Origin of the sequence: Mycobacterium sp., from assembly GCF_039583785.1 — a bacterium.
In the GTDB taxonomy this organism is placed as follows: domain Bacteria; phylum Actinomycetota; class Actinomycetes; order Mycobacteriales; family Mycobacteriaceae; genus Mycobacterium.
The window spans coordinates 1-56,561 of sequence record NZ_JAVKSG010000017.1 but is presented as its reverse complement, the minus strand read 5'-3'; the positions used below and the strand labels follow the sequence as shown (position 1 = coordinate 56,561).

The window sequence follows — 56,561 nt, the reverse complement described above, 5'->3', positions numbered from 1 at the left end:
CGACGACATCATCGTCTTCCACCAGCTGACTCGCGAAGAGATCATCGAGATGGTCGACCTGATGATCGGCCGGGTGGGCAAACAGCTCAAGGCCAAGGACATGGCAATGGAGCTCACCGACAAGGCGAAGTCGCTGCTGGCCAAGCGCGGCTTCGACCCGGTGCTCGGCGCCCGTCCACTGCGACGCACCATCCAGCGGGAGATCGAGGACCAGCTCTCCGAGAAGATCCTCTTCGACGAGATCGGCCCGGGTCAGCTCGTCACGGTCGACGTGGACAACTGGGACGGCGAAGGTTCCGGCGAGGATGCGGTGTTCAGCTTCGTCGGGCACCGCAAACCTGCCGAGTCTGACCTGGCGAGCTCCGTTGTGCACGCCGCCGGCAGCACGGGGACGACCACTTAGTAGACCGCCCGAAAAGGCCGGCTGGCGCAACGCGTCAGCCGGCCTTCTCGGCTATTCGGCGGGCGCGGCCACTTGGTAGCGGGCCTCGGTTTCGATGGAGTCGCGGTGATTCCAGGTCGCCGGCAGACGACGGAGAAGCGCAGGCACCCGGCCGCCTGTCAGTGTTGGGTGAGCAGCAACGCAAACACTTGCTTGGCGATCTGCAGCATCCAGCCGGTGATAGCGGGGCCGTGATCGCGTGGCCAGTTCAGCTGAAAACTCACCACCCACGCCTGGTGGGTCTTGTCGACCGCGTACCAACTGAAGGTCAGATCACCGGGCAGGCCACCGGCTTTCGCGGCGATGTAGGGCCAGTCGTTGCGGTCCAGGTCGACCCCGGTGGAGACATCGAGGATCTTGTGGACGGGCGCTGCCGCGCCCACAGCGCCGGCCTGCAGTGCCACGTGTAACCGGCAGATATCTTCAGCGCTGCCATACCATTCCGCACCCGAATCGGAGGCCGGCACGTGCGCCCGGAACGGATCAGGTTGATAGATGGCCGAATCGGCTCGTCGTAGCATCTCGGCCCGGTCCTCCGGGGTGCCGTGCTTCCATTGCTCACGCAGGTCCGGGCGGCCCCAGGCGACAGTGAACAGTTCGTACATCGTCGGAAACGGCGTCATCGAGCCCGGGTCGTGATGGCCCGCCTTGGCCAGGGCGGCGTCCACCGCTTGTGGGCCGACCCTTTCGATCAGCATGTCGGTCGCCATGTTGTCGCTGGTGGCAATCATTTTTTCGGCCGCGGTGCGCACCGAGATCTGCGCTCCCACAGGAAGATCCATGCTCGAACCGACAGCCTTGCCCTTTTCGGTGACAGTCAGCGGGTCGTCCCAGGACACCGTCCCGGCCTTGATGGCGTCGGAAACGGCATAGAGCACATATAACTTGAAGATCGACGCCAACGGTAGCGACAAGTCGGTTTTGGTACCGGCCACCCGATCGCATCGACCGTCATCGATTCTGGTGGCCTGCCACGAGTAGCGAGCGTTGGTCTTGCTCAGCACCGCGTCGACGTCGCTCCACGACGAGATCTTCGGGGCCACAGTGGTGAGGTCGAACCCGTCCACCATCGAGTCGTCATTGGTGTGTATCCGAATCTCTTGCTGTGCGCCGTAAGACGTGGTCAGCTTCAGGGTTGCGGCACCTGCTTTGAGGTCGACTCCGTCCAGCGTGAACGGCCGATCCCACCACAGCTTCTCCATCATGGACTGGATTTGGGCGGCCATCTTGGGAGCCGCCATGGTACCGACCGCGACCGGGCCGATCGGCCAGTCAGAGTTCAGCATGTCCAGCGTCTGTTGCGCGCGCAGTCCGGCTGGCGTCCGCATGTCGATACCACGGCTGGCGCCGGCTGCGTTCGCCGAGGGTGGGGGTGGCGGTGCGCAACCCTGGGCCAGGGCGGCGACGAGCGCGGTGGCGGCCGCCACCGCGGCCACCCGGCGCAGGCGGGGCTTACTGGCCAGATCCGGCAACGTCTAACACAACCTCGAACTCCAGCAACGACGCCCCGGTCGCCACTGGATTCTGTCGGTGGCCGGCGTGCGCATCGATGGCGGGGCCGGTCGTCCACGCCTGAAAGGCCTCTTCGGACTCCCACTGCGTCACCACGAAGTACCGGTCTTCACCCTTGACGGGGCGGAGCAACTGAAAGCCCAGGAAACCCGGCGAGTTCTCGACTGCGTGCGCGCGGTGGGCGAACCGCTTCTCGAGCTCGGGGCCCGCGTCGGCGGGCACCTCGATTGCGTTGATCTTCACCACTGGCATAGCGCAAGGCTACCGCGCCGGCCTCGGCCGACGATGCGGGCCGTGAGCGGCCCGGGGCAGAGCCGAGCAATCTGCCCTGCGGCCGACCTGAAGCGCGCAAAGATGGGTAAATGGCGCCTGATCCGCTAACCCGTCGTGGTGGGCACGGTGAACCGGTGGTCTTGGTGCACGGCCTGATGGGCCGCGGCAGCACCTGGTCGCGTCAACTGCCGTGGCTTACTCAGCTCGGCACCGTCTATACCTACGACGCGCCCTGGCACCGGGGTCGCGACATCGAGGATCCGTTCCCGATCAGCACCGAGCGTTTCGTGGCCGACCTCGGTGACGCCGTCGCCGCGCTGGGCACCGCGGTTCGGCTGGTCGGGCACTCGATGGGTGCTCTGCACTCGTGGTGTCTGGCTGCCGAGCGGCCGGAGTTGGTTTCGTCGCTGGTGGTCGAGGACATGGCGCCGGACTTCCGCGGCCGCAGCACCGGTCCGTGGGAACCATGGCTGCACAACTTGCCGGTCGAATTCAATTCCGCCGAAAGGGTATTCGCCGAGTTCGGCGATGTGGCGGGCCGGTACTTCCTGGACGCCTTCGACCGAACCGAAACCGGGTGGCGGCTGCACGGATACCCGTCTCGATGGATCGAGATCGCCGCCGAGTGGGGCACCCGTCACTACTGGGCGCACTGGCAGGCGGTGCGGTCACCCACGCTGCTCATCGAGGCGGGTAACTCCGTGGCCCCCGCCGGTCAGATGCAGACCATGAGCGAGAATGGTTACTGCGCAGCATATTTGCGGGTGCCCGAGGCGGGACACCTGGTTCACGACGACGCGCCGCAGGCGTACCGTCGGGCGGTGGAGTTGTTCCTGGCCGCGGTCTAGCCCTCCTCACCGGCCAGCGCGAATCGGCCGTCGCTGGTCTTGGCCACCAAGCCGTCGGTCAGTAAAGACTCCAGCGCCCGGTCGCGCTGCGCGGTGTCGCGTAACCACACCACGTCGAGTTGGTCACGGGTCACCGGTAAGTCGTTGCCGCGCAACACGTCCAATAGGCGACCGCGAACCTGCCGGTCGGTCCCGGCGTAACGCTGCGGTCGACGGACCGGACCTTCCGACGGCGGGAAACCGGCTTGCCGCCACCGGCAGGCGCTGAGCGGGCACAGCCCGCACTTCGGCGTTCGTGCGGTGCACACGATGGCGCCCAATTCCATCAGAGCCGCGGAAAACGTAGGTGCTGTCGAGTCTTTGGGTAGCAGCGCCGACACGTCAGCGTGATCGCGGATCGCCGAAGCCGACCCGGCGTCCGCCCTGCCGTGTACCGCCCGGGCCACCACCCGGCGGACGTTGGTGTCGACCACCGGCACCGACTGCTGGTAGGCGAAGCACGCGATTGCTCGGGCGGTGTAGCTGCCGACTCCCGGCAGAGTCAGTAGGACATCGACGTCGTCGGGAACCTGCTCGCCGTGATCACGGGTGATGACGATGGCGCACTCGTGCAGGCGTTTGGCTCGCCGCGGGTAGCCGAGCTTGCCCCAGGCGCGCACGATCTCGCCTGTGCTGGCCGCGGCCGTCGCAGATGGCGTCGGCCACCTCGCGGTCCAGTCCCGCCAGATCGGCTCCACCCTGGATACCGGTGTTTGTTGAAGCATGAATTCGCTCACCATGATTTGCCACGGCGTCACATCGTGCTGTCGCCAGGGGAGGTCCCTTCGTGACCGCTCGTACCAGTCCAGAAGTTCACTCGGCGCGAGGGAGAGTGTCACGGCCGGTTACGGCAGAATGAGCGCCATGCCGAATACCGATCCCGTAACTGCGTGGAAAGCACTCAAAGAGGGTAACGAGCGTTTCGTCGCCGGCCGGCCCGCGCACCCCAGCCAAAGCATTGCCCACCGCGCCAGCCTGGCCAAAGGTCAGAAACCCACCACCGCGCTCTTCGGCTGCGGCGACAGCAGGGTGGCCGCCGAGCTCATCTTCGACCAGGGCCTCGGCGACATGTTCGTGGTTCGTACCGCTGGCCACGTGATCGACTCCGCGGTGTTGGGATCACTGGAATTCGCGGTCAGCGCGCTGGGCGTGTCGGTGATCGTGGTCCTCGGCCATGACAGCTGCGGAGCGGTCCAGGCGACGCTGGCCGCGCTCGACGATGGCGCGCTGCCCGGCGGTTACATCCGTGACCTGGTCGAGCGGGTGACGCCGTCGATTCTGCTGGGCCGCAGTGAAGGCCTCACCCGGGCCGACGAGTTCGAGGCGCGCCACGTGGTCGAGACCGGCACCCAACTGGTCGAGCGTTCGGCGGCGATCGCCGACGCGGTTGCCGCCGGCGACTTGGCGATCGTCGGCGCCACCTATCACCTCGCCGACGGGCGGGTGGTCATCCGCAACATCATCGGCGACGTCGGCGACCAGGTCGACGCCTAGAACGAGTTGGTGAGATACAGCTCCAGGGAGTTGACCACGCTCTCGAGTAGTCCGCTGTTCGCGGCGCCGTGATCGAATACCGCGCTGAGCCAGGCGTCGTTGTTGTTGATGTTGTCGGAGATGTTGACTTCGGTGAGCAAGTTGTCGGTCGTGGTGGTCGCGTCGGCGACTTGAGTTGGTGTCAACCCCAGGTACTCCACGTGCCGGTAGAACGTGTTGAACAGCGGGTCCAGCAGCCCACCTTGGGTGAAATCGGGCTGGAAGTCGGCGACCCCGTCGCCGGCCAGCGTGTAGACGGTCGTGGGGTAGAGGTTGTCCGGCGTCACGTTTCCCAGGACGCCGTCGAAGCCGAGATCCGTCAGAAGAGTGTTGGTCAGGCTGGTCCCGAAGATCCCGTCCAGGTCGGTGACGATGTTGGGCCACGCGCCGGTCTCCGCCAGCGAGGGATCCCCGATGAAGACGAAGTGCAGATCCTGGCTGGGGATACCGTCGGCCTCGAGTCGGGTCATGGCGATCGACTCCGCAGTCGCGCTCTGCGAATAGCCGAAGATTGTCAGCGGGTGCTCGGCGTCGAAAGCGCCCGGGTCCGCTTTGAATTCGTTCAGCACGGCAAGAGTGACGTCGTCCGCGGCGGTGAAGCTGCTCGGGCCCTGCTGGATCAGTTCGGGTGTCGTCAGCACCTGCAGCGGCGCGGCGCACGGGTCGGTCGCGACCATGTCGCAGACCGTGGAGGAGGTCGCGCCGCCGTCGAAGCCCAGCGCATGCAGGTACACGTCCTCGGCTGTCTGCGCGAACGCGGTCGACGGCGTCGGCTCGGTGGTTCCGCCGAGGATGATCGCCGTGTCGCTGCCCGCCAGCGCTGGGAGCAGCGTGTCGTCGGCATGGGCGGCCGGACTGCTCAACAGGCCGGCGAGGCCGCTCATCAGACCAACGGCGGCAACTTTCGCGAGCGCTCGGTATCCGTTCACCGAAGTTTCCTATCAGAAGTTAAGCCCGGATTTGGGAAGTTACCCAATCTTGGGTGAGAAGGGCTGCGGTCGCGCAGCTGCGGCCTGCCGAAAAGCCGGCCGATCTGGCCTTTCACCGTCAGCTCGGAAATACCCAGTCAGTCGGCGATCGCGGCGTTGGTTCTGGTGGCCGCGCCGCAAGCTCTGGCGGCCGGCCACCAGCAGCGAGAGCAAGTAACAACTCGGCAACAGTTTGCTGGGCGACACGCCGAGCCGGGTCGGCGCTGTCGGTGTGACCTGGCCTTACCGTGTATCCGTGCTGGATCTGCAACCGCGAGGCCCGCTGCCACCGGAGATCTACTGGCGGCGCCGGGGATTGGCGATCGGCGTCGGGGTCGTGGTGGTCGCCATCGTCGTCGCGATCATCGTCGCAGTGGTGAGCGGAGACGCCGGCACCAACACCTCGAACGCCGCCAAGAAGCCGACTCAAACAGCGCAGGGGGCGAACCCCGAGGTCAAAACCCAGGTTGAGCCGCCGGCGGCCGGTGAACAAGCCGTCCAGCCGCCCGCGACGCCGACCGCCGCCGTCCAGCCGCCGCCGGTGCTCAAAGAAGGCGACGACTGCCCAGATTCCACGCTGGCCGTCAAGGGCCTGACCAACGCACCGCAGTACGCCATCGGCGACCAGCCGAAGTTCGTCATGGTCGTGACCAACATCGGGCTGGTGGCCTGTAAGCGCGACGTCGGAGCTGCCGTGCTGGCCGCCTACGTCTATTCGCTCGACAACCAGCGGCTGTGGTCGAACCTGGACTGCGCGCCGTCCAACGAAACCCTGGTCAAGACCTTCGCCCCCGGCGAGCAGGTCACCACCGCCGTCACCTGGACGGGGATGGGCTCGGCGCCGCACTGCCCGTTGCCGAGGCCGGCGATCGGACCAGGCACCTACAACCTCGTCGTGCAGCTGGGAAACCTTCGCTCCCTTGCGGTTCCGTTCATCATGGCCCCGCCGCTGCCTCCGGGCGCTGCACCCCCTCCGCCGCCGCCCGGGTTGCCGGGCGCAACGGGATCTGGGCCGCTGCCCGGCCCGCCACCCGCTCCCGGCGGCTGAGCAGAAGCTGATAGCGCGGCTCCGCATCGCGGTGAGCGCTCTGCATCGTCGCCGCGCCTAGCTGAGTGGATCGCTGATGGTCGATTCGGCCAACTGCGACAGCCCTTCTCGCACCTGGCGGGCCCAGATCTCACCGATCCCTTCGACCGCTTCCATATCGCCCGCGCTGGCCGCCAGCAGGCCCTGCAGCGTGCCGAACTCGCGGACCAGTCGGTCGGCGTGGGCGAACTGGAGTCGCGGGATCTCCGACATCGCCCGGTAGCCGCGCGAGCTCACCGCCGAATCCTGTGCCTCGGCCGTCGACGGGTAACCAAAAACCCTTGCCATCGCGGTGAAGTCGAGTAGTTCAGCGTCAGACATGGTGTCCAGCTCGTCGAGCGTGACGGCGACCTCGGCCTTGGACAGCGGTTCGGGGTTGGCGTGGTAGTCGCGCACGACCAGCTCGCGAGAGGCCTCGTTGCCGCCGAGAAGCTCTTCCAGTTGCAGCCGTAGCTGGCGCCCGTCGGTGCCCAGTTCGACGACCTCGTTGTCCAGTTCGACGCCGATGCGGCGGACCAGCTCCAGCCGCTGCACCACCGTCATCACGTCGCGCAGCGTGACGAAGTCCTCGATCTCCGCACGGGACAGCTGCCGGCTGACCTCGTCGAGCCGGGCTTTGTACCGCTCCAGCGTGGCGAGGGCCTGGTTGGCCCGAGACAGGATGGTCGACGAGTCGGCCAGCACGTGCCGCTCACCGCTGAGATAGACGGTCACGATGCTCATCGAGTGGCTGACCGAGATCACCGGGTAGCCGACCTGGGTGGCGGCCCGCTCGGCCGAGCGGTGCCGGGTCCCGGATTCGTCGGTGGGTATCGACGGGTCGGGCACCAACTGCACGTTGGCCCGCAGGATCCGGCTGCCGTCGGTGGACAGCACCACCGCACCGTCCATCTTGCACAGCTCCCGGAGCCTGGTTGGTGCGTAGCGCACGTCGAGCGAGAAGCCGCCGTCGCAGATCGTTTCCACGCTGTCGTCGAAGCCGAGCACGATCAGGGCGCCGGTCCGGCCGCGCAGGATGCGCTCCAGCCCGTCGCGCAGCGCGGTGCCCGGCGCCAGCCGCGCGACCGCCTCACGCAGGGTGGGACGCTGCTGCGGCGCCGAGCCGTTCATCGCTGCATCGCCGAGGGTCATCACCACTTATTGTGCTCCGTGGGTGCCGAGTCCAGTCGATGCGGTGCCACGGGCGCGGTGTCGCAACGCTCGGCGATGTTGAGGACGTGCTCCAACGCGGCGCCGATGTGCGGTGCCTGCAGCGTCTTCAGGCCGGGCGGCACGGTGCCACTGCCCGACGGGATCAGCGCCGTGGTGAAGCCCTGCCGCGCCGCTTCGGCCAGTCGGCGTTCCATGCCGCTGACCCGCCGTAGATCGCCGGCCAGCCCGACTTCGCCGATCATCACCGCGGTCGCCGGCAGCGGCAGGTTGGCATACGCCGACGCCAGCGCCACCGCGACCGCCAGGTCCGACGACGGATCGGTCAGCCGCATGCCGCCCACGGTCGACAGGTAGACGTCGTTGACGGCGATCTTGAGCCGGGCGTGCTTTTCCAGCACGGCGGCGATCATCGAAGCGCGCGCGTGATCGATCCCGCTGACCGCGCGGCGCGGGGAGCCGCCCGACGGCGTGGCCAGCAGCGCCTGGATTTCGCCGACCAGCGGTCGCTTGCCGTCGAGGGTCACGGTGATCGCGGTACCCGCGACCGGTTGCGGCCGCTGGTCCAAGAAGAGCCCGGACGGGTCAGGCAAACCCTCAATTCCTTTGTCTTGCAACAGAAAACAGCCAACCTCGTCTGCAGCGCCGAAGCGGTTCTTCACGCCGCGGACCATCCGCAGCAACGAGTTGCGGTCGCCTTCGAAGTGCAGGACCACGTCGACCAGGTGCTCGAGTGAGCGTGGACCCGCGATGGCGCCGTCCTTGGTGACATGGCCGACCAGAATCAGCGGCACCCCGGTGGTTTTCGCCGCGGCGGTCAGTGCGGTGGTGACCGCGCGCACCTGCGTGACACCCCCGGCGACGCCGTCACTGTCAGAGCTGGCCATGGTCTGCACCGAGTCGACGACGACCAGCGTCGGCTGCACAGCTTCGATGTGGCCGAGCACAGCATGCAGATCCGAGTCGGCGGCCAGGTAGAGCTCGTCGTGGCTGCAGCCGGTCCGGTCGGCGCGCATCCGGATCTGACCGCGCGACTCTTCGCCGGATACATACAGCGCGCGCCGCCCGGAAGCCGCCCATTGGTGGGCGACCTTGAGCAGCAGCGTCGACTTTCCCACCCCCGGATCGCCGGCGAGCAGCGTGACCGAACCCGGCACGACGCCGCCGCCCAGGACGCGGTCGAGTTCGTCAATTCCGGTGGGGCAGTGGCGAGTTCCGTCTGGCTCGACCGAGCTGATCGGGACGGCGGCCGACGCCGGGCGCACTATGGAACGGGCGCTGCCGCGGACCGCGCTGAGCACCGCGACCTCGTCGACGGAACCCCAGGTGCCGCATTCCAGGCAGCGTCCGACCCACTTCGCGGTGACATGGCGGCATTCCGAGCAGCGGTACTGGATGCGTGCCTTGGCCACCCCGTGACGGTATCCGGCGGGTGTGACAAATCAGCCGAGGTCAGCGCTGCGGGGGTTCCGGTGCCGAAATCGGCACCGCCACGCTGACGCTGCCGGCCTTCTCGAAGTCAAAGGTGACGTTGTAGTTCGGGCCGTTGGTGATCGGCTTGCTCAGTGTGATGGTCGCTTTGACCGTGTCGGCGTTCTCGCCTTTGTTGGCCTTCTTGGGCTGGTCGTTCTGCGTGCCGACGAACAACACGCCGTTGGCGTGCAGGGTGGGGTCGCCGGTGATGGTCACCTTGCCGATGTCGGTGGTGATACCGACCAGCCTGTCGGTGGTGTCCGGCGACTGGTTGACGGCGACGAGGACGAGAGGGACCGTCGCCCCCGGGCGTAGATAGTCACCGGTCTGCAAGGCCTCGATGTGCACGTTGCGCAGGGCGACGTCCTTGACCCCCGCCGTGTTGCCGTTGACAGCGGATTGCTCCATGGCGGTCTGCGCGATCTGGCCGACGCCACATCCGGAGAGTGCGGCAGCGCCGATCGCGGCGCCCGCGGCCAGCCGGACGAGATTTGCCGAGTGACGAGATCTCGGGACGCGGTAGTCGAAGCGGTTCACTCAAAGCCTCCTGCTCGGCCCTCGAACGCCTGTGGTTCGACTATGCACAGTAGTAGGTCGGTCTGGTCGGGGGAAGTTGAGGGCAGGGATGGTGCGAGCAGCCGGTTAGAGCAGGGCAGCAACACCGAACCTGAGACGAACAGCACACCGCAAAGGGCTTGTGAGCAGCGCCGAACAGGTTCTGAACCGGTTGCCTCGTTGCATGAATTTCGCGGTCTGTCAACCCCCTCTCCGCACCTGCTGTGCCCCTGACCTGCACCGTTGTTCCACACGTGTTGGCGCGGCGTGTTAGCATGGAGGAACGAAAGGGGCTCGAAACTGATGAATTTTGCGGTCGGAGACACCGTTGTCTATCCACACCACGGTGCTGCGTTGATCGAGGCGATCGAAACTCGGACCATCAAAGGGGAGCAGAAAGAGTATCTCGTCTTGAAGGTGGCGCAGGGCGACCTGACTGTTCGAGTACCCGCGGACAACGCCGAATACGTCGGCGTCCGCGATGTGGTCGGCCAAGAGGGCCTCGACAAGGTGTTCCAGGTGCTTCGCGCGCCGCACACCGAAGAGCCGACGAACTGGTCCCGCCGCTACAAAGCCAACCTGGAAAAGCTCGCCTCCGGCGACGTCAACAAGGTCGCTGAGGTCGTCCGCGACCTGTGGCGCCGCGACCAGGAGCGTGGGCTGTCCGCCGGCGAGAAGCGCATGCTGGCCAAGGCCCGTCAGATCCTGGTCGGCGAGCTAGCGCTGGCCGAGAGCACCGACGACGCCAGGGCATCCACCATTCTCGACGAGGCTCTGGCCGCAGCGTCCTGAATTTCCTGACAACTTCTTAACGCTCGAGGACCCGCATTGACCGGCACGGTCGCGGTCGTTCCGGCCGCTGGCTCGGGCGAACGCCTGGCTGCCGGCGTTCCCAAGGCGTTCTATCGGCTCGACGGCCGGACTCTGGTCCAGCGTGCCGTGGACGGCCTGCTGGCGTCTGGCGTGGTCGATCGCATCGTGGTTGCGGTGCCCGCCGACCGCACCGACCGGGCCACGTTGATCCTCGGCCGCGACGCGACTGTGGTGGCTGGCGGGGCCAATCGCGGCGACTCGGTGAGCCGGGCGCTGGCTGCCGTCGCCGACGCCGAAGAGCCCGACTTCGTGCTGATACACGATGCGGCCCGAGCCCTGACGCCGCCCGATCTGGTGGTGCGTGTCGTCGAAGCGCTGCGTGCCGGGCATCCGGCGGTGGTGCCCGCGCTGCCGGTCGCAGACACCATCAAGGCCGTCGACGCCAACGGCGCCGTGCTGGGCACCCCGGGGCGGGCCGGCCTGCGCGCCGTGCAGACCCCACAGGGCTTCACCACCGAGCTGTTACGCAGGGCCTACCGGCAAGCCGGCACGGCGGAGTTCACCGACGACGCATCCCTGGTCGAGCACATCGGCGGCCGGGTGCAGGTGGTCGACGGCGACCCACTAGCCTTCAAGATCACCACCAGGCTGGATTTGCTGCTGGCGCACGCGATCGTGAACCAATGAACGTCCGAGTCGGGCTGGGCACCGATGTCCACGTCATCGAAGCCAGCCGGCCATGCTGGCTGCTGGGCCTGCTGTTTCCCGACGTCGGCGGGTGTGCCGGGCATTCCGACGGTGACGTGGCCGTGCACGCGCTGTGCGACGCGCTGCTGTCGGCGGCGGGCCTGGGGGACATCGGCGCCGTGTTCGGCGTAGACGACCCGCGCTGGGTCGGCGTCACCGGCGTGACGATGCTGCGCCACGTCGCCGAGCTGCTGGCCGAGCAAGGCTTTCGGGTCGGTAACGCGGCGGTCCAGGTGGTCGGCAACCGGCCCCGAGTCGGCCCGCGCCGCGCCGAGGCGCAGGCCGTGCTGTCTGCGGTGCTGAACGCGCCGGTATCGGTATCGGCCACCACCACCGACGGGCTGGGCCTGACCGGACGCGGCGAGGGCCGAGCCGCGATTGCCACCGCCCTGCTGATCGACGTCGACCGACCGCTGAGCTGAACCGTTCGGCGTCGCGCTGGTCGTCGGGGCCCTATCCGGCCAGGTAAGCTGGCACGTCGTGACCGATTGCGCCGACCTGCGGCTACACGACACGGCAACCGGTGCCGTTCGTGATTTCGTCCCGCTACGGCCCGGCCACGTTTCCATCTATCTGTGTGGCGCCACCGTCCAGGGCCTGCCGCACATCGGCCACGTGCGCAGCGGGGTGGCGTTCGACATCCTGCGGCGCTGGTTGACGGCACGGGGCGGCGACGTCGCGTTTGTCCGCAACGTCACCGACATCGACGACAAAATCCTGACCAAGGCCGCTGCCGCGGACCGGCCGTGGTGGGAGTGGGCGGCGACCTACGAGCGGGCGTTCTCGACTGCCTACGACGCGCTCGGCGTCCTGCCGCCGTCTGCCGAACCGCGGGCCACCGGGCACATCACCCAGATGGTCGAGCTGATCGAGCGACTGATCGAGTCCGGCAACGCGTACGAGGGTTGCGGTGACATCTATTTCGACGTGCAGAGCTACCCCGACTACGGTCAGCTGTCCGGGCACCGGATCGACGACGTGCATCAGGGTGAGGGCGTGGCGACCGGCAAGCGCGATCAGCGTGATTTCACGCTGTGGAAGGCCGCCAAGCCCGGCGAGCCGTCGTGGCCGACGCCGTGGGGGCGCGGCCGGCCCGGCTGGCATCTCGAGTGCTCGGCGATGGCCCGCACCTATCTGGGCCCGGAATTCGACATCCATTGCGGTGGAATGGATTTGGTGTTCCCGCACCACGAGAACGAGATCGCGCAGAGCCGCGCGGCCGGCGACCAGTTCGCCAGGTACTGGCTGCACAACGGCTGGGTCACCCTGGGCGGTGAGAAGATGAGCAAGTCGCTGGGCAACGTGTTGGCGATCCCGGCGATGCTGCAGCGCGTCCGCGCCGCCGAGCTGCGCTACTACCTTGGCAGCGCCCACTACCGCTCGATGCTCGAGTTCTCCGAGACCGCGTTGCAGGACGCGGTCAACGCCTACGCCGGCATCGAGGAGTTCCTGCATCGGGTGCGCACCAGAGTCGGTGCCGTCGAGCCGGGGGAGTGGACGCCGCGGTTCGCGGCCGCCCTCAACGACGACCTGGCGGTCCCGGCGGCGCTGGCCGAAGTGCACCGCGCCCGCGCCGAGGGCAACCGCGCGCTGGACGCCGGCGACCACGACGCCGCGCTGGCCCAAGCCGGCGCGATTCGGGCGATGATGGGCATTCTCGGCTGCGATCCGCTCGATGAGCGCTGGAAGTCGCGCGACGAGACGTCAGCCGCGCTGGGTGCGGTCGACGTGCTGGTACGCGCCGAGTTGGAACGCCGTCAACAGGCTCGGGCGCAACGGGATTGGAAGCTGGCCGACGAGATCAGAGATCGGCTCAAAGACGCCGGCATCGAGGTCACCGACACCGGCGACGGCCCGCAATGGTCGCTGGAGTCCCAGGCCGATGCCCGGTAACTCGCAGCGTCGCGGCGCGATCCGCAAGACGTCCAAGAAGGGCCCGACCGTCGGCTCCGGCGGCCAACGGCGCCGTGGTGTCGAGGGTCGCGGTGCGACTCCACCCGCGCACATGCGGCCGAACCATCCGGCCGCCAAGAAGGCCAAAGCACAGGCACGCCGGCCCGTCAAGCGCAAAGACGACGGTGTCGAGAATGTTCTCGGGCGCAACCCGGTACTGGAGTGTCTGCGCGCAGGGGTTCCGGCGACCGCGCTGTATGTCGCGCTCGGCGCCCAGGCCGACGAACGTCTCAGCGAATCCGTCACGCTGGCAGCAGATTCCGGCATCGCCATCCTGGAAGTGCCGCGCACCGACCTGGATCGGATGACCACCAACGGTTTACACCAGGGCATCGCACTCCAGGTTCCGCCGTACAACTATCTGCATCCCGATGAGTTACTCAAGACGGCGCTGACCAACCCGCCCGCACTGCTGGTCGCGCTCGACAACATCTCCGATCCGCGAAATCTCGGGGCGATCGTCCGCTCGGTTGCGGCGTTCGGCGGGCATGGGGTGCTGATTCCGGAACGGCGGTCTGCCTCGGTGACAGCTGTCGCCTGGCGGACCAGCGCCGGCGCCGCCGCCCGGATTCCCGTCGCGCGCGCCACCAATCTCAATCGGACACTAAAGGATTGGGCCGACAAAGGGGTGCAGCTGGTCGGTCTCGACGCCGATGGCGACACGATCGTCGATGATGTGGACGGTGCCGGGCCGATCGTGGTGGTGGTGGGATCCGAGGGCAAGGGGCTGTCCCGACTGGTGCGCCAGTCCTGCGATGCGGTGCTGTCGATTCCGATGGCCGGCGCATGCGAGTCGCTGAATGCGTCGGTGGCCGCCGGAGTGGTGCTGGCCGAGATCGCCCGGCAACGCCGCAGCTAGCCGAACGATTTCGTCTTCGAGTTGGTCCGGATGTAACGGTCTGGCGAGGTGGTGAGCAGGTGCACGAACGATTCGATGGTGGCCACGACGACGCCGGCCCTACCTTCTCGAGTCGGCCGCCCGCCCGCTAGATGCCGAGCAGTCGGCCCGCGGCCCACAACGCCAGCACCGCCGCGACCAGCGAGGTGGGCACGGTGAACAACCCGAGCCGGGTGTACTCGCCGACGCTCGCTGGCACGCCGTATCGCCGTAAAATGCTGCGCCACAGCAGGTTCGACAATGAGCCGACGTAGGTCAAGTTCGGGCCGATGTTCACCCCGAGCAGCACGGCCAGCACCGCTGCCGGGCCGGCCGATGCAACCAGCGGCACCATGACCAGGGTCGCGGGCAGGTTGTTGGCGATGTTGGCCAACACCGCGGCCAGCGCCGCGTAGCCGAGCAGGGCGAGCAGCCCAGAACCGGACGGCATCAGCGCGCCCATCCGCTCGGCCACGCCGTTGCGCATCACCGCCTGCACGACGACGGCCAACGCGAGCACGAAGACCAGAAACGGCACGTTGACCGCGCGGACGATCTCCACCGCCGAGGTGCGCCGGCTCGCGAGGTTGCGTACCGCCAGTACAGCCGCTCCTGCCAGCGCCGCCCAGGCCGGCGCCAGGTCGACCGTTTCGGCGATGACGAAGCCGGCCAGGGTCAGCACCACCACCACCAAAGCGAACACCGGTGTCCGGGGAGCGGATTCGTCCTTCTGAGGTTCCGGAGCCACGTCGAGATCGCGACGGAAGAATACTCGGAAGACCAGGTAGACGGTGCCCACCGCGGCCAGCCACGGCAGCGTCATCAGCACGGTGAACTTGACGAACGACAGTTTTGTAGCGCTGAACGCGAGCAGATTCGTCAGATTCGACACCGGAAGCAACAGCGACGCGGCATTGGCCAAGTGCGCCGTGGCGTAGGCATGCGGTCGGACCCGTGCCCGCAGTCGCCGGACCGTGGTCAACACCACCGGCGTCAGCAACACGACCGTCGCGTCGAGACTCAGCGCGGCAGTGATGATCGCTGCGATCACGAACACGTGCCTCAGCAGACGTCGTGAGTCGACTCGGCCACGCGCCATCGCGGCACCGGCCGCCTCGAACAGGCCTTCGTCGTCACACATCTTGGCCAGCAACAGCACGGCCCCCAGGAAGGCGACCACGGGGAGCAGTCGTTTGGCCTCAACCATCGCGTCGTGCACCGAGATCGCGCCGACGGCGATCAGCAGCGTCACAGCCGGCGCCGCCGCGATCGCCTCCGGCCAGCCCCGGGGGTGGACAACCGCGAACGCCAGCACGGCCGCCAGCGACACAACCGCCAGCAGGAGCGTCAAATTCGGGCCCAGGGGTCTTCGCGCCGCCACACCGTCGGCATGTCCAGCGCCACGCCGTCGCGGTCGGCCAGCCCACTCAAGATGCTCAGCGAGTTGTCCAAGTCGTCGGCCAGATACGGCAACGCCCGCAACGGCTTTGACAGCGGACGGAAGAAGTCGTCCCAGTGCACCAGGACCACGCGGCGGGCCCCGACGGTCTGTACCGTCTGCGCCCAGTAGTCGAGGACATACGACTCCGGTTGCACGCCGAGTTGTCCCACGCCGAGGTAGACGACATCGGCCCGTCGGCCCGCCAGTGCGCCTTTCACAAAACCGGCGCTGCCCTGGACCAACAGCCGCTGGTCCGACGGGCGGTGGTGGACGAATGTCGACCAGGCCTCGCCGCACCGGTAGGCCGCGGCCTTCACCGGTGGCACGACCGGCTGATCGATGGTGCCGGGAAACCGATCCGGTGGGCTGTGCCGCGACCCCACCAGCGTTATGTCGAAGGTGCCCAGCCGAATTGGTGCACCCGAGTCGGCCACCACCAGCCGCGACTCGTCCAGGCCGTGACCACGGCCGACGTTCGCCGCAGACTCGCCGCCGACCAACTTGGCACCGGTGCGATCGGCAACCAGCGCGGAATCCAACGCGTGGTCGAAATGGGTGTGCACCGGGACGACCGCCTCCAGACGTTTGACCCCGGCGCGTAGCAGAGATCCGTCGACGCGGGCCGGTGACGGCGCCACCTTGCCCACCCCGACGCGGGCCAGGCTGGGACGGGAGAAGAAGCCGTCGGTCATCAGCGCCGAGGAACCGTCGTCGATGAGCAGTGTCGAGACGCCCAGCCAGGTCACGGTCAGCGCAGCATCGGAGCCGGCGGCAGGTACGGTGAATCGGTGCGCGTGGCGCGTGAGATCTGGACGCCCGGGGCGCAGCCGCATCAGCAAAACGCCTTCAGCTCAATGCCGCCGGATGTCAGACGTTCGCGGACGATCGTCGCGATCTGTATCGCACCCGGCGAATCACCGTGTACACACACCGATTCCACGTCCACTGCGACCTCAGACCCGTCCACGGCGGTGACGATTCCCGAGGTCACCATGGTCAGCACGCGGTCGGCGATCACGGCGGGGTCGTCGAGCACCGCGCCGGGCTCGCGCCGCGAGACCAGTTGTCCGTCAGACCGATACGCCCGGTCGGCGAACGCCTCGCCCACCGTGCGCAGGCCACGCTTGCCGGCTTCGTCGAAGAACGCCGAGCCCGCCGCGCCCAGGACCGGCAGGCCGTTGTCGACCTGTCGCACTGCCTCCGCAACTGCGGCGGCCTGCTCGCGATTGGTCACAATCGTATTGTAGAGCGCCCCATGTGGTTTCACGTACGACACCGCGGATCCTACTGCTTGGGCCAGCCCGTGCAGGGCACCGATCTGATAGATGACATCGGCCAGCAGGTCCTCCGGTGTGACATCGATGAAGCGCCGGCCGAAGCCGGCCAGGTCGCGGTAGCTCACCTGCGCGCCAATCCGTACGCCGCGCTGCGCGGCGAGCCGGCACACCGCCAGCAGCCCGGCCGGATCGCCGGCGTGGAAACCGCAGGCGACGTTGGCGCTGGTGACGATGCCGAGCATCGCGTCGTCATCGCCGAGTTGCCAGACGCCGAAGCCCTCGCCCAGGTCGGCGTTGAGGTCGATGCAGGCCACGGTCGTCAGCTTAGTCGCCGAAAAACGGCTCACCGGCGCTAATCCCGTACCACCATCTCGAACGCCTACCACCGGCCGGATCAGCCAAGCCTGCAAAAAAGGCCGTCGCGCAGACCGGCCGCAAACTCACACCGCGGCGGTGTCTCCGTTGCCGATCAGCAGCCGCACCGCCAGCTCCAGCCGCTTGGCGACGTCGGTTGCCGAGGCCCGCCGGGTCAGCCAGGCCAACAGGTTGTTGGTCCATACATCCGAGATCACCCGGGCGATGTGGTACTGCTCCTCGGTCGGTTCTCCGTCGCTCATCGCCCGGGCGAACATCGAGTCGATCAGCTTCTCCACCTGATCCACCTCGCCGGCCGCGGACGCGTCGGCAAAGACGTAGGCGCGGGTCATCGCCTCGGTCAGCAGCGGGTTGCGCTGCATCGCACGATTGAGTTTGCTGATCATGAAGTTCAGCCGCTGATTCGGCGTTCCACCGACGAGCGTGGAGCGGTCGGTTTTGGCGTCGATACGTTCGAACTCGCGGCTCAGCGCGGACACCAGCAGGTGCACCTTGGACGGGAAATACCGGTACAGCGTGCCCACCGCGACGTCGGCTCGGTCGGCCACCGCACGCATCTGAACGGCCTCGTAACCGCCCTTGGAGGCGATCGCCATCGTCGCGTCCAGGATGCGCTTTCGACGCTCCCGCTGCGCTTCGGAGCCGAGTTCCGACTCGGCCAGTACCGCCACGTTCATCACCTTACGAGGTTGCGCAGAAGACGAACCCGAAGGCTGCCCCGGGTTGGGGTGTGCTGGCTCGGTAGCCGGACGGGTCATCTGACAGACAGCTCCTTCTCCTACGCGCTCGGTCGAAACGATACTCATGCCGAGCGCGAATATCCCACCTCCGTGCGGCCGGGACACCGGGATGTCCTGCTGCGATGGCGTTCGACTTGACGGTCGAACACTGGCACTATTAGAACACGTTCTAGTCCTGGGTGTTGCGTCTCCGGCAACGCCGATTCCGGTCGATCGAGGAGTTCAGGTGGCAGTACAGACCAGCACCATTTCCTTCGAACAGTGTGCGGCGCGGGAGTTGGTGCGCGACTGGGCTGCCGGCTCGGTCGCCACGGAAGCGGTCCGGGACATCGAACGGGGTGAGCCGACTGCCTGGCAGCCGGTGTTCGAAGGCCTGGCCGCCCTGGGCTTGTTCGGTGTAGCGGTCCCCGAGGACTGCGGTGGCGCCGGTGGCTCCGTCGAGGATCTGGCTGCGATGGTCGAGGAGGCCGCCAGGGCGTTGGTGCCCGGCCCGGTGGCGACGACGGCGTTAGCCGCACTCGTAGTGTCCGACCCCGGGTTGCGCGTCGCCCTGGCGGCCGGGGAGCGCACCGCCGGGGTGGCGCTCGACAGCGATGTCGAGTTCGACGAGGCGACCTCGCGGGTGTCGGGAACTGTGCCGTTCGTGCTCGGCGGGGTGGCCGGCGGTCTGCTGGTGGTGCCGGCCGGAGACACTTGGCTGCTCGTCGACGGCGCCGCCGACGGCGTATCCGTCGAGACGCTGCAGGCCACCGACTTTTCCCGACCTCTGGCGCGGGCGGTGCTGAGCGCGGCTCCGGCCACCGTGATCGACGCTCCGGTGACCGACCTGACAGCGGCGATGCTCTCGGCCGAGGCCGCCGGGGTCACCCGGTGGGCGCTGGACACCGCCGTCGCGTACGCCAAGGTTCGCGAACAGTTCGGTAAGCCGATCGGTGGCTTCCAGGCGATCAAGCACCTGTGCGCCGAGATGCTGTGCCGTACCGAGCAGGTGGCGGTGGCCGCCGCGGATGCGGCCCGTGCGGCCCGTGCGGCTCAGGACGGCGATGCCCGTCAGCTGTCCATCGCGGCGGCCATCGCTGCGGGAGTGGCCATCGACGCCGTCGAGGCCAACACCAAGGACTGCATCCAGGTGCTCGGTGGCATCGGGATCACCTGGGAGCACGACGCGCACCTGTATCTGCGACGGGCGTACGGTATCGGGCAGTTCCTCGGCGGTTCCGCCCGCTGGCTGCGCAGGACCGCCGAGCTGACCCAGAACGGCGTGCGCCGCGATCTCAGCATCGACCTCGGCGAGGTCGCCGACCTGCGGCCGGAGATCGCCGACGCGGCCGCCGGTGTGGCCGCGCTGGCCGACGCCGAACGGCAGGCCGCGCTGGCCGAAGCGGGGCTGCTGGCGCCGCACTGGCCCGCCCCGTACGGACGCGGCGCCGGGCCGGCCGAGCAGCTGCTGATCGACCAGGAACTGTCAGCGGTCGGCGTGACCCGGCCTGACCTGGTGATCGGCTGGTGGGCGGCGCCGACCATTCTCGAACACGGCACACCCGAGCAGGTGGAGCGGTTCGTGCCAGGCACCCTGCGCGGCGAAATCTTTTGGTGTCAACTGTTTTCCGAGCCCGGAGCCGGCTCGGACCTGGCGTCGCTGCGCACCAAAGCGGTCAGAGTCGACGGCGGGTGGGAGCTGACCGGACAGAAGGTGTGGACCTCGTCGGCGCACAAGGCGCAATGGGGTGTCTGCCTGGCGAGAACGGACCCGAACGCTCCCAAGCACAAAGGCATCACCTACTTCCTGATCGACATGAGCTCGCCCGGCATTCTGATCCGTCCGCTGCGCGAGATCACCGGCGACGCGTTGTTCAACGAGGTCTTCCTCGACAACGTGTTCGTCCCCGACGCGATGGTGGTCGGCACGGTGAACGACGGCTGGCGGCTGGCCCGCACCACGCTGGCCAACGAGCGCGTAGCGATGGCCGCAGGTACCGCGCTGGGTAACCCGATGGAACAGCTATTGACCGAGGCGGCCGAGGCGAATCTTGATGTCGCGCAACAGGATCAGTTGGCCAACTTGATCATCACCGCGCAGGTCGGGTCGCTACTGGATCAGCGCATCGCCCAGCTCGCGGTGGGTGGCCAAGATCCCGGCGCGCAGTCCAGCGTCCGCAAGCTGATCGGCGTGCGATACCGACAGGCACTGGCCGAGTACCGGATGGATCTGTCCGAGGGATCCGGTCTCGTCGAAGACGAGACCGTCAAGGACTTCCTCAACACCCGCTGCCTGACGATCGCGGGTGGCACCGAGCAGATCCTGTTGACGCTGGCCGCGGAACGGCTTCTGGGCCTGCCGCGCTGAAGCCCTCGTTGCTGTTTCGAGGTGTTACGAGAACCTGGCCTGCGCGCAGGTGCTCGGCGAGGTGACGTTGTTTCCGCCGTAGACCACCTGGATGTGGGTGCACATGATGACGGGCACGTTGGTGCGGGATTGGCCGGTGTGCCAATCGGTCGCGTCGATCCGGCCGGTGGTCTGGTACTTGTCCGGTCCGCCCTCGCCGGTGTAGATCGTGGTGACGTTGTCGTTGCCACCCTCTTTGAACACCCGGTCGTATTGCGCGGTGGCGTGCACGTCGAGATACAGCGTGCGGTCCATCGAGCGGATGTCGGTGCTTTGCCGCGACCAGAGGTCGTGTGGGAAACCGTCGACCCCGTCGCCGGTCCTGCGATCGGCGCCGACGGTGAAGTCGCAACTGCCGTTCGCGGCGTGGCAGTCGAGCGTGGCGCGGGTTTCCAGCTGGCTGCCGTCGTTGAGCGGTATCAGTGAGGTGGCGGTGTTACTGGCCGCCGGGGCCATTGCGGGGGGCGTCAACGCCAACATCACAGCGACGCCCGCACAAGCCGTGACCAGCCGCATCATCTCGAAGCGTCCTCTCGCTAAGCCTGAGCAGAACTTACGCCGCGGCTATTCGTCGTAGGTGACTTCGACCGAATCGGTCGCCGGGTGCGCCTGGCAGGCCAGGATCAGCCCGTCGTCGAGGTCCTGCTGCTCCAGCACATCGTTGACCTCCATCGTCACCTGGCCGCCGCGCAGCGTGGTGGCGCAGGCGCCGCAGTGGCCCTCGCGGCAGGAAAACGGGGCGTCCAGGCCCGCGTCCAGCAGTACGTCGAGCAGCTTCGCGGTGCGCGGCCACGGCACGGTGTGGGTCTGGCCGTCGAGTTCGACGACCGCGGTGGCCGGCGGCTCGGCCCCATCGTCCTTGATCTTCACCGCGGCGAACGGGTCGCTGTCCAGCGACTTGAACACCTCGAGATGTACTCGCGCCGCAGGCACTCTCAGCCGCTCCAGCGCCTCGCGGGCGGCTTCCATGAAGGGCCCGGGGCCGCAGATGAACGCCTGCCGGTCGGTGAGCGGCCCGGCCAACTGCGCCAGCGCGTTGGCCGACGGCAGCCCTTGCAGCGACTCCAGCCAGTGGATTACCGTCAGCCGGTCCGGGTACTTGGCGGCGAGCTCGCGCAGCGCGTCGGCGAAGATCACCGACCGCTCGTCGCGGTTGGCGTAGATCAGCGTCAGCTGTCCGCCGCCTTCGGACAACGCGGACTTGCAGATCGACACGATCGGCGTGATTCCGCTGCCCGCGGCCATCAGCACGAAATCGTCGTCGAGCGTCTTGGGCACGAAGGTGCCCGACGGCGCCAGCACGTGGATCCGCATACCGGCGTGGGCGTTGTCGCACAGCCAATTCGACGCGTAGCCGTCCTTGTCGCGTTTGACGGTGACGGTCAGCGCCTCGTCGTTGAACGGTGAACTGCACAGCGAGTAGCAGCGGGCCACCGAGCCGGTGCGGTCGCTGGGGACGCGCAGCGTCAGGAACTGGCCCGGGGCGTAGCGCAGCCGCTCCGCCGGCACGTCCACGCCGCCGGGGACCCGGAACACCAGCGAACGCGCGTCCTCGGTCTCGGTGACGACGTCGGCGATCTCCAGCTCCAATACGTGGCTGCCGAGTGGTTCGTCAGGAATTGTGCCCGTCACAACCCTGCCCTTCCTGCGATCATAACTAGAACAGGTTACAGAAACATGGCTGCGTACCGCTACCAGCCGCAGGAATACGCCGCTCGACACAAATCGGAACGTGTTCTAGTCTTTGTCTTATGTTGGCCCCCGCAAGCCACCTTTGGAGGAAACCGTGACGTCCATTCAACAACGCGACGCCCAGTCGGTCCTAGACGGCGTCGACGAACTACTGCCCAAGTTGCGCCAGCGGGCCCAGGAGACCGAGGACCTGCGGCGTCTGCCGGACGCCACAGTGAGCGAGCTGCAGGAAATCGGCTTTTTCAGGCTGCTGCAGCCCAAGCAATGGGGCGGGCTGGAAACCGACCCCGCGGTGTTCTACGAGGCGGTGCGGCGGATCGCCAGCGCGTGCGGTTCCACCGGTTGGGTCAGCTCGATCATCGGTGTGCACAACTGGCACTTGGCGTTGTTCGACCAGCAGGCCCAGGACGAGGTCTGGGGCGACGACGCAAACGTGCGTGTCTCGTCGTCCTACGCGCCGATGGGCGCGGGCACGGTCGTCGACGGCGGCTACCTGGTCAGCGGTTCGTGGAACTGGTCGTCCGGCTGCGACCACGCCACCTGGGCTTTCCTGGGTGGCCCGGTGATCAAGGACGGCCGGCCGGTCGACTTCGGCAGCTTCCTGATCCCGCGCACCGAGTACCGCATCGACGACGTCTGGCATGTGGTGGGCCTCAAGGGGACTGGCAGCAACACCGTCGTCGTCAAAGACGTGTTCGTGCCGCGGCACCGGTTCCTGTCGTACCGGCAGATGAACGACGGCACCGCCGGCGGTTATCAGAACAACACCGCCGCGGTCTACAAGATGCCTTGGGGCACAATGCATCCCACCACCATCTCGGCCCCGATCGTTGGCATGGCCTACGGCGCCTACGAGGCGCACGTGGAGCACCAGGGCAAGCGGGTGCGCGCAGCTTTCGCCGGCGAGAAGGTCAAGGACGACCCGTTCGCCAAGGTCCGCATCGCCGAGGCGGCCAGCGACATCGACGCCGCGTGGCGGCAGCTGATCGGCAACGTCAGCGACGAGTACGCACTGCTGTCCGCCGGCCAGCAGATCCCGTTCGAACTGCGGGCCCGGGCCCGTCGCGACCAGGTGCGCGCCACCGGGCGCTCGATCGCCTCGGTCGACCGGCTGTTCGAGGCATCCGGTGCCACGGCATTGGCCAGTGATGCTCCGGTGCAACGCTTCTGGCGCGACGCGCATGCCGGCCGGGTGCACGCGGCCAACGACCCCGAGCGCGCGTACCAGATCTTCGGGAACCACGAGTTCGGGCTGCCGCCCGGCGACACCATGGTCTGATGCGCTCCACGACGCAAGAGCTCACCTTCGAGTCCACCTCACGCTTCGTCGATGTCGACGTCGACGGACCGCTGAAGCTGCACTACCACGAGGCCGGTGTCGGACACGAGCAGACGATCGTGCTACTGCACGGTGGCGGACCGGGCGCGGCGAGTTGGACGAACTTCTCCCGCAACATCCCGGTGCTGGCGCAGCGCTTTCACGTGTTGGCCGTCGACCAGCCCGGCTACGGGCACTCCGACAAGCGGGCCGAGCACGGACAGTTCAACCACTACGCCGCCCGGGCGCTGAAGGGTCTGTTCGACCACTTGGGGCTGGGACGCGTTCCGCTGGTGGGCAATTCACTCGGCGGCGGCACCGCGGTCCGGTTCGCGCTGGACTACCCGGACCGGGCGGGCAAGCTGGTGCTGATGGGCCCCGGCGGACTCAGCGTCAACCTGTTCGCGCCCGACCCGACCGAGGGCGTCAAGCGACTGGGCAAGTTCTCTGTTCAGCCGACCCGGGAGAACCTCGAGGCGTTCCTGCGGGTGATGGTCTACGACCAGAAGCTGATCACCCCCGAACTGATCGACCAGCGCTTCGAGTTGGCCGCCACACCCGAATCGCTGACCGCGACCCGGGCGATGGGAATGTCGTTCTCCGGGGCGGATTTCGAGCTCGGCATGATGTGGCGCGAGGTCTACAAGCTGCGTCAGCCGGTGCTGTTGATCTGGGGCCGCGAAGACCGGGTCAACCCGATCGACGGTGCGCTGGTGGCGCTCAAGACGATTCCGCGTGCCCAACTGCACGTCTTCGGCCAGTGTGGACACTGGGCGCAGGTGGAGAAGTTCGACGAATTCAACAAGCTCACCCTCGACTTCCTGGGCGGTGCGAGATGAGTATCCGTGCACTGGGTTACCTGCGCATCGAAGCCACCGACATGCAGGCTTGGCGCGACTACAGTCTGAAAGTCCTCGGCATGGTCGAGGGCAAGGGCGCGGCAGAGGGTGCGCTATATCTGCGGATGGACGACTTCCCGGCTCGCCTGGTGATCGTGCCGGGTGATCACGACCGCCTGCTGCAGGCCGGCTGGGAATGTGCGAATGCCGAAGGCCTGCAAGAGATCCGAAACCGGCTCGACGTCGCGGGCACGCCCTACAAGGAGGCCACCGCCGCCGAGTTGGCCGACCGCCGGGTCGACGAGATGATCACGTTCTGCGACCCGTCCGGCAACGGCCTCGAGGTCTTCCACGGCGTCGCGCTCGAACACCGTCGCGTCGTCAGCCCGTACGGCCACACGTTCGTCACCGGCGAGCAGGGCCTCGGCCACGTCGTGCTGACCACCCGCGACGACGCTGAGACGCTGCACTTCTACCGCGACGTGCTGGGTTTCACGCTGCGCGATTCGATGCGACTGCCGCCGCAGGTGGTGGGCCGGCCCGCCGACGGGCCGCCGGCCTGGCTGCGGTTCCTGGGCTGCAACCCGCGTCACCACAGCCTGGCCTTCATGCCGGGGCAGACCCCGAGCGGCATCGTGCACCTGATGGTCGAAGTCGGCGAAGCCGACGACGTCGGGCTGTGCCTGGACCGGGCGCTGCGGCGCAAGGTGCCGATGTCGGCGACGCTGGGCCGACATGTCAACGACCTGATGCTGTCGTTCTACATGAAGACTCCCGGCGGATTCGATGTCGAATTCGGTTGTGAGGGAAGGCAAGTCGAAGACGAAGGCTGGATCGCCCGGGAGAGTACCGCGATCAGCCTCTGGGGGCATGACTTCAGCGTCGGCTTCAAGTAATGTCCGAGCAGATCGACGCCCGCGCATTCCGCAGTGTGCTGGGCCAGTTCTGCACCGGCATCACGATCATCACCACCACCCACGACGACGCGCCGGTGGGCTTCGCCTGTCAGTCCTTTGCGGCGCTGTCGCTGGATCCGCCGCTGGTGCTGTTCTGCCCGACCAAAGTGTCGCGGTCCTGGAAAGCCATCGAGGCCAGCGGAAACTTCTGCGTCAATGTACTGACCGAGAGCCAACAGCATGTCTCGGCCCGGTTCGGCTCCAACGAACCGGACAAGTTCGCCGGAATCGACTGGCATCCCTCGGAGCTCGGCTCGCCGATCATCGAGGGATCGCTGGCCTACATCGACTGCACGGTGGCCTCGGTGCACGACGGCGGCGATCACTTCGTGGTGCTCGGCGCGGTGCAGTCGCTGTCCGAAGTCCCCAAGATCAAGCCGCGTCCGTTGCTGTTCTACCGCGGCGACTACACCGGCATCGAGCCGGACAAGACCAGGCCGGCGCAGTGGCGTGACGACCTGGAAGCGTTCTTGACAGCGACCACGCAGGACACCTGGCTATAGTCGGCGTGGTGTCCATTATTGACGCGGGCTCGACATCTGATGTTCAGCACGGCCCGGAGTGGATCTGCCCGCTACGGGCTGCGCGAGTAGCCGAACCCAGAACGAGAAGTCCGCGTTGATTCGGGTTGGCTTCGTAGCGCTCTCGGCGGCCGTCGCGGCGGCTACGCTGTACCTCGCCGCTGTCGGGCCGTGGGGTTGGTGGATACCCGCTGTCGTTGTCACGGTCACCGCCGCGGTGGGTGTCTACGACTTGGCTCAACGCAAGCACTCGGTGCTGCGCAACTACCCGGTTCTGGGGCACCTGCGGTATTTGCTGGAAGCGTTGCGTCCGGAGTTGCAGCAGTACTTCATCGAGCGCAATTTCGACGGCCGACCATTCGACCGCGACGTCCGCTCGTTGATCTATGAGCGCGCCAAGGGCACCGCCTCCGAACTGTCGTTCGGCACTGAGCGCGATATCGACAAAGACGGCTACGAATACCTGCTTCATTCGACGGCCCCGGTCGATCCGCCACAAGAACCTTTTCGGGTGCGGATCGGTGGGCCCGACTGCACAAAGCCGTATGACATGGCGCTGATGAACATCTCGGCGATGAGTTTCGGCGCGCTGTCGGGCAACGCGTTGCGGGCGATGAACAACGGGGCGCGCAAGGGGCACTTTGCTCACGACACCGGAGAAGGCGGGCTTACTCCGTATCATCTCGGCGGAGCTGATCTGGTGTGGGAGATCGGTTCGGGGTACTTCGGCGCTCGGACCAGAGATGGCTCATTCGACCCGGATCAGTTCGCGGACAAAGCGGCTCATGACGCGGTGAAGTGCGTTTCGATCAAGCTGAGCCAAGGAGCGAAACCTGGTGTGGGCGGAGTCCTGCCGGCGGCGAAAGTAAGCCAAGAGATTGCCGGATACCGGGGAGTGCCAGCCGGCGAGAAATGCGTCAGCCCCCCTGCGCACACGGCGTTTCGCACACCGCGCGAACTGATCAGATTCGTGGCGCGGTTACGCGAACTGACCGAGGGCAAACCAGTCGGGTTCAAGCTGTGTGTCGGTTCCAGGGTCGACGTGTTGGCAATCTGCAAGGCGATGCTTGCCGAAGGCGTGACAGCCGACTTCATCATCGTCGATGGCGGTGAAGGCGGCACCGCCGCCGCACCGCTGGAATACGAAGACCACGTCGGCCTTCCACTGACCGACGGATTGATGATTGTGCACAACGCACTGGTGGGGACGGGACTGCGCGACAAGATACGCATCGGCGCCAGCGGCAAGGTCGCAACCGGCAACGACATCGTCAAACGGCTTATCCAGGGCGCCGACTACACCAACTCGGCCCGATCGATGATGATGGCGGCCGGCTGCATTCAATCGCAACGCTGCCACACCAACCATTGCCCGGTCGGGGTCGCAACCCAGGACCCGCGCCGCGCGCGGGCTCTCGACGTAGCGGACAAAAGCGAACGCGTGTACCGCTATCAGCAGGCAACTGTTGCTCAGGCGATGCGCATCATGGGGTCGATGGGTGTATCCGATCCGACGATGCTCAACCCGCATATGTTGCACAAGCGTGTCTCACCCACCCGGCAACATTCCTACGCCGAGCTTTACGAATGGCTTACCCCCGGGGTGCTGCTGGACCATGTGCCGCCCGGATGGCGGTCCGATTGGGAATCCGCCGACGCGGACTGTTTTGCGCCTGCCGGGATGTCTAGGTCGTCGAATGTCTAGCGGAGGATCATGCCCACTGTCGCTTCGGTGATCGTCACCGCCCTTGCCGATCTGGGAGTCCGCCACGTGTGGGGCGTCGTCGGTGACGCGCTGAATCCCATCACCGACGCAATCCGGCGCGAAGACCGGCTCGAATGGGTCGGTGTGCGTCACGAGGAGGTGGCCGCGTTTGCGGCGGGCGCGCAGGCGCAACTCACCGGATCGCTGGGAGTGTGCATGGGAACCGTCGGCCCCGGTTCCATACACCTGCTCAATGGTCTGTACGACGCGAAAAAGTCACATGCCCCCGTTCTGGCCATCTGTGGTCAGGTACCGACGTCGGACATGGGGAGCAACTTTTTTCAGGAAGTCGACAATGACGCGGTATTCAGCAGCGTCAGCGAATTTCACGCCACGGTCACGGCGCCCAGCCAACTGCCGCATCTACTCGAGCAGGCCGTCAATACGGCGCTCGCTCGCCGGGGTGTCGCCGTGCTCAGCATCCCGGGTGACATCGGTGATCAGGATGTTTCCGAATCGACAACCTCGTTCGCGCTTCCCCATGCCGGCCAAGTACCCGCTCACGCAGATGTCCAACTCGCGGCTGACACTCTCGCCAAGGCAGGCAAAGTCGCCTTGCTGGTGGGGTGCGGCGCGCGTGACGCGCGTGACGAAGTGCTGGCCGTGGCTAAAGCGCTGGCCGCTCCTATGGTGCTGACGTTGAAAGCCAAGGAAGGCTTCGACGGCGATAACCCCTATCAGCTCGGTCAGACAGGTCTGATCGGCAACCCAGCCGCCCATCTTGCCCTGCACGGCGCCGACATGCTCTTCCTCGTCGGCACCGATTTTCCCTATCGCGACTGGCTACCGCAGGACAAGAAGGTCGTACAACTCGACACCCGACCCGAACACATCGGCCGTCGGGCACCCGTTGCCGTTCCTCTCGTCGGAAATGTGAAAGAGACTCTGGCGCAACTACTTCCACTGCTCACAACGCGCTCTGACACGAAGTTCTTGGACCGGCATCGTCGCGAGTACGAGGTCTGGCACTCGGCGCAGCGACGGCTTGCCGAGCCCGATCACGACCGCAAACTGCTGGGACGGATACGTCAGCATCTGGACAATCCCGACGAGCTGATTCGGCCGGAACTTGTCGCTGCCGTGATCAACGACGCCGCCGCCGACGATGCCATCTTCACCTCCGATACCGGCATGTCCACCGTGTGGCTATCGCGCTTCGTCGAAATGCGCGGTCGCCGTAGGCTGCTCGGATCGTTCAACCTGGGGTCGATGGCCAACGCCATGCCGCAGGCGCTGGGGGCCGCCGCGTTGGACCGCTCCCGGCAGGTGATCGCGTTCTGCGGCGACGGAGGCCTGATGATGCTGCTTGGCGATCTGCGGACGGCGGTCACCTATCGGCTGCCGGTGAAATTCGTGGTGTTCAACAACGGCAGACTCGGCATGGTCAAGCTCGAGCAAGAGCAAAGTGGATTGCCCGAGTACGGGACCAAACTCGACAATCCCGACATCGCCGCCGTGGCACAGGCGATGGGGCTGGATTCTCAATTGGTTGTCCGACCCGACGATGTATCCGGCGCGGTGGCGGCCGCTTTGGCGCACGACGGCCCTTACCTGCTGGACTTGCGCACCAATCCCGATGAAATTTCGATACCGCCCAAACCTACCGTCGAGCAGGGCTGGGGATTCGCGATCGCGAAGCTCAAGGAAACGTTGAACAGCCGAACGTGAGCTGAATGCGAGTCCACCGTCGTACCCGGGTCGCATTCAGTGCCAGCGGGTTTGGTGTTCAGCGTGGGTGCCCAGATAGGCACCGGGCCCGAATAACTGGTCGTAGAAGTCGATGTCGAGATGTTGCGCCTGCAGGTACATCAGGACGTGCACGGTGGGCATCGTGCCGGGTAGTTTGCCGAAGGTGTCGTAGATGTACGACGCTTCCGCGGTCACCATCTCCTGAATGCCATCCGGCGGCAGGGCCGAGCCGCGCACCTTGCCGGAATCCGCCCACGGGCCCCGCGTATCGGCGTGAAATGGTCCACCGGGAGCGAACTTTCGGGCAACAAGCTTCTCCACCCCGGCCGCGACCGACCGCACATGCGGGGGGCTGAGCGTCTCGAAAAAACCGGGCAGCCCGGTGACGTTGGGGAAGGGCCAACGGTCGTCTGTGTCGGCGACAAAACCCAGTCCGGGTGCCCGCGGATCACCGGAGCCGCCCAGGACGGACAGCCGGTCCAACCCGTCGTAGGTCCAGCCGCCGAGCCCCATTGCCTGCAGCGCGAGCACTCCGTTGTTGGTGGCGATCGCGAGTTCCGCGCTCGCCTCGGTGATCGTGTACTGCTCGACGAAAGACAGCGGCAGCGGGTCCTCAGCATGAGCCAGCGATGAAAACTGTTGCAGGCCGGGTATTTTACGGCCGTTGATGTCGTCGGTGATCGGATACCCGTTGGCGGCGAAGAACCACAGATTCTCCATCAGGTGCTCAGCCAGGTCTGCCGCCGGGAAAGCCAGCAGGCTGCCCGGGTGATTGCCGATCCAGGTGTTGTGGCCTTCCATGTACGGCTCTTCGCGGGGCAGTTCGAGCCGGGTATTCGCGATCCGGACGTAGGAGTCCGCGGTGTGGCTGATCCACGCTTCGATGCTGTCGAGTTCTTGCGGCTTCTCGTCGCGGCTGGGCAGTAGGTAGGTCCCGGAGTCGTCGGTGAAAAACAGTTGGCTGGTGTGGAAGCCGGCCGCCGACGGGAAGGTCCGGCCCGTCGCGCTTCCGGAGTAGTTGGGCAACGACGGCGCGTAGCCGGGATGATGGGTGATCCCGAAATTCCAGCCCGTCACCCCACCGGTCACCGAAATCAGCAGTGCCCGTTCGACTTCCGACAGCGGCTGGACGGGTCGTCGACTGGTGTACGCCAGCGCGCCGTCGGGGATCTGGCCGCCGACCGGGAACCGGCGGGATCTGCGGCCCGTCAACGCCGCCATCAGCGGGAACCGGGCAAGGTCGGCCAGCGCGGCACGCTCGTGCTCGGAGATGACCAGGCTCACGCCGCGATTGTCTCAGCCCACTGCGCCGCGCTCACGCCAGGGACAGAAACAGCTTCTCCAGTTCGTCCTCGGTCAGCGGTGTCGGTGTGCCCGCTTCGTTGCTGGCGATGCAGTGCCGCATGCCAGATGCGATGATCTTGAATCCGGCGCGATCGAGGGCCCGCGATACCGCAGCGAGCTGCGTGACCACGTCTTTACAGTCACGGCCTTGCTCGATCATGGCGATCACACCGCCGAGTTGCCCCTGCGCGCGTCGCAGTCTGCTGAGTACCGCGTTCATGCTGTCGACGTCGTCGGCCATCTACCCACCTTCCGTGGCTTGTGATCATATCCTACCCCGGGGGGTATGCCCGGGTTCGGTTCCAGTTTAACGGCGGGCGGGGGACTTTCGCCGGGTGATCTGGGCACCCACGGCGGCCATGTCGAGATTTCCCACCTGCCTGATCAAGTCGTCCAGCGCTGCTTTGGGCAGGGCACCGGCCTGGCGGTAGACCAGGATGCCCTCGCGGAAGGCCATGATGGTCGGAATCGAACGGATATTGCGGCTCGCCGCATATCGGCGCGAATGCCCGACACGGGCCGCACCACGGAGCCCAGAAATCGACCAGCACGATTGCGCCGTCGACAATGGTGGACTCGAAATCAGTTGTGGTGATGTTCTTTACAGCCATGACAGGGGCCCTTTGTCACTGTGCGTCGCCGGCATCGGCGAATTCGCAGAATGCGGTGTAGGCGCGGGCGCCGTAGATGGTGGCGGGTCCGCCGTGCATCAGGATGCTGACGCCGATTGCCTCGGCGGCCTCCTCTTTGGTGGCGCCGGCGCGAGCGGCTCCGCGTGCGTGTGAGGCGATGCAACCGTCGCATCCGGCGACCACGCCGATGGTCATCGCGATGAGTTCCTTGTGTTTGGTGTCCAATGCGCCTGCGGTCAGCGCGGCTTTGCCCATCTCGTTGAATCCGCGGTACACCTCCGGGATCATCTGCCGTAGCTCACGGTGCTGTGGGTTGAGGTCGCTCAGGACATCGTGGTAGTGGCTGTTTGTTGTCATGCCCTATACAATAGGGATACCCCGCCGGGTATTCCGCAGTGCGAGATGACATAGGGAGTGACGATGACCACCGATCTGTCCACGAAGCTTGACGTCGAATTCGACGAAGCCGTCGAGCGAACGACGCAAGCGCTGGCGGAGCAAGGTTTCGGCGTCTTGACGACGATCGATGTTGCGGCCACGTTGAAGAAGAAGCTCGGAAAAGACATGGAGAAGTACCTGATCCTGGGTGCGTGCAATCCGGGACTTGCGCATAAGGCGCTGGATATCGACCGGCAACTCGGCCAGTTTTTGCCGTGCAACGTCGTGGTGCGAGCCGACCCGGCCGGCGGCGTGCTCGTCGAGGCGATGGACCCACAGGTGATGGTGCAGTTCGCAGACCAGGCAGATGCCTTGCAGGCAGTGGCAGATGAGGCCGCAGCCAAGCTACATGCCGCGATCGAGCAGTTGCACCACACCGCATCGGCGTAGCGGGCCACCCAGGTTGTCCGGCATCCTGTGGCCGGCGCCTAAGTCGTAGTGATTGGGAGAACTCATGGCACGAATCGTCGTACTCGGCGCCGGCATTGCCGGTCACACCGCAGCTCTGCTTTTGCGCCGCTGGCTGCCCCGCAAGCACGAGGTCGCCGTTATTTCCCCCGCTGCGGACTGGAACTGGATTCCGTCGAACATCTGGGTCGGCGTCGGACACATGGACGCGTCCAAAGTCTTGATTCCGCTGCGTCCGATCTACCGACGCAAGGGCATCGTGTTCTACCAGGGCCTCGCGACCGCGATCCGACCCGAGGGAACCGGCGAGAATGGCTCGCCTTCGGTGGATTTCACCTACACCGATGACGAGCACCGTGGCGAGACCGGCAGCCTGAGCTATGACTTCCTGATCAACGCGACCGGCCCGCAATTGAATTTCGCCGCCACTCCGGGGCTTGGTCCCGACGGTCACTCCTACTCGGTGTGCACGGCCGATCACGCCGTTGAAGCCGCGAAGGCGCTCGATGGTGTCGTCGCCAAATTGAAGGCCGGTGAGCGACAACGCCTGGTGATCGGTGTCGGGCACGGAACCTGCACCTGCGAGGGTGCGGCTTTCGAATACACCTTCAATGTCGAGCACAAGCTGCGCGAGGCCGGCGTGCGTGACCTGGCCGACATCGTCTACCTCACCAACGAATACGAACTCGGCGACTTCGGTGTGGACGGCATGAGCTTCGTCGAGAAAGGTTTCGTCCAGTCCAGTCGGCTGTGGACCGAATCGCTGTTCCGGGAGCGTGGGGTCAGGGCCATTACCCAGGCTGCCGTCCACGAGGTGATGAACGGCAAGCTTCGCTACGAGCAACTCGACGGCACAGAACACCATCTGGACTTCGACTTCGCAATGTTGCTGCCGCCGTTCAAAGGCGTAAGCCTGGCCGCCTACGACAAGGACGGCACCGACATCAGCTCAGAATTGTTCGCGCCGTCGGGTTTCCTCAAGGTCGACGCGGACTACTCCGGCAAACCGTATGACGAATGGTTGGCCGACGACTGGCCGCACACCTACGAGTCCCCGAGTTACCCGAATATCTTCGCTCCCGGCATCGCGTTCGCGCCGCCACACCCGATTTCGCGGCCGCGCAAAAGTTCTCGCGGCACCGTCATCACGCCGAGCCCGCCCCGTACCGGTATGCCGTCAGGTGTCATGGCCAAGACGGTCGCCGAGACCATCCGGGACCGGATCAAGCACCCCGAGGCCAGTGCCCATCGTGCTTCCATGGCGGTAATGGGGGCCGCGTGTGTCGCATCGGCCGGCACCGGACTTCGCCGTGGTTCGGCCGCTTCGATGACGATGTATCCGGTCGTTCCCGACCCGGTGCGGTACCCACAGACTGGTCGTGACATCGCCGGCACGTCCGGGGAGCTGGGCCTGGCTGGTCATTGGATCAAATTGATGCTGCACTACATGTTCATCTACAAGGCGAAAGCTCGGCCACTCTGGTGGCTGATACCTGAGTGAAAGGCATTCTCGTGCAACACGGTGATGATTATTCCGAGGTTGACCAGAGGACCGCCGAGCGCATTGCCGATGCCCCGCTGCCCACGGCACCGACGCTGCGGATGCGCCGCAACCCCGTGATCCAGTTCGGGCGGTTCGTCCGCATCAGTCTCAAAATGGTGCGAATCATCATCGGCGGTCACGAGTAGGGTTCTGCCCTACTGCCTCGACCCGTTACCGGGTGCGTTGAGCGTTGCGGGCCGAGGCTCGCCGCTACGCCGCGCGCCGGTCACAGTGTCGGCATCCTCACCCAGGAGCAGCGATCGGACCATGCTGCGTGTCCCGAACGGGCGCAGCATGTAGCTGGCCGGACGTGGTCGAACTCGTTGCGGCCACCAGAACCACCGGCCGAGCAAGGCGGCGAGCGATGGCGTCATGAACGATCGCACGATCAGGGTGTCGAACAGCAAGCCCAACCCAATTGTGCTGCCGGCCTGGCCGATCGAGAGCAGGTCGCTGGCGACCATCGACATCATGGTGAAGGCGAACACCAGGCCTGCCGAGGTGACCACGCCACCGGTTTCGCCCATCGAGCGGATGATGCCGGTCTTCAGTCCGGCGCCGATCTCCTCCTGGAACCGCGATACCAGCAGTAGGTTGTAGTCGGAGCCGACGGCGAGCAGGATGATCAAGCCGAACACCGGCGCGATCCAGTTCAGGTCCAGGCCGAAGATGTGCTGCCATACCAGCACCGAGAGCCCGAAAGCGGCGCCCAGCGACAGCAGGACGGTGCCGACGATCACCAACGACGCCACCAGTGCGCGGGTGATGATGACCATGACGACGAAAATCAAGGTCACCGCCGCGATTCCGACGATCAGCAGGTCGTAGTGCGAGCCCGACTGGATGTCGCGGTAGATGGCTGCCGTCCCGGCCAAGTAGAACTTGGCGTCGGTGAGCGCCGTTCCTTTGACCGCGTGATGGGCAGCCTCCAGCTCCGGTGTGACCGCGGCAATCCCCGCCGGGGTCGCCGGATCGGCGTCGTGGGTGATGATAAGCCGCGCAGCCTTGCCGTCCGGCGACAAGAAAAGCTTCAATCCCTTTTGGAAGTCCGGATTTTGGAACGCTTCCGGCGGCAGATAGAAGTAGTCGCCGCTCTTGGAGGCATCGAAGGCCTGACCCATGGCGCTGGCCGTATCGGTCATCTTCGCCATCTGCGTGACCAGGCCCGCGAAGCTGCTGTGCATGGTGAGCAACGTCCCCTGCATGGATTTCGCGACGGCGATGATCGGTGGGAACTCGGCAACCATCTGCGGAATGATCGCGTCGACGGTGCCCACGTCGTGGATCAGCGTGCTCAGGTTCCCACTGAACTTGTCCACGCCGTCGATAGCCTCGAACAACGACTTCGCCGCCCAGCAGACGGGGATGTTGAAACAGTGCTGTTCTGCGTACAAATAGCTGCGGAACGGCCGCGCGAAGTCGTCGAAGTCCGCGAGGTGATCCCGCATCTCGTCGAGTGTGGCCTGCATGTCGTGCATGTCGCCGACCATGCGATGCGTGGCGTTGCTCATCGTCGTCAGCAAGCCTTGCAACCGCTGCATCGAGGCGATCATGGCGCCGAGGTCGTCGCTCATTTTGAGCATGTCGGCGGTCCGGTCCCTCATGAATTGAAGGTTTTCCTGGATCGGGATCGATTGGGCGCTTATCTGGAAGGGTATCGACGTGTGCTCGATCGGACCGCCCAACGGCCGGGTAATGCTTTGTACCATCGCGATTCCCGACGCACGAAAGACGTCCTTGGCGAGCCGGTCCAGAATGATCATGTCACCGCTGTTGCGCATATCATGATCGCTCTCGATCATCAGGATGTCGGGATTCATTGTGGCGGCGCTGAAGTGGCGCTCCGCGGCGGCGTATCCGACATTCGACGGTAGATCGCTCGGTATGTAGTACCGGTCGTTGTAGCTGACCTTCATGGTCGGCATGATCAGAATGCCGGCGATCGCGATGACCAGTGACGCTGCGAACACCGGGCCGGGCCAGCGCACGGTGGCAGTGCCCATCCGCCGCCAGCCGCGGGTCTTGATCATCTTTCGGGGGTCGAGCAGGCCGAACCCGGTCGCCACGGCCACGACAGCCGGCGCCGCGGTCAGCGCTCCCGCGACGACGACAAGCAGGCCCAGCGCGGACGGAATGCCCAGCGCTTTGAAATAGGACAGCCGTGCCAGGTGCAGACAGAAGGTGGCACCGGCAATCGTCAACCCCGAACCCAAGATGATGTGAAACGTCCCACGAAACATGGTGTAGTAGGCCGTTTCCCGGTCCTGGCCGGCCTGTCGGGCCTCCTGGTAGCGGCCGATCAGGAAGATCGCATAATCCGTTCCCGCGGCGATCGCCAGCGAAGACAGCATGGCGACCACGAACGTCGAGAACCCGAGCAGGTCGTAGTTGCCGAGCAATGCGACAAGCCCTCGGGCGGTGCCCATCTCGAAACCGACCATGACCAGAACCAGAAGCATCGTGCTGACCGAGCGATAGGCGATGAACAGCATGATCATGATGACCACGCCGGTCACACCCATCATCGTGAGCATGCTTTTGTCGGCGGCGTCGTTCATGTCGGTGGTCAGCGGTGCCGGGCCGGTCTCATACACCTGGAGCCCCGCGGGAGGCGCTGATCTGTCGATGATCTCCCGCACCGCTTTGACGGACTCGTTACCCAGGGTGCTGCCCTGGTTACCGGCCAGATTCAGCTGGACATACGCGGCTTTGCCGTCGCGGCTCTGCACGCCGGCGGCGGTGAGCGGATCGCCCCACACGTTCTGGACGTGCTGGACGTGCTTGTGGTCAGCCTGCAGCGTTTTCACCAGGCGGTCGTAGTAGTCGTGAGCCTGCTCACCGAGCTGCTTGTCGCTCTCCAAGACGATCATCGCGGTGCTGTCGGAATCCGACTCGTGGAATGTCGCGCCGATGTGCTTGGCGGCGATCATCGCCGGCGCGTCCTGTGGCGACATCGTCACCGCGTGGTTGCGGGCGACCGACTCGATCGGCGGCACCAGCACGTTCAACGCGACGGTCAGCAGCAGCCATGCGATCAGAATCGGTACGGCGAACCTGCGGACGAACCGCATGAATTTCGGGCGTGTTTCGGTGTCGGTATTCATCCGGCCTTCACCAGGCAGGATGTTTGCGCATGGTGCTCACGCGACGACTGTTCGTCCTTGACAACGCCGTTGACGGTGATGCGGCATCCAAGCTTGTCGCTGTTGCCCTGCGCGACGAGATTGGCGATCACTGCGGACACCGTCGTGCTGACCGTCAGGGTCCAGGGCAGGCTGGTGAAGGCCGCCTGTTCCGGCTGGGCGTTCATATTCAAGTAGCTCACACTTCCTGCCGTGTCACGGGGGCCGAAAACCTGGTAGGTCACTCGCTTGACGTGGGTTTGTTGGAGCGGTTCGGCGCTGCTGCCGGTCGCGGAGAAAATCGGTTCCGAGCCGAAGGCGCCGCGAAGCTTATCGACGGCGATACCACCCAGGGCGACCGCCACCACGACGACGAGCGACACCCAGGCGCGTTTGAGCAAAGTCGACATCGAAGCTTCCTCGATTCTTGGCTCTCCTAAAGCACTTTTCCGGCTGTCCCGTAGGCGACACAGTGCCGTTCGACCCTGCACGGAGGGTCTTGAGTATGCGCACCAGCCAGAGCCGAATATACCCTACAGGGTATAGTAGCAAGGTGGCGGCGGGCTGCCGGGTTGTATACGGTGGGGGGTATCGCGACCTGAAGGAGTGGACCTTGACCGACAAACGCATGCAGGAGTACCCGCCACGCGTGGTGAGGCTATGGCTGGACCCCGTGTGCCCCTTCTCGTGGAACACCGCACGTTGGCTCACCGCCGCCGCAGAGGCCGACGACTTCACCATCGACTGGCACATGATGAGTCTGGCGGTCCTCAACGAGGGCCGGGAATTGCCGCCTCCTCAACAGGCTCGGATGCAGGATTCTCGAAAGATTGGGCGCCTGATGGCCGCTCTGCACGAGGAGCTGGGTGCTGACGTGTTGAGCACTGCCTATATGGCGTTCGCCCAACGGTACTTTGACGATTCAGCAGATGTGGACGACGAACTCGTCGACCACGTCACCCGTGCGGTCGGCGCTCAACGCACCGGCGCCTCAGCGCTCGACGACCACACTCTCGACGCGACCGTGGTGCAGTTTCACCAGGCCAGCCAGGACGCGTTGGGGGACACCGGTGGCAGCCCCCTGCTGACCATCGACGGGCATACTGTTTTTGGACCAGTGTTCACCGCTGTGCCGGATCCCGAAGAGACGCCGGCCGTCTTCCGCGCCGTCGCGGCATTGATGCGCACGCCACAGTTCAGCCAACTACACCGGCCCCGCGGCCACGCCTGAGAGAGTACTGATCGCCATGTGTTTCGCCACTCGTTGCCGGGTCTGCGGCAAGACCACGTGGGCGGGGTGTGGACTTCATGTTGAAGCCGTGAAACGCCAAGTGCCTCAAGCGCAATGGTGCGATGGCCACCCTGACGAGGAAACCACTCGCCGGCGCAAAGTTTTTGGATTGACCCGAAGAGGCAAGAAGTAGGGAAACGGAAATGCTTGACACCGCAGCTCCTCGGGGTACTGCCGAACGCGGTGGCCCTCGTCATCATGGCAGTGATGATTGTGCTCTACGGGCTCACCTGAGGGTCGCCGCTTCGGCGTGCAACTGACCGGGTCGGCCTGACTGGATCAGTCCGCCAACGCGACCACTCGGTCGTTGCCGCGGTCGGCCACGTACACGTTCCCGCCGCTGCCGACCGCGACGGCCAACGGGGTGTTGAGGCCGACGAAAGGCAGCACAGTCGAATCGCTAGCTCCCGCAGCTAGTTTCGCGACTTTGTTGGTGTTGTGCTCGGTCGCGTATACGTTGCCGCTGTCGTCGACCGCCACACCCCACGGCACGCTGAGGTTGGTGAAGGGCAAGACAGTCTGCGCGCCGTCGGCCAGCTTCAACAGCCGGTTGTTGCTGGTGTCAGAGACGTAGACATTGCCGGCACTGTCGACGGCCACGCCGTCGGGATCGCGAAGGCCGTTGAACGGCAATACTGTTTGGTGGTCGGATCCGGCTGGTAACTCGACCACCCGGCTGTTGCCCCGATCGGCGACAAAGACGTTGCCCTGAGCATCGACGGCGACGCCCTCGGGGTAGTTGAGGCCGTTGAAGGGCAGTACGGTCTGCTGTTGGGCGCCCGCGTCCAACTTGACCACACGATTGTTGAAGTCGGTGACATACACCGCGCCCGACTTGTCCACCGCCAGGGCTTGGGGCTGGTACAGGCCGTTGAACGGCAGCACCGACGGCTTGGTCGATCCAGGAACCAGTTCCAATACGCGCCCGTACATACTTTCGCTGGTGATGTAGACGTTGCCGGTGCCGTCCACCGCTACCCCGCTCGGCGAAAGCCGAAAGTCCAGACCGTCGAATGGCAACACTCGCTGCCCGGATGCTGTCGACGAGTCGGAGGCTGATGGGCGGCTCACCAGGTATGCGGTGACGCCGGCCGCCGCGGCGAGCACCGTCGCGGCGACTCCGATGACGATCCACTTCTTGAGCTTGCCGTTCGACTTGGCCTTATCCGTCGGGGTGAAGTCGGGCACGTATGCCGGATACGACGGATTCTCAGCGCGGTGGGACGGCGCTGGACTGGCCCGTCTGGCCTCGGTGTGCGCCGTCGTGGAACCGTAGTTCGCCTGCGGCGCAATGCCAGTGCCCGCATAGCCGGTGGACAGGCTCGCCTGCTTGCCGTGCCGCAGAATCGTGGTGGCATCGTGCTGGTCGGAGGTTGTCAGCGCATCGTGAGCGTCGCTGGCCAAAGCGCCGGCGGTCGCGTAGCGGTCGGCGGGATTCTTGGCCATCCCCTTGGCGATCACCCGGTCCAGGGCAGACGGCACAATTCCGGGGCGCAATTGGCTGGGCCGCGGCGGCGCTTCCATCAGATGCGCACCGATCATCCGCTCGATGGTGTCGGCACGAAACGGCGGCGCACCGGTCAGGCATTCGCTCAGCACACAGGCGAGCGCATAAACGTCGGAGCTGGGAGTGCATTCGTCGCCGGTAAATCGCTCCGGCGCCATGTAGTAGTAGGTGCCTATCGTCATCCCGGTCTGGGTGAGTCCCGGGTCGCTGGCAGCGCGCGCGATCCCGAAATCGACCAGATAGGCAAAGTCGCTGCTGGTGATCAGGATGTTTGCCGGCTTGACATCCCGATGCGTTATCCCGATGGTGTGAGCGGCGTCCAGGGCCGCGGCGATCTGCTGCACGATGGCCACCGTTCGGGCGGGCGACAATTGGCCATCGCGGTTCAGCACGTCGCGTAGCGAGATCCCGTCGATCAACCGCATGTCGACGTAGAACTGGCCGTCGTGGTCTCCGTAGTCGTGGATGGGCACCACATGCGGCTCGGTCAGCCGCCCGGCGGCATCCGCCTCGCGCTGCATTCGCATGCGGAACACCGGGTTTTTCGAGAATTCCTGAGAGATCAGCTTCAAGGCCACCACCCGCCGCTTGCGGGTGTCCTCGGCCGCATAGACCTCGCCCATTCCGCCCCGGCCGATCAGGTGCATTAGCCGGTAGGGCCCGAACTGGCGCCCCACTCGCGAATCTGGGAAGTTGCCGGTCACAAGCCATACCCCCTTCGATCGGTCACGAGATCGCGTCGACTGCCGACGCCAGTTTGGTCTGGAATGACTTCGGCATCGGAATCGATCCGTACTGGTCCAAGCCCTCTTGGCCAGGGCCGATGGCGGACTGCATAAAGGCTTTGACCGCCGTGGCGGTGGCGGAATCCGGATACTTCGAGCAGACGATCTCGTAGGTCGCCAACACGATGGGATAGGAACCGGGCTGGGTGGGCTTGTAGAACGACGAAGTGTCGAGCACCAGGTCATTGCCCTCACCTTGGAACCTGGCACCGGCAATCGTCTTGCCGACCGACTCGGTGGTGATCGGCACCGGATCGGGACCCGCCGAGGTGATGATCGCGACCATGTTCAATTGTTTGCCCACCGCGAACGACCACTCGTTGTAGGTGATCGACCCGTCGGTGGTCTCAAGCAGTGCCGACGTGCCGTTGTTGCCGTCGGCGCCCCGACCGACGCCGCCGTTGAAGGTCTCGCTGACGCCCTTGCCCCAGGCGCCGTCGGATGCGGCGGCGAGGTATTTCTGGAAGTTGTCGCTGGTGCCAGACTTGTCGCTGCGGTGGATCACCTGGATAGGCTTCGCCGGAAGCGTGATGCCCGAGTTGAGCGCCTGGATGGCCGGGTCGTTCCAGGTGGTGATCGTGCCGTTGAAGATCTTGGCGGTCGTCGGTCCGTCTAAGCTCAGCGAGCTGACCCCGTTGAGGTTGTAGGTCACCGCGATGGGGCCGAACACGGTTGGCAAATCCCAGGCCGGGGAACCGCACCGGGCCGCCGCCCGGTCGGGCTCGCCGTTGGCGGGGTTCAGCGGCACGTCAGAACCCGCCAAGTCGGTTTGGTTGTTCACAAAGTGCATCACCCCGGCGCCGGAGCCGTCGGCGTCGTAGTCCAGCGTGTGCCCCGGGCAGGCGCGAATGTAGGCGTAGACGAACTGCTCGATCGCGTTCTCCTGGGCGGTGGAGCCGGCATCGTGCAGCTCTTTCTTGCCGCCGCATTGCACGTGTCCCGGACCGGACGCGTCACTGCCGCCGTTGCTGCCACACCCCGACAGCACCAGCGCGCAGACAACCAGTGAACTCAGCCCAGCACGAAACCTGTTGCTGTGCAACGGAACTCCTTTGGGGTAACTGGACGACCGCCGGGGTATTGAGTGGATCCGTGCGATCCGGCGTCACGCGATTGCGGCCTCCTATCCGACTGATCGTTACTATACAAACCGTTCCTGGAAGTCAACTGGGCATGAACAGCGGAGTCTGTGAGGATAGATGGAAGATGCATGCAAAGTGAACTCAGACTGGGATTTGCGGCGGGTTGATGCGTAGCGTGGTTCTCGATGCGTCTTGAAACCGCGGACAGGGCCAAGCCCTGCGGCGAAAACTCCTCTGCCACGCTTGCAGCCGTGGACCTCACCTTGGGCTTCGGTGGGCACACCGTGCTCGAAGCCGTGAGCTTGGATCTGCCGGCCCGCGCCGTCAGCTGCTTACTGGGTCCGACCGGCTCAGGTAAGACGACGTTTCTTCGCACGCTGAACCGGATGAACGACAAAGTGCCTGGATACCGCCGCAGTGGCGACGTGTTGCTCGACGGGCGCAGCATCTTCGATCAACCCGATGTCATGGAGTTTCGTCGCGAAATCGGCATGCTGTTCCAGCGCCCGAATCCATTTCCGATGTCGATTTTGGACAACGTGGTGGCCGGGGTGCGCGCCCACAGGCGGGCGCCGCGAAAACAGCTTGCAACCGTCGCCGAAGTCAGGCTCACCGAGGTCGGCCTGTGGTCGGCGGTCAAAGACCGCCTCGGCGATTCCCCCTTCCGGCTCTCCGGCGGACAGCAACAACTGTTGTGTCTGGCCCGCGCGCTGGCGGTGGAGCCACGTGTACTGCTGCTCGACGAGCCGACATCGTCGCTGGATCCGACGTCGACCGACAAGATCGAGACACTCATCCGGTCGCTTGCCGATCGCCTCACGGTGATCGTGGTGACCCACGATCTGGCCCAGGCGGCCCGCATCGGCGACCGGACGGCATTGTTCTTCGACGGCAGGTTGGTCGAGGCTGGACCCACGAATCAGGTGTTCTCGTCACCCAAGCATGAGCAAACCGCCCGCTACATCTCCGGGCGCACGTTGCCACCTCTCGCCGACCCGGGAGTAATCGCATCCCCGACCAGTTAGCCCGAATCCACCGAGTTCCCGCAGCTTGATGAAAGGTAAATAAAGTGACATTTCGACTGAGCAGCATGGTGGCGGTCCCGGCGTTGATGCTGGCCGTCGCAGCCTGCGGTTCGCACTCGACCGGTGGTTCGAGTAGTTCCGCGCCCGCCGGCGGCGCCGTCGCGACGGCACCGGCGTCGTCGCCTACGACGATATCCGAGACCGGCAGCACCCTGCTTTATCCACTGTTCGGTCTCTGGGGCCCGGCATACCAGCAGAAGTACCCCAACGTGTCGATCAACGCTCAGGCCACGGGATCGGGAACGGGCATCTCTCAGGCTGCTGCCGGCACCGTCGACATCGGTGCGTCGGACGCTTATCTGTCCGAGGGCGACATGGCTGCGCACAAGACGCTGATGAACATTGCTCTGGCCATCTCGGCGCAGCAGATCAACTACAACCTGCCCGGTGTGAAAGAGCATGTGAAGCTCAACGGCAAAGTGCTGGCGGACATGTATCGGGGCACTGTGAAAACGTGGAACGACCCTGCGGTCGCTGCACTCAATCCAGGTGTGAATCTGCCTGACACGCCGGTTGTTCCGCTGCATCGCTCCGACGGCTCGGGTGACACCTTCCTGTTCACGCAGTATCTGTCCAAGCAGGATCCGGATGGCTGGGGTAAATCGCCCGGCTTCGGCACGACCGTCGACTTCCCGGCAGTGCCCGGAGCACTCGGCGAGAATGGCAACGGCGGCATGGTGACCGGCTGCGCCGCCACGCCCGGGTGCGTCGCCTACGTCGGCATCAGCTTCTTGGATCAGGCCGGCCGAAAAGGCCTCGGCGAAGCGGAATTGGCCAACGCGTCGGGCAAGTACGTCTTGCCCGACGTCCAGAGCATCAAGGCTGGGGCTGCCGGCTTCGCCTCGCAGACCCCGGCGACCGAGGCCATCTCACTGGTGAATGGTCCTGCGCCCGACGGCTATCCGATCATCAACTACGAGTACGCGATCGTCGACAGCCACCAGAAAGATGGTCAGACCGCCCAGACGGTGCAAGCGTTCCTGCACTGGGCGATTACCGACGGTAATGCCCCGTCGTTCCTGGACAAGGTGCACTTCCAACCGCTACCCGAACCGGTGGTCAAGATGTCCGATGCCCAGATCGCCAAGATCGCAGGTTGATCGCATCGGGGAACCGGTGGGACCGCCTCCGCCGGATGAACCGCTCGGGCGCGCTTTTGCGAGGCCTGGGTGGGCTGGGTGCCGTGCTGCCGCTGTTGGCGGTGCTGTTCGTGTTGATCACGCTGATCATCGAAGCGCTACCGGCGACTCGGTTGAACGGACTGCATTTCTTCACCGGGACCGATTGGAACCCTGGAAACACCTACGGCGCGGCGGTACTCACCGACGGCGTGGCGCATCCCGTCGGCGCGTACTACGGGGCGCTGCCGCTGATCGTCGGAACGCTGGCGACCTCGGCGATTGCTCTGGCCATCGCGGTACCGGTGTCAGTCGGGGCGGCGTTGGTGATAGTCGAACGATTGCCGCGGCGACTGGCTGCGGCCATCGGGATGGTGCTGGAGCTGCTCGCCGGCATTCCCAGCGTCATCGTCGGCTTGTGGGGTGCCATGACGTTCGGGCCGTTCATCGCGCACGACATCGCTCCGGTCATTGCCCGCAACGCTCCGAACGTCCCGGTACTCAATTATTTTCGCGGTGATACCGGAAATGGCGAAGGCATGCTGGTGTCGGGCCTGGTGTTGGCGGTGATGGTTATCCCCATCATCGCCAGCACCAGTCGCGACCTGATCCGGCAGGTGCCGCTGTTGCCGCGCGAGGGTGCCACCGCGTTGGGATTCTCGGACTGGGAGCGCGCGCGACGGGTGACGCTGCCCTGGGTATCCAGCGGGATCGTCGGTGCCGTCGTGTTGGGACTGGGCCGCGCACTCGGCGAGACGATGGCCGTCGCGATGGTATCCGGCGCGGAGCTCGGTGCGATGCCCGCCAACATCTACTCGACGATGACCACCATCGCCGCCACCATTGTGTCGCAACTAGATTCGGCGATGACCGACTACACGAACTTTGCTGTCAAAACCCTCGCTGAGGCCGGTCTGGTGCTGATGGTGATCACCCTGCTGACCAACGTGGCGGCCCGCTTCTTGGTACGCCGCACCTCGGGCACCGCTCTGCCGGTGGGACGGGGGATCTGACGTGACACAGCCTGACGTGACACAGTCTGACGTGGCCACATCGCCCGGAACCGGTCGCCCGCATCGATGGTCGTCGATTACTCTGCGGCGCAGGATCATCAATGCTGGGTTCTGGAGTGCCTGCTTTGGCTGCCTGGCAGTGGTGGTCGGCCCGACGGTGTGGATGTTGTTCGGTATTTTCGCTCGCGCGATTCCGGTGTTCGACTGGCACGTGCTGATCCAGGACACTCAGGGCAACGGGGGTGGATTGCGCAACGCCATCATCGGCACGATCGTGGTGGGGCTGGGCGTCATTCTGTTGGGCGGCACCGTGAGCGTTCTCACCGGGCTCTATCTGTCCGAGTTCGCAACCGGGAGAAAACGATCGATCCTGCGCGGCGGCTATGAGGTGCTCTCGGGCATCCCGTCGATCGTGCTCGGCTACGTCGGCTACTTGGCGCTGGTGGTCTTTTTCGACTGGGGGTTCTCGCTGGCCGCCGGGGTCGTCGTGCTGTCGGTGATGAGTGTGCCCTACATCGCCAAGGCCACCGAGGCGGCGCTTGGTCAGGTACCGACTTCCTACCGCGAAGGCGCGGAAGCACTCGGCCTCCCGGTGGGTTGGACCCTGCGCAAAATCGTTGTGAGATCAGCACTGCCGGGGATCATCACCGGCATGCTGGTCGCGCTCGCGCTCGCGGTCGGCGAAACGGCGCCGATGCTTTACACCGCGGGCTGGTCGAATACCGCACCCACCGGTCAACTGACCCACTCGCCCGTCGGCTACTTGACCTATCCGATCTGGACCTTCTACAACCAACCATCCCGGTCTGCCCAGAACTTGTCCTACGACGCGGCCCTGCTGCTGGTGGTGTTTCTATTCCTGATTATCGTGCTGGGCAGGCTGATCACCGGATTGTCACGGCGGCATTCCGAATCCTGATGCACCCGAACAGGGCCGACGTCGGACGGCGCTGCGTTGCGGATACGAGTGGCCGAACTGCCTTGCAATGCAACGGCACTCGGCCAATGACGTGGTTATACATGTGCTGGCCGAACCGGCGGCGCTTAGAGGTGACTCTCAATCACCTGGTGATCCACTCAATCTCGGGCCGTGGCAGCGACTACGCTGCGCAAGCTGAATTCGTCCGCTGCCGGGATTTGCCCTGGCGCTTCCGGCATCGAGTGTGCGCTCAGGGATTTCAGTGTGCGCACCGGGCGGAGCTCCTCGGCGCGTCGTCGCCCTGGGCTCACGTTCGGCGCGGGAGGCCGCTATCGATGCACAGTCGACGCACAGGACGCCCAGTCGACTGTCAAGCCACCCGTCGCACGTGGTTTTCGGCTGCCGCCAGCAAGCCGGTCGATCGCGGCGACGAGCACGGTGTAGCCCGTCGGGGCCAACCGCGTCGCCGCGGTAGTCGCTGTCCGCGAGAACTTGTGGCGAACTCTGGGCCGTTACTGGGACGATGGCCTGTCGGTACTCGTGGTCGAAACGATCAGCATCTGCTGGGCCAACAGGTGTTGGACTTCGTCCAACTCGTCCTGCGACAGCGTGATTTCGGGCGCGTACCTGCGGAACCGGGCGGCGGAGACGGTACGGATCTGCTCGGTGATGACCCAACCCCCACCTGAGGCGACGTGGACTCGGTGCATCCAACCGCGTCGTTCGACGCTGGTCAACGGCAACACGGTGACCAATTCGCCCATGGTCAGGTCGAGATGGAAACGGGTCGAGACGACGAGCGCGGGGCGGTCTTTGCCCTGCTCGCGGCCTCGGACGGGATCAAAGTCAACGAACCATACGTGACCGGGTTCAACGGGGGTTCGCATCACTGTCGTGTCGGCGCCCACTCATCGCCGATCGGCGCGTCGGCGCCCGCGAGCTCGTCAGCCTCAGCGAGGTAGTCCGCCCAGCCCTGTGGATCGGACTCGCGGTACCGGTGCACCGCAGCGATGGCGGCGGACCGCCAGTGCTCGTCGATGAGCCGTCGCACGGTCTCATCGGCAGAGGCGCCACCGAACTCCTCTCGGCCGATACGATGGATGCGCTCTCGGGTTTCGTCACTCACGCGCAGCATGGCACCAGCGTACCATCCCGTAAATGGACTTGTTAACAACTGTGTTTACGTATGTGCTGCGCGAACGGTTTCCGATGGTCAGCAACGCCGACAGCGCGCCGCGCCTTACGATCCACCGCCCTTTCGACCCGGCAGCCACGCAGCCAAGCGCCGCAACGCCTCGTCGATGCCGCTCGCCGGCCCGGCAAAGGAAAGCCGGACGTAGGAGCCCCCGCGCTCCGGGTCGAAGTCGATCCCCGGCGCAATCGCTACCCCGGTGTCGGCCAACAACGTTGAACAGAACACCAGGGAGTCGTCGGTGAAATCGGAGACGTCGGCGTAGACGTAGAAGGCGCCGTCGGTGGGAGCCAGCCGGTCGATGCCGATGTGCCGCAGGCCGTCGAGCAGCGTCGCGCGATTGGCCGCGTACTGGTACAGATGTTTTTCTGCTTCCCGGACCGACTCGGGCGTGAACGCCGCGACCGCGGCGTGCTGTGACAGCACCGGCGGACAGATGGTGAAGTTTCCGGTCAGGCGATCCACCGCGCGACGGAGCTCGGTCGGCACCAGCAGCCACCCCAGCCGCCACCCCGTCATCGCGAAATATTTGGAAAAGCTGTTGACCACGAACGCATTTCGTGACGTGCCCCACGCGCAACTGGTCTCGGGTGAGCCGTCGTACACCAGACCGTGGTAGACCTCATCGCTGACCAGCCGCACGCCCGACCCGTCGCACCAGGAGGCGATCGCCGCCAGCTCCGCGGGCGGGATGACCGTGCCGGTCGGGTTGGCCGGGCTGGCCACCACCACACCCTTCACCGGCGGATCGAGCTCGGCCAGCATCTGTGCGGTGGGCTGGAAACGCGTCTCCGGGCCGCACTCGATCACCACGACCTCGCACCCCAGCGCGGACAGGATGTTGCGATAGCAGGGATAGCCGGGGCTGCTGACCGCCACCCGGTCGCCGACGTCGAAGCAGGACAGGAACGTCAGCAGAAAGCCGCCGGATGAGCCGGTCGTCACCACCACGTCGTCGAGGTCGACCTGAACGCCATAGCGGTCGAGATACGACGCCGCGATCGCCGACCGCAATTCGGGGACGCCCAGCGCCACGGTGTAGCCGAGTTGATTGCGGTTCAGCGCGTCGACGGCGGCGGCCCGCACCGGCTCCGGAGCACCGGCGCTCGGCTGACCCGCCGACAGGTTCACCAGGTCGCCGTGGCTGCGCTGACGTTCGGCGGCCGCCAGCCAGACGTCCATCACGTGGAACGGCGGAACCCCGGCGCGAAGTGCGACGGACAAGCTCATGTCGCCAAGGCTAGATTAATGGCCCGGCTCCTCCTCATCGCGCTGCGCGCTCTGCATCGTCGCTGGAGGAGAACACTTCGGATTCCAGCCGGCGCAAGTGATCGCGCGGCGGACCCAGCAGCTGCGAACTGCCATGTGCGCGTTTGAAATACAGTTGCATGTCGTGCTCCCAGGTGATCGCGATGCCGCCGTGCAACTGGATGCCCTCGGCGGCCACCGTGCTGAACGCCTCGCTGGCCGCGATGCGGGCCAACGCCGCCGATGTCACCGACGGTGCGTCGGCAGCGTCGTTGACCACGGCGCGCGCCGCCTGCACGGCGACATAGAGGTCGGCCATCCGGTGCTTGAGTGCCTGAAAGCTGCCGATCGCGCGACCGAATTGCCGGCGTTCTTTGGTGTAGTCGACTGTCAGTTCCAGGCAACGGGTGGCCGCCCCGACCTGCTCGGCGGCCAGCAGTATCGCGGCCGCCTCGGCCAAGCCCGGGTCGACGCCGAGCGGTGTCGTGTGGCCCGGCGTGAGCCGGGCCAGCCGTCGGGTCGGATCCATCGCGGCGACGGGTTCGGCGCCGAACTCGGCCCACCGGTCGAGCGTGCCGTCGTGGGCCTCGATCACGACGTCGGCAACGTCGCCGTTGATTACATAGTCACGGTCGAACACCACCGCGCCGATCGCGGCGCCTTCGGCCAGCGACCCGAGCGTCTCCGCGTCGGGCTTGTCAGCGGCCAGCAGCGCCAGCTCGGCCAGCGTGGTACCGAGCAACGGGCCGGGCACCAGGTTCCGGCCGAGTTCCTCCAGGACGACGGCCGCATCACCGAGAGTGCCTCCGGCGCCGCCGAATTCCTCGGGCACCACCAACGCCGCAGCGCCGACCTGCTCGCACAGCAGCCGCCACAGCGGTTCGTGGTAGCCGCGTTCGGATGCCATCGCCGCGCGGACCGCGGCGGGGGAGGCGTGCTTGGCCACCAGCGTCGCGACGGTTTCGCGCAGCAATTCCCGTTCGTCACTCACAGTGCCTCCAGAACACGTCGCCGGTGGCTTACCGGGTCACCCCAGGCCGGTCGCAACGCCTGCACCCGCAGCAGCCACAGCGACAGGTCGTGCTCGGCGGTGAAACCGATCGCGCCGTGGGTCTGCAACGCCGATCGCGCGGCCAGTAATGCGGCGTCCGACGCGGAAGCCTTGGCGGCGCTCACATCTCGCGCGGCGTCGGGCGACGAATCGGCCACTGACAGCGCAGCGCCGTACACCAGGGGGCGGGCCAGTTCGAGCGCGATGTGCACGTCGGCCAGCTTGTGTTTGATCGCCTGGTAGGAACCGATGGCGCGGCCGAACTGGGTGCGCTGCTTGGCGTAGTCGACCGCGGCGTCCAACAGAGCCTGCCCGGCTCCGACCAGTTGCGCCGCGGTGGCCAGAGCGCCGAATTCGTAGGCGCGCTGCACATCTGCCTGCCACGGCGAGTCGGTTGGGCTGACGTCGAAGAGCTTGCGGCTGGGGTCCACCGACTCGTGCTGTTCGCCGGTGTTTGCCGCGCTGACTGTTCCGTCCGGGTTGGCCAGCAAGATCAGACCCGCGGTGTCGGCGTCGACGGCGCGGGGCACCCGCGGTGGCAGGGCGACGGTGGCGATCAACTCGCCGGATGCCAGAGCCGCGCACCGTTGGTCGTTGGCCAGCAAAACCGGTGCGACGGCGATGGATTCGGTCACCGGGCCGGGCACACCCCAGCGGCCTAGCCGTTCCAGCGCGACCACCAGGTCGACCGGGTGCGCCTCGATGCCGTCGAATCGCTCCGGCACCGCCAGCGCGGTGACACCGAGGTCGGCCAGACGCGCCCACACCTTGCGGCCGGGCCCGGTGTCGCCGTCGGCCCAGGCGCGCGCCGCGTCCGGCACGGCGGCGGTCGACAGCGCGGCGTCGATGCTGGCAGCGAAGTCCCGCTGCTGCTCGTCCAGATCGAATTTCATCTGGCCTTCTCCCGGGGCAGACCCAGCAGCCGCTCGGCGATGATGTTGCGCTGAATTTCGTTGGTGCCGGCATAGATCGGACCGCCGAGAGCGAACAGCAGACCGTCCGTCCAACTGCTGGCCAGTTCGCCGTCGGCGCCGCGAATCTCGCACGCCGTCTGGTGAATGGCCACGTCCAGGTCTGACCAGAACACCTTGGTCACCGACGACTCGGCCCCCAGTTCCCCGCCGCCGGCCAGTCGGGTCACGGTGCCGAAGGTGTGCAGCCGGTAGGCCTGCGCCTTGATCCACGCGTCGGCGACCTGATCTCCGAAGGAGCTGTCGCCGTTGGCTTTCCATACCTCGGCTAGACGCTCGGCGGAGGCCAGGAACCGTGCCGGGCTGCGCAGTGACATGCCGCGCTCGTTGCTCGACGTGCTCATCGCGGCCCGCCAGCCGTCGTGCACCGCGCCGATCACGTCAGCATCCGCTACGAAAACGTCGTCGAAGAAAATTTCACCGAACCCGGTGTCGCCGCCGAGTTGTGCGATCGGCCGGACCGTGATGCCGTCCGCCTTCAGGTCGAACATGAAGTAGGTCAACCCGCTGTGCCGCTGGGCCTCGGGGTCGGAACGGAACAATCCGAACGCCCTGTCGCCGAACGGTGCTCGTGAACTCCAGGTCTTCTGGCCGTTGAGCAGCCAGCCGTCGTCGGTGCGGGTCGCCGTCGAACGCAGTGACGCGAGGTCGCTACCGGACTCGGGCTCCGACCAGGCTTGCGCCCAGATCTCTTCGCCGCTGGCCATCTTGGGCAAGATCCGATCCAACTGCTCGTCGGTGCCATGCGCGAACAACGTCGGCGCCAGCATCGACGTGCCGTTGGCGCTGGCCCGTCCGGGCGCCCCGGCCCGGAAGTACTCCTCCTCGTAGACCACCCACTGCAACAGCGATGCGTCGCGGCCGCCGTATTTCGCCGGCCAGGTGATCACCGACAGCCCGGCATCGAACAGCACCTTGTCCCAACGGCGGTGCTGTTCGAAACCCGCTGCCGTGTCGTAAGAATGCGTTGGAAACACATCCCGGTGCGACGACAGAAACTCGCGCACCTCGCGCTGGAACGCCAGCGTCGCGTCGTCGAATTGCAGATCCATCTACACCAACTCTCGCAGTAGCGGTTTGACCACTTTGCCGCCCGCGTTGCGGGGCAGCGACTCGACAAACCGCACCGAACGTGGGGCTTTGAAGTTCGCCACATACTCGCGGGTGTAGGCGATCACCGACTTCTCGTCGAGACCGGCATCGGGCCGTGTCACCAGATAGGCCCGCCCGACTTCGCCGAGCCGCTCGTCGGGCACCCCGATCACCGCGCAATCCAGCACACCGTCGAGGCGGGCCAGCACCTGCTCGATCTCGGCGGGATAGACGTTGAAGCCACCGCAGATGTACATGTCCTTGAGCCGGTCGGTGATCTGGAGATTGCCTGCGGCATCGAGGCGTCCGATGTCCCCGGTGTGCAGCCAGCCGTCGGAGTCGATGGCCGCAGCGGTGGCTTCCGGGTCGTCGAGGTAGCCGAGCATCACGTTGGGCCCGCGTAACAGAACCTCACCGTTGACGGCGTCGATGCGCAGCTCGAAGTCGGCGATCGGCCGGCCGCAGGTGGTGGCGACCGTGACCGCGTCGTCGTCGGCGCGGCACATGGTGCCCATTCCGTTGGACTCGGTCAGGCCGTAGGCGGTCAGCACGATGTCGAAGTCGAGTTCGCTCTGCATCCGCTCGATCAACACCACCGGCACCGTCGCCGCGCCGGTGACGGCGAACCGCAGCGAGCTCAGGTCGTACGTGTCGCGGCCAGGATGGTCGAGCAGTGTCTGGAAGATGGTCGGCGGTCCGGGCAGCACGGTGATCCGGTGTGCGGCGACCGCGCGCAACGCCTGCTCGGCGTCGAAGGTCAACTGCGGGATCAAGGTGGCGCCGGTCTGCAGGCAGGCCAAGATGCCGGCCTTGTAGCCGAAGTTGTGAAAGAACGGGTTGATGCAGAGGTAGCGGTCGTCGCGGGTGATCTTGCCGGCGGCCGCCCACGACGCCGACCCGGCCAGCGACTGCCGGTGCGCACACAGCACTCCTTTGCTGCGGCCGGTGGTGCCCGAGGTGAACAACACATCGGAGAGGTCATCGGGCCGGACCGCGACGGCGCGGGCGTCAGCCGCGTCGAGGTCTTCTCCCTGACTGATGAACTCGTCCCACGTCCCGTCGTCGACATCGATCGGCACCCGTACGACATGCCGCAGATCGGGCAGCGCCGAGCGGTCGAGGGCGCCGACCCGGTCCGCGCCGAGGAACTCGCCCATCGCCACCAGCACGGGCGCGCCGGTGCGGGCCAGGATCTCGGCGGCCTCGGCGGCGGTGTAGCGGGTGTTCAGCGGGACCACGACGGCTCCGGTGTAATGCGTGGCCAGGCAGGCAACCACCCAGTGCCAGGTGTTCGGCGACCAGATCGCGACGCGGTCGCCGGGGTCGACGCCAAGGCTGATCATCGCAGCCGCGGCGCGGCGCACCTCGTCCCGCAGTTCGGCGAAGGTGAGCGTGCGATCCTCGGTGACCAGGGCATCGTGGTCGGGGAGTTCGCCCGCGATGTGGTCCAACGCCGCAGGAATGGTCTGCGGATGGCTCGACATCGAACTCCTCGGGTGCTGATTGCTATCGCCGCTGGCAGGTGTACATCGCCGTCGGGCTAACAAAGCAAGTGCTTGGTAGGTTAGCCTACAAGGGTGCAAAGCGTCGAGGAGTTCCGGGCCGAGGTGCGTGACTGGCTGGCCGAGAACCTGGTCGGCGAATTCGCTGCCCTGAACGGGCTCGGCGGACCGGGTCGCGAACACGAAGCGTTCGACGAGCGGCGCGCCTGGAACCGGCATCTCGCCAAAGCCGGCCTGACCTGTCTGGGCTGGCCGGTCGAACATGGCGGCCGCGGCCTGTCGGTGGCGCATCGGGTGGCGTTCTACGAGGAATACGCGATCGCCGACGCGCCGGCCAAAATCAACCACTTCGGCGAGGAACTGCTGGGGCCGACGTTGATCGCGTACGGAACCCCCGAGCAGCAGCAGCGCTTTCTCCCGCGGATCCTCGACGTCACCGAACTGTGGTCGCAGGGCTACTCCGAGCCCGGCGCCGGCAGTGACTTGGCCAACGTGTCCACCACCGCGGTGCGCGACGGCGACCAGTGGGTGATCAACGGACAGAAGGTGTGGACGTCGCTGGCGCACTGGGCGCAGTGGTGCTTCGTGCTGGCCCGCACCGAGAAGGGCTCGAAGCGGCATGCCGGGTTGTCGTATCTGCTGGTGCCACTCGACCAACCCGGGGTCGATGTCCGACCGATCGTGCAACTCACCGGCGACTCGGAATTCAACGAGGTGTTCTTCGACGACGCCCGCACCGAGGCCGACCTGGTGGTGGGCCAGCCCGGCGACGGCTGGCGCGTTGCGATGGGGACGCTGACGTTCGAGCGCGGCGTCTCGACGCTCGGCCAGCAGATCGTCTATGCCCGCGAACTGAGCGCCGTGGTGGATCTCGCGAAACAGACTGGTGCGGCCGATGATCCACTGATCCGTGAACGGCTGACCCGCTCCTGGGCCGGACTGCGGGCGATGCGCTCCTACGCGTTGGCGACGATGGACGTCGAGGGAGGCGGCCGGGCGGCCGGGAAAGACAATGTCTCGAAGCTGTTGTGGGCCAACTGGCATCGCGAACTCGGCGAGATCGCGATGGAGGTGCAGGGCAAGGCCGCTCTGGTGCTGCCCGGTGGCGACTTCGACGAGTGGCAGCGGCTGTATCTGTTCACCCGCGCCGACACCATCTACGGCGGATCCAACGAGATTCAGCGCAACATCATCGCCGAGCGGGTGCTCGGCCTACCCAGGGAGGCTCGATGACGCTCGCCGTTGCGCCGAAAGAAGTTGCCGGACACGGCCTTCTGAAGGGCAAGGTGGTGGTCGTCACGGCCGCTGCGGGCACCGGCATCGGCTCGGCGACCGCCCGGCGTGCGCTCACCGAGGGCGCCGACGTCGTCATCTCCGACCACCACGAACGACGGTTGGGTGAGACGCGCGACGAGCTGACCGCCCTGGGACTCGGCCGGGTGGAAAGCGTGGTCTGCGACGTCGCATCGACCGCGCAGGTCGACGCACTGATCGCCTGCACCACAGCACGGTTGGGCCGGCTCGACGTGCTGGTCAATAACGCCGGCCTGGGTGGTCAGACCCCGGTGGTCGACATCACCGACGAAGAATGGGACCGCGTCCTCAACGTCACGTTGACCTCGGTGCTGCGCACCACCCGTGCGGCGCTGCGGTACTTCCGCGACGCGGATCACGGCGGCGTCATAGTCAACAACGCCAGCGTGCTCGGCTGGCGGGCCCAGCACTCGCAATCCCATTACGCGGCGGCCAAAGCCGGGGTGATGGCGTTGACCCGTTGCAGCGCCATCGAAGCCGTCGAGTACGGGGTGCGGATCAACGCGGTGTCGCCGAGCATCGCCCGGCACAAGTTCCTCGACAAGACCAGCTCGACGGAATTGCTCGACCAGTTGTCGGCCGGCGAGGCGTTCGGCCGGGCGGCCGAGCCGTGGGAAGTGGCGGCGACGATCGCATTCCTGGCCAGCGACTACTCGAGCTATCTGACCGGAGAAGTGATCTCGGTGTCGAGTCAGCACCCATGAGCGAGCCCACGAACAGCCGCCGCGACGAGTTGCTCGCACTCGCCGCGACCATGTTCGCCGAACGCGGACTGCGGGCCACCACCGTGCGCGACATCGCCGACAGCGCGGGCATCTTGTCGGGAAGTCTGTATCACCACTTCTCGTCCAAAGAAGAGATGGTCGACGAGGTGCTGCGCAAGTTCATGGACTGGCTCTTCGCCCGCTACCAGGAAATCGTTGAGAATCAACCGAATTCGCTGGAGCGGCTCAAGGGCCTGTTCATGGCGTCGTTCGACGCCATCGAGCATCGGCACGCCGAGGTCGTCATCTACCAGGATGAGGCCAAGCGACTGCTGCCGCAGCCCCGGTTCTCCTACCTCGAGGACCTGAACAAGCAGCAGCGCAAGATGTGGCTCGACGTGTTGCACCAGGGCATCGAGGAGGGGTATCTCCGTCACGATCTCGACGTCGACCTGGTGTACCGATTCATTCGTGACACCACCTGGGTGTCGGTGCGCTGGTATTCCCCCGGCGGGCCACTCACCGCGCAGCAGGTGGGTCAGCAGTATCTCGCTATCGTCCTAGGCGGAATCACCAAAGAAGGAAGTTGAGCATGGCCACAAACAATCAGGCATACGTCATCGATGCGGTGCGCACCGCGATCGGCAAGCGCAACGGGTCGCTGGCCGGCGTGCATCCCGTCGACCTGGCTGCCCGCGGGTGGCGCGGGTTGCTGGATCGGGTCGACATCGACCCCGCCGCGGTCGAGGACGTGATCGCCGGCTGTGTCGACGCGATCGGCCCGCAGGCCGGCAACATCGCCCGGCTCTCGTGGCTGGCCGCCGGCTATCCCGAAGAGGTCCCCGGCGTCACCGTGGACCGGCAGTGCGGCTCCAGCCAGCAGGCCATTTCCTTTGGCGCGCAGGCCATCATGGCGGGCACCGCGGACGTCATCGTGGCCGGCGGTGTGCAGAACATGAGCCAGATCCCGATCTCCTCGGCGATGACCGTCGGCGAGCAATTCGGTTTCACCTCGCCCACCAACGAATCCAAGCAGTGGCTGCACCGCTACGGCGACCAGGAGATCTCGCAATTCCGCGGCGCGGAGCTGATCGCCGAGAAGTGGAACCTGTCCCGCGAGGAGATGGAACAGTACGCGCTGACCAGTCACGAGCGTGCCTTCGGTGCGATTCGCGGCGGCCACTTCGACAACGAGATCATTGCGGTGGAAACCGAACACGGCACGTTCTGCGTCGACGAGGGTCCGCGGGAGTCGTCGCTGGAGAAGATGGCCGGCCTGAAGCCGTTGGTCGACGGGGGTCGACTGACCGCCGCGATGGCCAGCCAGATTTCCGACGGCGCCAGCGCGGTGCTGCTGGCTTCAGAAAGCGCAGTGCAGGCGCACGGTTTGAAGCCGCGGGCGCGGATTCACCACATCAGCGCCCGCGCTGCCGACCCGGTCTTCATGTTGACCGGTCCGATCCCGGCCACCCGCTACGCGCTGGAGAAGACCGGCCTGTCCATCGACGACATCGACACCGTCGAGATCAACGAGGCATTCGCCCCGGTAGTGTTGGCGTGGCTCAAGGAGATCAAGGCCGACCCGGCGAAGGTCAACCCCAACGGCGGCGCGATCGCACTGGGCCACCCGTTAGGTGCAACTGGCGCAAAGCTTTTCACCACGATGCTGGGCGAGCTCGAGCGGATCGGCGGCCGCTACGGTCTGCAGACGATGTGCGAAGGCGGCGGCACCGCCAACGTCACGATCATCGAGCGGCTGTAAATCCTTGGGCCGGCTGTGCAATCCACGACGGCTCAGCGGCGTGTCGCGTCGTGAATTGCACAGTCGCGGGGTGTCGGTGGGTCGTGCCAGCATGCGCCCATGGACGAACTCACCTGGCCCTTCTTGGGTTCGGAGGCAATAGCCGCGAAGGCCATCCCGGAACGGGCGAT

Annotated in this window: 55 protein-coding genes and 1 pseudogene (1 of these 56 running past the window's edge); 28 read left to right on the top strand and 28 right to left on the bottom strand. The window is 65.9% G+C overall.

Annotated features, from left to right (window positions below; genetic code table 11):
- On the top strand, positions 1–403 hold part of the coding region annotated (locus ABDV69_RS08440; RefSeq protein WP_343573226.1) for an AAA family ATPase (this coding region is incomplete at its 5' end). The annotated region extends 452 nt beyond the left edge of the window; 403 of 855 annotated nt are visible.
- Positions 404–561: 158 nt separating this feature from the next.
- Here ABDV69_RS08440 and ABDV69_RS08435 read toward each other — a convergent pair.
- Both ABDV69_RS08435 and mhuD read right to left on the bottom strand, forming a co-directional pair.
- A complete protein-coding gene (locus tag ABDV69_RS08435; RefSeq protein WP_343573225.1) occupies positions 562–1,914 on the bottom strand; it encodes a serine hydrolase in 1,353 nt (450 codons plus the stop codon).
- Positions 1,895–2,206, bottom strand: a complete 312-nt coding sequence (gene mhuD / locus ABDV69_RS08430) for a mycobilin-forming heme oxygenase MhuD (protein WP_343573223.1) — start codon at positions 2,204–2,206, stop codon at positions 1,895–1,897. The genes ABDV69_RS08435 and mhuD overlap by 20 nt, the downstream gene beginning before the upstream one ends.
- 110 nt (positions 2,207–2,316) lie before the next feature.
- Between mhuD and ABDV69_RS08425 the strand changes: the two genes are divergently transcribed.
- Positions 2,317–3,075: an alpha/beta hydrolase gene (locus ABDV69_RS08425; RefSeq protein WP_343573222.1), complete on the top strand. Its 759-nt coding sequence runs from the start codon at positions 2,317–2,319 to the stop codon at positions 3,073–3,075.
- Here ABDV69_RS08425 and ABDV69_RS08420 read toward each other — a convergent pair.
- A complete protein-coding gene (locus ABDV69_RS08420) occupies positions 3,072–3,953 on the bottom strand; it encodes an A/G-specific adenine glycosylase (protein WP_343573220.1) in 882 nt (293 codons plus the stop codon). The two genes, ABDV69_RS08425 and ABDV69_RS08420, sit on opposite strands and share 4 nt — an antisense overlap.
- Positions 3,954–3,978: 25 nt before the next feature.
- Here ABDV69_RS08420 and ABDV69_RS08415 point away from each other — a divergent pair, with 25 nt between their 5' ends.
- On the top strand, positions 3,979–4,608 hold the full coding sequence (locus tag ABDV69_RS08415; protein ID WP_343573218.1) for a carbonic anhydrase: 630 nt from the start codon (positions 3,979–3,981) through the stop codon (positions 4,606–4,608).
- Here the strand turns inward: ABDV69_RS08415 and ABDV69_RS08410 are convergent.
- Positions 4,605–5,576, bottom strand: a complete 972-nt coding sequence (locus ABDV69_RS08410) for a PE-PPE domain-containing protein (RefSeq protein ID WP_343573217.1) — start codon at positions 5,574–5,576, stop codon at positions 4,605–4,607. The genes ABDV69_RS08415 and ABDV69_RS08410 overlap by 4 nt on opposite strands.
- 295 nt (positions 5,577–5,871) lie before the next feature.
- Here ABDV69_RS08410 and ABDV69_RS08405 point away from each other — a divergent pair, with 295 nt between their 5' ends.
- A complete protein-coding gene (locus tag ABDV69_RS08405) occupies positions 5,872–6,663 on the top strand; it encodes a hypothetical protein (protein ID WP_343573215.1) in 792 nt (263 codons plus the stop codon).
- Between the two features lie 57 nt (positions 6,664–6,720).
- Here ABDV69_RS08405 and disA read toward each other — a convergent pair whose 3' ends face one another.
- From disA to ABDV69_RS08390, 3 genes are read right to left on the bottom strand one after another with little or no spacing between them, the layout of a single operon-like run.
- Positions 6,721–7,812: a DNA integrity scanning diadenylate cyclase DisA gene (gene disA, locus ABDV69_RS08400; protein WP_343573232.1), complete on the bottom strand. Its 1,092-nt coding sequence runs from the start codon at positions 7,810–7,812 to the stop codon at positions 6,721–6,723.
- Between the two features lie 20 nt (positions 7,813–7,832).
- Complete coding sequence (gene radA, locus ABDV69_RS08395) at positions 7,833–9,263, bottom strand: DNA repair protein RadA (protein WP_343573214.1); 1,431 nt, start codon at positions 9,261–9,263, stop codon at positions 7,833–7,835.
- 40 nt (positions 9,264–9,303) lie between these two features.
- Positions 9,304–9,804, bottom strand: coding sequence for a hypothetical protein (locus ABDV69_RS08390; RefSeq protein ID WP_343573230.1), 501 nt, complete (start codon positions 9,802–9,804; stop codon positions 9,304–9,306).
- Between the two features lie 378 nt (positions 9,805–10,182).
- Here ABDV69_RS08390 and carD point away from each other — a divergent pair, with 378 nt between their 5' ends.
- From carD to rlmB, 5 genes are read left to right on the top strand one after another with little or no spacing between them, the layout of a single operon-like run.
- Entirely contained in the window at positions 10,183–10,671 is a 489-nt protein-coding gene (gene carD, locus ABDV69_RS08385) for an RNA polymerase-binding transcription factor CarD (RefSeq protein ID WP_343573213.1), read from the top strand.
- A 36-nt stretch (positions 10,672–10,707) separates the two neighbouring features.
- Positions 10,708–11,379 carry a 2-C-methyl-D-erythritol 4-phosphate cytidylyltransferase gene (gene ispD / locus ABDV69_RS08380; RefSeq protein WP_343573212.1) on the top strand — a complete coding sequence of 224 codons (672 nt, stop codon included), beginning with the start codon at positions 10,708–10,710 and terminating at the stop codon, positions 11,377–11,379.
- Positions 11,376–11,861 (top strand): 2-C-methyl-D-erythritol 2,4-cyclodiphosphate synthase, encoded by a 486-nt coding sequence (gene ispF / locus ABDV69_RS08375; protein ID WP_343573210.1) that lies wholly within the window; start codon positions 11,376–11,378, stop codon positions 11,859–11,861. The genes ispD and ispF overlap by 4 nt, the downstream gene beginning before the upstream one ends.
- Positions 11,862–11,919: 58 nt before the next feature.
- Positions 11,920–13,332 (top strand): cysteine--tRNA ligase, encoded by a 1,413-nt coding sequence (gene cysS / locus ABDV69_RS08370; RefSeq protein WP_343573209.1) that lies wholly within the window; start codon positions 11,920–11,922, stop codon positions 13,330–13,332.
- A complete protein-coding gene (gene rlmB / locus ABDV69_RS08365) occupies positions 13,322–14,251 on the top strand; it encodes a 23S rRNA (guanosine(2251)-2'-O)-methyltransferase RlmB (protein ID WP_343573207.1) in 930 nt (309 codons plus the stop codon). The genes cysS and rlmB overlap by 11 nt, the downstream gene beginning before the upstream one ends.
- A gap of 127 nt (positions 14,252–14,378) precedes the next feature.
- Here the strand turns inward: rlmB and ABDV69_RS08360 are convergent, their stop codons facing one another.
- From ABDV69_RS08360 to kstR, 4 genes are all read right to left on the bottom strand, one after another.
- On the bottom strand, positions 14,379–15,620 hold the full coding sequence (locus ABDV69_RS08360) for an SLC13 family permease (RefSeq protein ID WP_343573205.1): 1,242 nt from the start codon (positions 15,618–15,620) through the stop codon (positions 14,379–14,381).
- Positions 15,617–16,543: an MBL fold metallo-hydrolase gene (locus ABDV69_RS08355; RefSeq protein ID WP_343573203.1), complete on the bottom strand. Its 927-nt coding sequence runs from the start codon at positions 16,541–16,543 to the stop codon at positions 15,617–15,619. The genes ABDV69_RS08360 and ABDV69_RS08355 overlap by 4 nt, the downstream gene beginning before the upstream one ends.
- Positions 16,543–17,301, bottom strand: a complete 759-nt coding sequence (locus tag ABDV69_RS08350) for a 5-oxoprolinase subunit PxpA (protein WP_343573202.1) — start codon at positions 17,299–17,301, stop codon at positions 16,543–16,545. The genes ABDV69_RS08355 and ABDV69_RS08350 overlap by 1 nt, the downstream gene beginning before the upstream one ends.
- A gap of 126 nt (positions 17,302–17,427) precedes the next feature.
- Entirely contained in the window at positions 17,428–18,033 is a 606-nt protein-coding gene (gene kstR / locus ABDV69_RS08345) for a cholesterol catabolism transcriptional regulator KstR (protein WP_343573200.1), read from the bottom strand.
- A 295-nt stretch (positions 18,034–18,328) separates the two neighbouring features.
- Here kstR and ABDV69_RS08340 point away from each other — a divergent pair, with 295 nt between their 5' ends.
- A complete protein-coding gene (locus ABDV69_RS08340) occupies positions 18,329–20,449 on the top strand; it encodes an acyl-CoA dehydrogenase (RefSeq protein ID WP_343573198.1) in 2,121 nt (706 codons plus the stop codon).
- Between the two features lie 24 nt (positions 20,450–20,473).
- Here the strand turns inward: ABDV69_RS08340 and ABDV69_RS08335 are convergent, their stop codons facing one another.
- Together ABDV69_RS08335 and ABDV69_RS08330 are read right to left on the bottom strand one after the other, a co-directional pair.
- Entirely contained in the window at positions 20,474–21,007 is a 534-nt protein-coding gene (locus ABDV69_RS08335) for a hypothetical protein (RefSeq protein WP_343573196.1), read from the bottom strand.
- A 45-nt stretch (positions 21,008–21,052) separates the two neighbouring features.
- Positions 21,053–22,120: a ferredoxin--NADP reductase gene (locus ABDV69_RS08330; protein ID WP_343573194.1), complete on the bottom strand. Its 1,068-nt coding sequence runs from the start codon at positions 22,118–22,120 to the stop codon at positions 21,053–21,055.
- Positions 22,121–22,274: 154 nt separating this feature from the next.
- Here ABDV69_RS08330 and hsaA point away from each other — a divergent pair, with 154 nt between their 5' ends.
- The 6 genes from hsaA to ABDV69_RS08300 all read left to right on the top strand — a co-directional run bounded on the left by hsaA (position 22,275) and on the right by ABDV69_RS08300 (position 29,247).
- Positions 22,275–23,459 carry a 3-hydroxy-9,10-secoandrosta-1,3,5(10)-triene-9,17-dione monooxygenase oxygenase subunit gene (gene hsaA, locus ABDV69_RS08325; protein ID WP_343573192.1) on the top strand — a complete coding sequence of 395 codons (1,185 nt, stop codon included), beginning with the start codon at positions 22,275–22,277 and terminating at the stop codon, positions 23,457–23,459.
- A complete protein-coding gene (gene hsaD / locus ABDV69_RS08320; RefSeq protein WP_343573190.1) occupies positions 23,459–24,337 on the top strand; it encodes a 4,5:9,10-diseco-3-hydroxy-5,9,17-trioxoandrosta-1(10),2-diene-4-oate hydrolase in 879 nt (292 codons plus the stop codon). Before hsaA ends, hsaD begins: the two co-directional genes overlap by 1 nt.
- On the top strand, positions 24,334–25,233 hold the full coding sequence (hsaC, locus tag ABDV69_RS08315; RefSeq protein ID WP_343573189.1) for an iron-dependent extradiol dioxygenase HsaC: 900 nt from the start codon (positions 24,334–24,336) through the stop codon (positions 25,231–25,233). The genes hsaD and hsaC overlap by 4 nt, the downstream gene beginning before the upstream one ends.
- Positions 25,233–25,796 carry a 3-hydroxy-9,10-secoandrosta-1,3,5(10)-triene-9,17-dione monooxygenase reductase subunit gene (hsaB, locus tag ABDV69_RS08310; protein WP_343573187.1) on the top strand — a complete coding sequence of 188 codons (564 nt, stop codon included), beginning with the start codon at positions 25,233–25,235 and terminating at the stop codon, positions 25,794–25,796. Before hsaC ends, hsaB begins: the two co-directional genes overlap by 1 nt.
- Before the next feature lie 115 nt (positions 25,797–25,911).
- Entirely contained in the window at positions 25,912–27,519 is a 1,608-nt protein-coding gene (locus ABDV69_RS08305) for an FMN-binding glutamate synthase family protein (protein ID WP_343573229.1), read from the top strand.
- A gap of 9 nt (positions 27,520–27,528) precedes the next feature.
- Positions 27,529–29,247, top strand: coding sequence for a thiamine pyrophosphate-dependent enzyme (locus ABDV69_RS08300; protein WP_343573186.1), 1,719 nt, complete (start codon positions 27,529–27,531; stop codon positions 29,245–29,247).
- A 36-nt stretch (positions 29,248–29,283) separates the two neighbouring features.
- Here ABDV69_RS08300 and ABDV69_RS08295 read toward each other — a convergent pair whose 3' ends face one another.
- The 4 genes and pseudogenes from ABDV69_RS08295 to ABDV69_RS08280 all read right to left on the bottom strand — a co-directional run bounded on the left by ABDV69_RS08295 (position 29,284) and on the right by ABDV69_RS08280 (position 31,601).
- On the bottom strand, positions 29,284–30,552 hold the full coding sequence (locus ABDV69_RS08295; protein ID WP_343573184.1) for a hypothetical protein: 1,269 nt from the start codon (positions 30,550–30,552) through the stop codon (positions 29,284–29,286).
- A 31-nt stretch (positions 30,553–30,583) separates the two neighbouring features.
- On the bottom strand, positions 30,584–30,853 hold the full coding sequence (locus tag ABDV69_RS08290) for a metal-sensitive transcriptional regulator (RefSeq protein ID WP_343573182.1): 270 nt from the start codon (positions 30,851–30,853) through the stop codon (positions 30,584–30,586).
- A 66-nt stretch (positions 30,854–30,919) separates the two neighbouring features.
- A pseudogene (locus ABDV69_RS08285) lies at positions 30,920–31,223 on the bottom strand (thioredoxin domain-containing protein).
- A 15-nt stretch (positions 31,224–31,238) separates the two neighbouring features.
- Entirely contained in the window at positions 31,239–31,601 is a 363-nt protein-coding gene (locus tag ABDV69_RS08280; RefSeq protein WP_343573181.1) for a carboxymuconolactone decarboxylase family protein, read from the bottom strand.
- 63 nt (positions 31,602–31,664) lie between these two features.
- Between ABDV69_RS08280 and ABDV69_RS08275 the strand changes: the two genes are divergently transcribed.
- From ABDV69_RS08275 to ABDV69_RS08265, 3 genes are all read left to right on the top strand, one after another.
- Positions 31,665–32,072, top strand: coding sequence for a DUF302 domain-containing protein (locus tag ABDV69_RS08275; RefSeq protein WP_343573180.1), 408 nt, complete (start codon positions 31,665–31,667; stop codon positions 32,070–32,072).
- Positions 32,073–32,136: 64 nt separating this feature from the next.
- Entirely contained in the window at positions 32,137–33,591 is a 1,455-nt protein-coding gene (locus ABDV69_RS08270; protein ID WP_343573179.1) for an FAD/NAD(P)-binding oxidoreductase, read from the top strand.
- An 11-nt stretch (positions 33,592–33,602) separates the two neighbouring features.
- On the top strand, positions 33,603–33,779 hold the full coding sequence (locus ABDV69_RS08265) for a hypothetical protein (protein WP_343573177.1): 177 nt from the start codon (positions 33,603–33,605) through the stop codon (positions 33,777–33,779).
- Between the two features lie 9 nt (positions 33,780–33,788).
- Here the strand turns inward: ABDV69_RS08265 and ABDV69_RS08260 are convergent, their stop codons facing one another.
- Entirely contained in the window at positions 33,789–36,737 is a 2,949-nt protein-coding gene (locus tag ABDV69_RS08260; RefSeq protein WP_343573175.1) for an MMPL family transporter, read from the bottom strand.
- The gene (locus ABDV69_RS08255) at positions 36,734–37,165 is read right to left on the bottom strand and encodes an MmpS family transport accessory protein (protein ID WP_343573174.1); all 432 of its coding nucleotides are present in this window, start codon (positions 37,163–37,165) and stop codon (positions 36,734–36,736) included. The genes ABDV69_RS08260 and ABDV69_RS08255 overlap by 4 nt, the downstream gene beginning before the upstream one ends.
- Positions 37,166–37,383: 218 nt before the next feature.
- Here ABDV69_RS08255 and ABDV69_RS08250 point away from each other — a divergent pair, with 218 nt between their 5' ends.
- Entirely contained in the window at positions 37,384–37,986 is a 603-nt protein-coding gene (locus tag ABDV69_RS08250) for a DsbA family protein (protein WP_343573228.1), read from the top strand.
- Between the two features lie 339 nt (positions 37,987–38,325).
- Here ABDV69_RS08250 and ABDV69_RS08245 read toward each other — a convergent pair whose 3' ends face one another.
- Entirely contained in the window at positions 38,326–40,257 is a 1,932-nt protein-coding gene (locus tag ABDV69_RS08245) for a serine/threonine-protein kinase PknD (protein WP_343573172.1), read from the bottom strand.
- A 22-nt stretch (positions 40,258–40,279) separates the two neighbouring features.
- A complete protein-coding gene (pstS, locus tag ABDV69_RS08240; protein ID WP_343573227.1) occupies positions 40,280–41,326 on the bottom strand; it encodes a phosphate ABC transporter substrate-binding protein PstS in 1,047 nt (348 codons plus the stop codon).
- Positions 41,327–41,605: 279 nt separating this feature from the next.
- Between pstS (ABDV69_RS08240) and ABDV69_RS08235 the strand changes: the two genes are divergently transcribed.
- The 4 genes from ABDV69_RS08235 to ABDV69_RS08220 are packed head-to-tail and all read left to right on the top strand — an operon-like array spanning position 41,606 to position 45,555.
- Positions 41,606–42,445: an ATP-binding cassette domain-containing protein gene (locus tag ABDV69_RS08235; RefSeq protein ID WP_343573170.1), complete on the top strand. Its 840-nt coding sequence runs from the start codon at positions 41,606–41,608 to the stop codon at positions 42,443–42,445.
- 44 nt (positions 42,446–42,489) lie between these two features.
- A complete protein-coding gene (gene pstS / locus ABDV69_RS08230; RefSeq protein WP_343573168.1) occupies positions 42,490–43,605 on the top strand; it encodes a phosphate ABC transporter substrate-binding protein PstS in 1,116 nt (371 codons plus the stop codon).
- A gap of 35 nt (positions 43,606–43,640) precedes the next feature.
- Entirely contained in the window at positions 43,641–44,636 is a 996-nt protein-coding gene (gene pstC, locus ABDV69_RS08225; RefSeq protein WP_343573167.1) for a phosphate ABC transporter permease subunit PstC, read from the top strand.
- Positions 44,637–44,652: 16 nt separating this feature from the next.
- Positions 44,653–45,555, top strand: coding sequence for a PstA family ABC transporter permease (locus ABDV69_RS08220; RefSeq protein WP_343573165.1), 903 nt, complete (start codon positions 44,653–44,655; stop codon positions 45,553–45,555).
- A gap of 512 nt (positions 45,556–46,067) precedes the next feature.
- On the opposite strand, the gene ABDV69_RS08215 is transcribed toward ABDV69_RS08220, so the two are convergent.
- The 7 genes from ABDV69_RS08215 to fadD3 form a co-directional block, all read right to left on the bottom strand.
- Positions 46,068–46,442 (bottom strand): type II toxin-antitoxin system PemK/MazF family toxin, encoded by a 375-nt coding sequence (locus tag ABDV69_RS08215; protein ID WP_343573163.1) that lies wholly within the window; start codon positions 46,440–46,442, stop codon positions 46,068–46,070.
- Positions 46,442–46,690 carry a hypothetical protein gene (locus ABDV69_RS08210; protein WP_343573161.1) on the bottom strand — a complete coding sequence of 83 codons (249 nt, stop codon included), beginning with the start codon at positions 46,688–46,690 and terminating at the stop codon, positions 46,442–46,444. Before ABDV69_RS08210 ends, ABDV69_RS08215 begins: the two co-directional genes overlap by 1 nt.
- Positions 46,691–46,795: 105 nt before the next feature.
- Positions 46,796–47,977, bottom strand: coding sequence for a pyridoxal phosphate-dependent aminotransferase (locus ABDV69_RS08205; RefSeq protein WP_343573159.1), 1,182 nt, complete (start codon positions 47,975–47,977; stop codon positions 46,796–46,798).
- A 34-nt stretch (positions 47,978–48,011) separates the two neighbouring features.
- Positions 48,012–48,986 carry an acyl-CoA dehydrogenase family protein gene (locus ABDV69_RS08200; RefSeq protein ID WP_343573157.1) on the bottom strand — a complete coding sequence of 325 codons (975 nt, stop codon included), beginning with the start codon at positions 48,984–48,986 and terminating at the stop codon, positions 48,012–48,014.
- Positions 48,983–49,939 carry an acyl-CoA dehydrogenase family protein gene (locus tag ABDV69_RS08195; RefSeq protein WP_343573155.1) on the bottom strand — a complete coding sequence of 319 codons (957 nt, stop codon included), beginning with the start codon at positions 49,937–49,939 and terminating at the stop codon, positions 48,983–48,985. Before ABDV69_RS08195 ends, ABDV69_RS08200 begins: the two co-directional genes overlap by 4 nt.
- Positions 49,936–51,069, bottom strand: coding sequence for an acyl-CoA dehydrogenase family protein (locus ABDV69_RS08190; RefSeq protein WP_343573153.1), 1,134 nt, complete (start codon positions 51,067–51,069; stop codon positions 49,936–49,938). Before ABDV69_RS08190 ends, ABDV69_RS08195 begins: the two co-directional genes overlap by 4 nt.
- Positions 51,070–52,593: a 3-((3aS,4S,7aS)-7a-methyl-1,5-dioxo-octahydro-1H-inden-4-yl)propanoate--CoA ligase FadD3 gene (gene fadD3 / locus ABDV69_RS08185; RefSeq protein WP_343573151.1), complete on the bottom strand. Its 1,524-nt coding sequence runs from the start codon at positions 52,591–52,593 to the stop codon at positions 51,070–51,072.
- Between the two features lie 93 nt (positions 52,594–52,686).
- Between fadD3 and ipdE1 the strand changes: the two genes are divergently transcribed.
- Genes ipdE1 through fadA6 form a run of 4 tightly spaced genes read left to right on the top strand, consistent with a single transcriptional unit; the run spans position 52,687 to position 56,391 of the window.
- Complete coding sequence (gene ipdE1 / locus ABDV69_RS08180) at positions 52,687–53,844, top strand: acyl-CoA dehydrogenase IpdE1 (protein ID WP_343573150.1); 1,158 nt, start codon at positions 52,687–52,689, stop codon at positions 53,842–53,844.
- The gene (gene ipdF / locus ABDV69_RS08175) at positions 53,841–54,629 is read left to right on the top strand and encodes a (5R,7aS)-5-hydroxy-7a-methyl-1-oxo-2,3,5,6,7,7a-hexahydro-1H-indene-carboxyl-CoA reductase (RefSeq protein ID WP_343573149.1); all 789 of its coding nucleotides are present in this window, start codon (positions 53,841–53,843) and stop codon (positions 54,627–54,629) included. The genes ipdE1 and ipdF overlap by 4 nt, the downstream gene beginning before the upstream one ends.
- Positions 54,626–55,219, top strand: coding sequence for a TetR family transcriptional regulator KstR2 (kstR2, locus tag ABDV69_RS08170; RefSeq protein WP_343573147.1), 594 nt, complete (start codon positions 54,626–54,628; stop codon positions 55,217–55,219). The genes ipdF and kstR2 overlap by 4 nt, the downstream gene beginning before the upstream one ends.
- Positions 55,220–55,221: 2 nt before the next feature.
- Positions 55,222–56,391, top strand: coding sequence for a steroid 3-ketoacyl-CoA thiolase FadA6 (gene fadA6, locus ABDV69_RS08165; protein ID WP_343573145.1), 1,170 nt, complete (start codon positions 55,222–55,224; stop codon positions 56,389–56,391).
- Positions 56,392–56,561: the final 170 nt, after the last annotated feature.

Bases quoted from the DNA above. Each gene is read 5' to 3' on its own strand.
- ABDV69_RS08275 (WP_343573180.1), top strand. From the start codon at position 31,665: ATGACCACCGATCTGTCCACGAAGCTTGACGTCGAATTCGACGAAGCC.
- ABDV69_RS08355 (WP_343573203.1), bottom strand. From the start codon at position 16,543: ATGCGGCTGCGCCCCGGGCGTCCAGATCTCACGCGCCACGCGCACCGA.
- hsaD (WP_343573190.1), top strand. From the start codon at position 23,459: ATGCGCTCCACGACGCAAGAGCTCACCTTCGAGTCCACCTCACGCTTC.
- ABDV69_RS08235 (WP_343573170.1), top strand. From the start codon at position 41,606: ATGCGTCTTGAAACCGCGGACAGGGCCAAGCCCTGCGGCGAAAACTCC.
- hsaB (WP_343573187.1), top strand. From the start codon at position 25,233: ATGTCCGAGCAGATCGACGCCCGCGCATTCCGCAGTGTGCTGGGCCAG.
- fadA6 (WP_343573145.1), top strand. From the start codon at position 55,222: ATGGCCACAAACAATCAGGCATACGTCATCGATGCGGTGCGCACCGCG.
- ABDV69_RS08255 (WP_343573174.1), bottom strand. From the start codon at position 37,165: ATGTCGACTTTGCTCAAACGCGCCTGGGTGTCGCTCGTCGTCGTGGTG.
- ABDV69_RS08425 (WP_343573222.1), top strand. From the start codon at position 2,317: ATGGCGCCTGATCCGCTAACCCGTCGTGGTGGGCACGGTGAACCGGTG.
- ABDV69_RS08415 (WP_343573218.1), top strand. From the start codon at position 3,979: ATGCCGAATACCGATCCCGTAACTGCGTGGAAAGCACTCAAAGAGGGT.
- kstR2 (WP_343573147.1), top strand. From the start codon at position 54,626: ATGAGCGAGCCCACGAACAGCCGCCGCGACGAGTTGCTCGCACTCGCC.
- rlmB (WP_343573207.1), top strand. From the start codon at position 13,322: ATGCCCGGTAACTCGCAGCGTCGCGGCGCGATCCGCAAGACGTCCAAG.
- ABDV69_RS08205 (WP_343573159.1), bottom strand. From the start codon at position 47,977: ATGAGCTTGTCCGTCGCACTTCGCGCCGGGGTTCCGCCGTTCCACGTG.
- carD (WP_343573213.1), top strand. From the start codon at position 10,183: ATGAATTTTGCGGTCGGAGACACCGTTGTCTATCCACACCACGGTGCT.
- ABDV69_RS08190 (WP_343573153.1), bottom strand. From the start codon at position 51,069: ATGGATCTGCAATTCGACGACGCGACGCTGGCGTTCCAGCGCGAGGTG.
- fadD3 (WP_343573151.1), bottom strand. From the start codon at position 52,593: ATGTCGAGCCATCCGCAGACCATTCCTGCGGCGTTGGACCACATCGCG.
- ABDV69_RS08280 (WP_343573181.1), bottom strand. From the start codon at position 31,601: ATGACAACAAACAGCCACTACCACGATGTCCTGAGCGACCTCAACCCA.
- ABDV69_RS08195 (WP_343573155.1), bottom strand. From the start codon at position 49,939: ATGAAATTCGATCTGGACGAGCAGCAGCGGGACTTCGCTGCCAGCATC.
- ABDV69_RS08260 (WP_343573175.1), bottom strand. From the start codon at position 36,737: ATGAATACCGACACCGAAACACGCCCGAAATTCATGCGGTTCGTCCGC.
- ipdF (WP_343573149.1), top strand. From the start codon at position 53,841: ATGACGCTCGCCGTTGCGCCGAAAGAAGTTGCCGGACACGGCCTTCTG.
- ABDV69_RS08300 (WP_343573186.1), top strand. From the start codon at position 27,529: ATGCCCACTGTCGCTTCGGTGATCGTCACCGCCCTTGCCGATCTGGGA.
- hsaC (WP_343573189.1), top strand. From the start codon at position 24,334: ATGAGTATCCGTGCACTGGGTTACCTGCGCATCGAAGCCACCGACATG.
- pstC (WP_343573167.1), top strand. From the start codon at position 43,641: ATGAACCGCTCGGGCGCGCTTTTGCGAGGCCTGGGTGGGCTGGGTGCC.
- disA (WP_343573232.1), bottom strand. From the start codon at position 7,812: ATGAACGGCTCGGCGCCGCAGCAGCGTCCCACCCTGCGTGAGGCGGTC.
- ABDV69_RS08270 (WP_343573179.1), top strand. From the start codon at position 32,137: ATGGCACGAATCGTCGTACTCGGCGCCGGCATTGCCGGTCACACCGCA.
- ABDV69_RS08335 (WP_343573196.1), bottom strand. From the start codon at position 21,007: ATGATGCGGCTGGTCACGGCTTGTGCGGGCGTCGCTGTGATGTTGGCG.
- ABDV69_RS08250 (WP_343573228.1), top strand. From the start codon at position 37,384: ATGCAGGAGTACCCGCCACGCGTGGTGAGGCTATGGCTGGACCCCGTG.
- mhuD (WP_343573223.1), bottom strand. From the start codon at position 2,206: ATGCCAGTGGTGAAGATCAACGCAATCGAGGTGCCCGCCGACGCGGGC.
- ABDV69_RS08215 (WP_343573163.1), bottom strand. From the start codon at position 46,442: ATGCGAACCCCCGTTGAACCCGGTCACGTATGGTTCGTTGACTTTGAT.
- ABDV69_RS08210 (WP_343573161.1), bottom strand. From the start codon at position 46,690: ATGCTGCGCGTGAGTGACGAAACCCGAGAGCGCATCCATCGTATCGGC.
- ispF (WP_343573210.1), top strand. From the start codon at position 11,376: ATGAACGTCCGAGTCGGGCTGGGCACCGATGTCCACGTCATCGAAGCC.
- ABDV69_RS08290 (WP_343573182.1), bottom strand. From the start codon at position 30,853: ATGGCCGACGACGTCGACAGCATGAACGCGGTACTCAGCAGACTGCGA.